Raw genomic sequence first — 55,844 nt, forward strand, 5'->3', positions numbered from 1 at the left:
GGAGGTCTTGGCCAGTTCGCGGATATGCTTCGTCGTCGGCACATCCTCGGTCAGGTCGAAGTAGTGCAGGCCAAGGCCGTGAGCGACGGTCGAGACGCCGATATTGAGGTGGTAGGGCAGGCAGGACAGGACCGCCTCCTGGTCCTTGAGGATCGCGGCCAAGGCGTCCCTGTCGGTCAGGTCTGCCGCTCTGGTCGGGAACGGGCAGCCCGAGACCTCGCGCGCATCGACGCCGGTGACGGCGAAGCCCGCCTCGGCCAGAAGCTCCGCGGCCAGATGGCCGACCTTTCCGAGGCCGAGAACGGCGACCTTGTTGAACGACATGACGCGCTTCCTTTTCTTCTGTGACTCTTCCGGAATGACGCCGGTTCGCCGCCACAATCGCCTGCGCGGCTGGCGATTTCGTCGGTTATTCCGGCGGTTTTGGTGGAGGAATGCAGAAAAGTGCCGGGGTGGTCGGTCAATGTGTCGGGGCGGAGGCGGGTCTTCATCTGGTGGCCGGATGTTGCCTGAGAGCCCTATTTGTCTGTGCTTGCTCAGGACGCTAAATTGCGGTTACTCCTCAAAGTTGAATATATCTCGCGGCGCTGTTTCAAGTGAGACAATGATGAATTTGTCAGACAGGCGGATGGCACTCACTTCTCGCGAATTCCTGAGCGTTCTCGATGCTGTGCATGGATTCCATGATGGAGCCATCGGCTGCGCCTATTTCGGAGAACCTAGTGAGCAAATGGTTTTCGTCGAACAGATGTATTTCGGGAGTGAGTACCTCTATAATCCTAAACCTATTCTTGGAGGCGTTTTTTGGTTCGATCTTCCTGTCCCGAATGTAGTTCGCGAAATTGGTAACTTTTACGGACGAGAGATTGGATCGGTCGTCATCGACAGCTCGTCGTGTACGATCTCATTTCAGCTTCAAGATGCCCCCTACGAAGCTTTTGAAATCAAGTTTGGTTCAGAAGCCAACTTTCAATTTGTTACATCCAGCCCCTTGGAAGCCACACCCTTGCAACGCCGCATGCTAGCTTGAAGTGCCCGGTCTTTGGAATGCAGACTTTCTGCACGCCGGGCTTTGGCGGAGTTGCGCTGGTAATTATCCGCGTGGCTTTCCTGCCTTAACATGGCGAAGCCCCGGACATGATCCGGGGCCTCGTGTTTCGTCAGAGGTCCCGGGTCAAGTCCGGGACGGGTTTGCCTCAGAAGTCGAATTTCACGCCCTGCGCCAGCGGCAACTGAGCGGAATAGTTGATCGTGTTCGTCTGCCGCCGCATGTAGCCCTTCCAGGCGTCCGAACCGCTTTCGCGCCCACCGCCCGTCTCCTTTTCGCCGCCGAAGGCGCCGCCGATCTCGGCGCCGGAGGGGCCGATATTGACATTGGCGATGCCGCAGTCGGAACCGGCCGAGGACAGGAATGCCTCTGCCTCGCGCATGTTCAACGTGAAGATGCAGGACGACAGCCCCTGCGGCACGTCGTTCTGGATCGCGATGGCCTCCTCCAGCGTCTCGTAGCCCATGACGTAAAGGATCGGCGCGAAGGTCTCCGTCCGCACTGTGTCGGTCTGCTTCGGCATCTCGGCGATGGCGGGCTCGACATAGGCACCGCCCTGCGGCACGCCGGTGGTCACGGTCTTGCCACCATGCACGGTGCCGCCCTCGGATTTCGCCTTCTCGAGCGCCGCCTGCATCCGGTCGCGCGCGGCATGGTCGATCAGCGGGCCGACAAGCGTCGTTCCCTTGCGCGGGTCGCCGACCGGCAGGCTCGCATAGGCCTTGGTCAGCTTCGCGACCAGGTCGGCGCGGATCGAATTATGCGCGATCAGCCGGCGCAGGGACGTGCAGCGCTGGCCCGCCGTGCCGACGGCGGAAAAGACGATGGCTCGGACGGCCATGTCGAGATCGGCCGAGGGCGCGACGATCATCGCGTTGTTGCCGCCGAGTTCGAGGATCGGCCGGCCCCAGCGGGCGGAGACCTTCGGCCCCACGATGCCGCCCATCCGGGTCGAGCCGGTGGCCGAGACGATCGGCACGTCTTTCGAGTTCACCAGCGCCTCGCCAATGGCCGGCCCGCCGATGACAAGCTGGCAGAGCCCCTCGGGCGCGTCACCGAAGCGATTCAGCGCGCGGTCCATGATCTTCATCGTGGCGATGGCGGTCAGCGGCGTCTTCTCCGACGGTTTCCAGATCACCGGATCGCCGCAGACGAGGGCCAGGGCGGTGTTCCACGACCAGACCGCGACGGGGAAGTTGAAGGCGGTGATGACCGCACAGGGGCCGAGCGGGTGCCAGGTCTCCATCATCCGGTGGCCGGGCCGTTCGGAGGCGATGGTAAGGCCGTAGATCTGGCGGGAAAGGCCGACCGCGAAGTCGCAGATGTCGATCATCTCCTGCACTTCGCCGAGGCCCTCGGAGGTGATCTTGCCCGCTTCGAGGGTCACGACGGCGCCAAGCTCGTCTTTGGCCGCGCGCAGTTCCTCGCCTAGAAGGCGCACGAGTTCGCCCCGGCGCGGCGCGGGAACCTGCCGCCAAGCTTTGAACGCCTCCTGCGCGCGGGCGATGATCGCCGCCATGTCGGCCGGATCGGTTTCGCGCACCTTCGCGATCTCTGCCCCGTCGATGGGCGACTGCACCGAGAGCGTGCCGCCTGTCAGTTCAGCCTTGGTCAGGCCCGCGGCCGTGAGGATATCTTCGTGGTTCATGTCAGTCTCCCTTGGTGACGGATGCGCGCTGATCGTCCATTGCCATGGAGATCAGCAGCGGCTCCGTTTGTTGCCGTGTCTGAAAATCGGATTTGGACCCCATGCCGCGCCAATCCGCGAGGATCAGCGACTGCGCCACGGCACCGCCGAGCGTGGTGCCCGGCCCCGTGACGATGAACAGGTCGGGCGCGAATTCCCGCGCCGCGATCTTGATCGCATGGGTGAAGTCGTAGGTCTCGGTCACCTGATGGCCGAGCGTGTAGTCCCAGAGCGCATGGGAATCGGTGGCGCCCGGCCACCAGATCGCGCCCCGCCCGTCGATCAGCGGCAGCTTCGGCTGACCGAAGAGCGAGGGCGAGAGCCTTGCGCGGCCGCGTTCGGCGACCGGTGCCTGGAGCGTCGAATGGAAGGCCGCGTGATTGGCAAGCCGCATCGGGAATCGACCCTGTAGCGGCGGAACGGCGGCCTCGAAAGCGGCAAGCCCTGCCTCGTCCCCCGCGAGCACAAGCATCCCGCCGAGGTCGATCGAAAGCGTCAGGACATGCTCCGCACGGCTGGCGATGTCGCCGACCAGCGCCATCAACTCGGCCTTGCGTGCCGGATCGGGCCGCCAGTCCTCGTCCACGAAAGGATAGATCAGCTGGCCGCCGATCAGCGCCTCCTGCATCAGGGTGCCCATCGTGTTTACGGTTTCGAACCCCGCCTCTGCGGTCAGTGCGCCGCCGCAGGCGAGCGCGGAGTACCAGCCCATCGAATTGCCGGTCACCGCGACGACCTCGACCCCGTCGATGGCGCGAAAATCGCCGAGCGTCGCCGCGTAGATCAGCGCCGAGGCGTTGTCGCCGCGGGTATGGCGCGCGACCGAATAACTCGCCGCGCCGTCGAGCGTCGAAAGCGTCTCCTGCCCCAGCCCCTCGCGCGTCCGGTCGAAGGCGCCGAGAAGCGCCGTGTCGGCGACATGCCGTTTCAGATAGCCCAGCTCGGTCTTGGTGTAGGTGCCCCGACCGGGGCAGATGACGACCGCCGTTTTCATGCCCCGCCTCCGATCAGCGCCATTGCGGCGTCGAAAATGCCGTCGGCCGAGGGCATGGTCGCGGCATAGGCCGGGCCGGTGGCGATGAAGCTGTCCTCGGCGGTCAACCTTGCATGCGGCACAACCGTACGCTCGGTGAAAAGCGTCATAAGCGCCTCCGCGATCCCGCCTGAACGGCGCGTCTCATCGACGACGAGAATGCGTTTCGCCCCGTTGACCGCTTCGATCAGCGCGTCGGCGGGCAGGGGCGAAAGCCAGCGCATGTCGATGACGCGCGCCTTGACGCCTGTATCGGCGAGCCTACGTTCGGCCTGCCGCGAGAGGTAACAGCCATTCCCGAAGCTCACGATAGCAAGGTCCGTCCCATCGCCGTGAACGCCCACCTCCCCCAGCGAAATGACTTCATTCGGGGCGGGATAGAGCCGCATCCAGCCGCCGTCCTTGTCGCCGTGCAGATCCCGCATGGGATAAAGCGCGATCGGTTCCAGGAAAACCACGACCCGCTGCTCCTCACGCGCGAGCCGCACGCATTCGCGCAGCATCTTCGCCGCATCTGCCCCGTTCGACGGGCAGGCGAGGATCACGCCCGGAATATCGCGCAGGACGGCAACCGAGTTGTCGTTGTGGAAATGCCCGCCGAAGCCCTTCTGATAGCCAAGCCCGGCAATGCGCAGCACCATGGGATTGGTGTACTGCCCGTTCGAGAAGAACGGCAGCGTCGCGGCCTCGCCCCGGATCTGGTCCTCGGCATTGTGGAGATAGGCCAGGAACTGGATCTCCGGCATCGGGACAAAGCCGTTCTGCGCCATGCCGATGGCGAGGCCGAGGATCGACTGTTCGTCGAGCAGCGTGTCGATCATCCGGTCCGGCCCGAATCGCTGCGTCAGCTTCTGGGTGACACCGTAGACGCCGCCCTTGCGGCCGACATCCTCGCCCATCATGACGATCTCGCCATTGTCCAGCATCAGGTCGGTCAGCGCCCAGTTGATCAGCCGCGACATGATCTGCGGCTCTTTCATCGCCTTCATGTCGGCGCCGAAGGCCGCCGCACGTGCCTCGTCACTCGGGCCGTTCGTCGGTTTGCATGCCCGCCTTGGCGGGATCAGCGACGCCATCACGTCGCCCGCCGTCTTCAATCGCGGCCGGGTGACCGCCTCGCCGGCGATGCGGGCCACGCGCGCGTTGGTCTCCTCGTAGATCGCCAGTGCCTCGGCGGGCGACAGCGCGCCGGCGTGATCCATCAGCCGCACGGCGTGCAGAAGCGGGTCATTCGCCTCCTCCGCCTCGACTTCGTCGCGGCTGAGATACGTCGTCGGCACGTCGGCGCCGGCATGGCCGTAAAGCCGGATCGTGCGGATATGCAGGAAGGCGGGCTTCTTGCGGGTGCGGACGTAGGCCGCAGCCTCACCGGCGACGCGGAAGGTGTCGTAGAGATCGAGCCCGTCGCAGGCGAAGTACTTCAGTCCCGGCCGGTCGCGGAACGTCGCCGCGATCCAGCCTTTGGGGGTCTTGGTGGAAATGCCGATGCCGTTGTCCTCGCAGACGAAAAGCAGGGGCAGCGGGATCGACTGGTAGGAGGTCCATCCCGCCGTGTTGAAGGCCCCCTGCGCGGTCGAATGATTGGCGGATGCGTCGCCGAACGAACAGCAGACGATGGCGTCGTCGGGCAGTTCCTTGTGCTCGGGCGCATGCCGGCGTGCCGCGCCGATGGCATAGGCCGCGCCCACGGCCTTCGGCAGATGCGAGGCGATCGTCGAGGTCTGCGGCGGGATGTTCAGCGCCTTGGAGCCCAGAACCTTGTGCCGCCCGCCCGAGATCGGGTCCTCGGACGAGGCGGCGAAGCTCAAAAGCATGTCCCAGGCGATGGACTGGCCGGGAACCTGCTGGCTGCGCGCGATCTGGAAGGCCGCGTCGCGGTAATGGAGGAACGCCATGTCTGTCGGCCTCAGCGCCGCCGCCACCGCCGCCATCCCTTCGTGACCGGATGACCCGATCGTATAAAAGCCCTGCCCGGCCTTCTGCATGGCCCGGCTCTGCCGGTCGAGTGCGCGCGACAGGCAGCCAGCGCGGAAGATCGCGACGGCACCGGTCTGCCCGAGCGGTCCCGCCGGCGTGCTGCCGGCTGGAAGGTCGCCGGAAGCGACCCGGCGCAGGAAGTTGTCATGAACGATGTCAGCGCGGTCCATCTTTCCAACCGATACTCTTCATCTTGCTCCAAATATCCCCGCCGGAGGCATCGACCGTATGGTCCGGGCCTCCGGCGGGTTCGTTCTCGTGCAGTGGCCGTCAGAAGAACGCCTGCAATCCGGTGATGGCCCGCCCGAGGATGAGCGCGTGAACGTCGTGCGTTCCCTCGTAGGTGTTCACCGTCTCCAGATTGACCATGTGGCGCATGATCTGGAAATCTTCCTGGATGCCGTTGCCGCCGTGCATGTCCCGGGCCATCCGCGCGATATCCAGCGCCTTGCCGCAATTGTTGCGCTTGACGAGGCTGATCATCTCGGGCGCCGCCTTCGCCTCGTCCATCAGTCGGCCAACGCGCAGGGACGCCTGAAGCCCGAGCGAGATTTCCGTCATCATGTCGGCCAGCTTCTTCTGGTAAAGCTGCGTCTGCGCCAGCGGCCGGTTGAACTGCTTGCGGTCAAGCCCGTAGCTCCGCGCCGCGTGCCAGCAGAACTCGGCCGCGCCGAGAACACCCCAGGAAATGCCGTAGCGGGCGCGGTTGAGGCAACCGAACGGCCCCTTCAGCCCTTCGACATTCGGCAGAAGCGCGTCTTCGCCCACCTCGACATTGTCCATCACGATCTCGCCCGTGATCGAGGCGCGAAGCGACAGCTTGCCGCCGATCTTCGGGGCCGAAAGGCCCTTCATTCCCTTGTCGAGGATGAAGCCCCGGATCTTGCCGCAATGCGCCTCGGACTTGGCCCAGACGACGAAGACATCCGCAAACGGCGCGTTCGAGATCCACATCTTCGAGCCGTTGAGGACATAGCCGTTCGCCGTCTTCGTCGCGCGGGTCTTCATTCCGGCGGGGTCGGAGCCGGCATCCGGCTCGGTCAGGCCGAAGCAGCCGATGAATTCGCCGGTGGCGAGTTTCGGCAGATACTTCTTCCGCTGCTCTTCCGACCCGTAGGCATAGATCGGATACATGACCAGAGAGGATTGCACCGACATCATCGACCGGTAGCCCGAATCCACCCGCTCCACTTCGCGGGCAACGAGGCCGTAGGCGACGTAGGAAGACCCTAACCCGCCGTATTCTTCCGGAATCGTCACCCCCAACAGACCCATTTCGCCCATCTCGCGGAAGATCGCGGGATCGGTCTTTTCCTCGCGATAGGCTTCGATCACGCGCGACTGCAGCTTTTCCTGCGCATAGGCGCGGGCGCCGTCGCGGAGCATCCTTTCTTCCTCGGTCAGCTGGTCTTCGATGCGGAAGGCATCTTCCCAATCGAAGCGGGACAGGTCGGGGGCGTCCTTGGGTTTCAGGGCCATTTGATCCTCACTTGAGCGATGCGCAGAAACGCGCGATTCGGGTTGCGGCCTCGCGGAGCGAAGCTCTCGAATAGGCATAGGACAGCCGGAGATGGCCGGGCGTTCCGAAGGCGCGGCCGGGGACGAGAGCGACGCCTTCGGCGGCAAGGAGCGCCTCGCAGAAATCGGCATCGGTTTCGATCGTGCGTCCGTCGCGGGTCTGTTTTCCCAAGGCGGCCGTGCAGTCGGGGAAAAGATAGAAGGCCCCGTCCGCGGAGGGGCAGGAAAGCAGCCCCGTCGCGTTCAAAGCCTCCACCATCATGTCGCGCCGCTCGCGGAAATCGTCGCAGTGCTCGGCCAGAAGCTGCTGGTCGCCGGAAAGCGCCGCCGCCGCGGCCGCCTGGCTGACGGAGGAAGCGCCGGAGGTGATCTGGCTCTGCACCGCGATCATCGCCGAGATGAGGCGCTTCGGCCCGATACCCCAACCGATCCGCCAGCCGGTCATCGCATAGCTTTTCGACACGCCGTTCACGATCAGGGTCCGATCTGCAAGATCTGGCGCCGCCGCGCGGAAAGAACGGAACGGCACGTAGGAAATATGCTGATAGATCTCGTCGACCATGATCCCCACATGCGGCGCGTCGCGCAAGACCTCCGCCAAGGCGTCGAGGTCTTCCGCGGAATAGACCGCGCCCGACGGGTTCGACGGCGAGTTCAGCAGCAGCCAGCGTGTCTTCGGACCGATTGCGGCGCGAAGCGCCTCCGGCGTCACCCGGAAACCTGTTGCGGCAGAGGTTGGAAGGATCACCGAACGGCCTGCGCAGACCGTGACGATGTCGGGATAGCTCGTCCAGTAGGGTGCGACGATCAACACCTCGTCGCCGGGATCGAGGGTGGCCGCGAAGGCGTTGTAAAGCACCTGTTTCGCGCCGGTTGAGACAATGATTTCGCCGATGGCCGGCCGGTAGCCGCTCTCCCGCTCGCACGCCGCAGCAATGGCTTCCCGAAGCTGAATTGTTCCGGCCGTCAGCGTGTAGGTCGTCTCGCCCTTCAGGGCGGCAAGATGCGCGGCCTCGATCACCGGCGCCGGCGTCGGGAAGTCCGGCTCCCCGGTGCCGAGAGTGATGATGGCGCGCCCCTCGCGCTTCAATGCGTCGGCCAGCTCCGAGATCTTCAAGATCTCCGACAGTTCCACGGCGTCGATCCGGGTTGAGCGTCGAAAAGGGTCGGACATCATGGCCTCACGCAATGTCTTATGCACTATGGGCTATTAATTTCGGCGGGAATAGCGTTATTCTGACCGTATGATATGTATGATACTCATATAATGGCCACGCCGCGCCGCCTTCTGCCGTCGATTTCGCTGCTTGCGGCCTTTGAATCCGTGGTTCGTACCGGGTCGACGCTTGCGGCCGCGCGCGATCTCGACCTGACACAGGGCGCGGTCAGCCGGCTCATCCAGTCGTTGGAGGCTCAACTCGGCGTCACGCTCTTTCTGCGCGAGCGTCGCCGGCTGGTGCCGACCGACCCTGCGCTCGCCTATGCGCGCGACGTGGTGAAGGCGCTCGATCTCATCTCGCGTGGGTCGATGCGGGTCAGGTCGAATACCGGCGGTGGAACGCTGTCGTTGGCGATCCTGCCCACCTTCGGCACCCGCTGGCTCGCCCCGCGCCTGCCACGGTTCCTCGCGGCCCATCCGGGCGTGACGATCAACCTCGGCACAAGGCTCAAACCCTTCGATTTCGAGGAGGAGGGCTTCGATGCCGCCATCCATTTCGGCACCGAGAACTGGGCGGGCGCTGGCGCGATCAAGCTTTTCGACGAGCGGTTGGTGGCCTGCTGCGCGCCTCGCTTTCTGACGGATCACCCGATTGGCGCGGCGCGCGACATGATCGGCCTTCCCCTCCTGCAACTCGAAACCCGGCCCAATGCCTGGGCATCGTGGTTCGCGCATCACGGGGTTTCCGACCGGGTGCCGCAAGGCATGCTTTTCGATCAGTTCGCGCCGATGATCGAGGCGGTGATCCACGGGCTTGGCGTGGCGCTGCTGCCGGAGTTCCTGGCGCGACAGGAACTGGCGGACGGGCGATTGGTCGAGGCATTCGGCGGCCCGGTGCCGACAGAGGGCAGCTACTACCTAGTCTGGCCCTCGGTCGGCGCCTGGTATCCGCCGCTTCAGGCGTTCCGCGCCTGGCTTGAGGCGGAAGCGGCCGATCCGGATGGAGAGGCCATGCTGCCCCGTTGACCTTTCGCCGTTGCGGGATCACCTTCGCACCATGAACACGCGCCCCGACATCCATGACCGGCTTGCCGCCTCGCTGAAGGAGGCGCGAAAGTCCAAGGGGCTGAGCCTCGACGCGGTGGCCAAGCTGTCCGGGGTCTCACGCTCGATGGTCAGCCAGATCGAGAGGGGCGAATCGAGTCCGACCGTCTCGACCCTGTGGAACCTCACGCAAGCCTTGCAGGTGGATTTCGCCGGGCTTCTCGAAGGCCGGTCGACGCCGGGGATCGAAGTGATCCGCGCCGAGGCCGCCCCGGTCATCGCCGGTCGTGGCAAAGGCGTCCGCATCCGGATCCTGTCTCCGGCGGAGGCCGCCGGGGAGCATGAGGTCTACGACCTCGGCTTCGACGCGGGCGGGACGCTTGTCAGCGATCCGCACGGGCCGGGTTGCCGCGAACATCTGACGGTGCTGGAAGGGGTCGTGGTCGTGGTGTCGGGCGAGGACACGCAGCGCCTCGGCGTTGGCGATACCGCCCGCTATTTCGCCGACCGCCCGCACCGGATCGAGGCCGAGGGCGGGCCGGCGCGGGCGATCCTGATCGTGCAGAATTCCTGACGGGCGGGCGCCGTTGGGGGGCGTTTGCAGTGGTGCATTTGGGAACGGACGGACGCAGGAATCCGTGATACGGGACGTCAATCCGTTATATTGACAAATGCGTGATCGCGGATAATATTCCATCATATAGGAGGAGATTCTGCCATGTCGGACAAGGCTGCCTTTCTCGCCCATCTCGGCGACACGCTCACGGGGATCGAGGCTGAAGGTTTGTTCAAGCGCGAACGGCTCATCACCTCGGCGCAGGGCGCGCATGTGACAGTCGCCAGTCGCGACATGCTGAACCTTTGCGCCAACAACTATCTTGGCCTTGCCGATCACCCAAGGCTGATCGAAGCGGCGAAGGCGGCGATGGACGATCACGGCTACGGCATGGCCTCGGTCCGCTTCATCTGCGGTACTCAGGACCTGCACCGGGAGCTGGAGGCGAGGATCGCGCGGTTCCTGGGGAAGGACGATTCCATTCTCTTCGCCGCCTGCTTCGATGCGAACGGTGGACTGTTCGAGCCGCTTCTGGGGCCCGAAGACGCGGTAATCTCGGATGCGCTCAACCATGCGTCGATCATCGACGGGATCCGGCTCTGCAAGGCCAGGCGCTACCGCTACGCCAATTCCGACATGGCCGACCTGGAGGCGCAGTTGAAGAGCGCCCGCGCGGATGGCGCGCGGTTCATCCTGATCGCGACGGATGGCGTCTTCTCGATGGACGGGTATCTTGCCAAGCTGCCGGAGATCGCGGCGCTGGCAGAGAAATACGGCGCACTGACAATGGTGGACGATTGCCACGCAACCGGGTTCATGGGCCCGCAGGGGCGCGGCACGCCCGCCCATGCCGGGGTCGAGGTCGATATCCTGACCGGGACGCTGGGCAAGGCGCTGGGCGGTGCCCTTGGTGGCTACGTCGCGGGCCCGCAGCCGGTCATCGACCTTCTGCGCCAGAGGGCGCGACCTTACCTCTTCTCCAATGCCCTGCCACCCGCCGTCGTCTCCGCCGGGATCGCGGCGCTTGACCTCGTCGAGGCAGCCGACGACCTTCGCGCGCAGCTCTTTGGGAACGCAAGCTATTGGCGCGCCGGGCTGACCGATGCGGGCTTTGCCCTGCTGCCCGGCGAACACCCGATCATCCCGGTCATGCTGGGCGAGGCGAAACTCGCACAGGCCATGGCTGCGTCGCTTTTCGAGCGGGGCGTCTATGTCTCGGGCTTCTTTTTTCCGGTCGTGCCGAAAGGGCAGGCGCGCATCCGGACGCAGATGAATGCCAGGCTGACGCGGGACGATCTGGATTTCGCGCTCGACGCCTTCCGGGGCGCGGGCAAGGCGGTGGGGGCGATCTGATGCGCAACGACATGAAGGCACTGGCGAAGACGAAACCCGAAGTCGGCCTCTGGATGGAGCACCGCCCGGTGCCCGAGATCGGTCCGGACGATGTGCTGATCCGCATCCGAAAGACCGGCATCTGCGGCACCGATATCCATATCTGGAACTGGGATGAGTGGGCGGCACGGACCGTTCCGGTGGGGCTGGTGACGGGTCACGAATTCGCCGGCGAGATCGTGGAGATCGGCCGCAACGTCGAAGGGCTCAGCATCGGCCAGCGATGCTCCGGCGAGGGCCATCTGATCGGCAAACAGTCGCGGCAGTCGCGTGCCGGCAAGTTCCACCTCGACCCCGCCACGCGCGGGATCGGCGTGAACGAGCAGGGGGCTTTCGCCGAATACCTGAAACTGCCCGCCTTCAACGTGGTGCCCTTGCCCGATGAGATCGACGACGAGATCGGGGCTATCCTCGATCCCTTGGGCAATGCGGTGCACACGGCCCTGTCCTTCGATCTGGTGGGAGAGGACGTGCTGATCACCGGCGCCGGTCCCATTGGGATCATGGCGGCGGCCGTCGCGCGGCATGTCGGCGCCCGGCATGTCGTCATCACCGACGTCAATCAGGACCGGCTTGATCTTGCCGCGAAGGTCGCCGACGTCGTCCCGGTGAACGTCGCGAAGCAGGATCTCAAGGATGTCGAGGGCGTCCTGAAGATGAAGGAAGGCTTCGATGTCGGGATGGAGATGTCCGGCAATCAGGTGGCGCTCGACCAGATGGTCGAGAACCTCGTGATGGGCGGGCGCATCGCCATGCTCGGTATCCCGCCGGGCAAGTCGCCCGTCGACTGGTCTCGCATCGTCTTCAAGGCGATCACGATCAAGGGCGTCTATGGCCGGGAGATTTTCGAGACCTGGTACAAGATGATCGCGATGCTGGAAAACGGCCTCGATATCCGCCGGGTGATCACCCACCGCTTCCCCGTCGATCGCTTCGCCGACGGGTTCGAGGTGATGCGATCGGGCAAAAGCGGCAAGGTCGTGCTCGACTGGACATGATCGCCGCTTTCCCGGCGCGCGGCCCGTGCTAGGGTCGCGCCCGGAGCCATTGCGGAGTGCGCCTTGCCCGACGATCTTGCCCGCCACTTCCTCCTCAACCCCGGCGTCACCTTTCTCAATCACGGCTCTTACGGCGCCTGCCCGCGTCCGGTGATGGAGGCGTATCGAGATTGGCAGGAGCGGCTGGAGGCGCAGCCGGTCGCCTTCATGGACCCTGCCCATCTCACGGAGCGCTTTTCCGAAGTTCGCATTGCGCTAGGGGCGGAGATCGGAGCAGATCCCGACGATCTCGTTTGGGTCACGAACGCCACCGCCGGGCTCAACATCGTCGCCCGCTCGCTCGATCTCGGTCCGGGTGATGAGGTTCTGACGACGGATCACGAATATTCCGCGCTGACAAAGACCTGGGCTTTCGTGGCCGGACGGGCCGGGGCGGTGATCCGGCCGGTCCGGATTCCACTGCCCCTGACGGAAGAGGCGTTCGCCGACGCCTTGCGCAAAGCCATCACCGACCGCACGAAGGTGCTGTTTCTCAGCCACATAACCTCGCCCACGGCGCTGGTCTTTCCGATTGCGGGCATCGTCGCCGAGGCGCGCGCGCGGGGGATCGTGACCATCATCGACGGGGCGCATGCGCCGGGCCACATCCCGCTCGACGTGACTGCACTTGGCGCCGATTACTATGTCGGCAACTGCCACAAATGGCTGATGGCGCCAAAGGGCACCGCTTTCCTGCACTCCCGTCCGGCGATGCAGGCGTTGCTGGATCCCCGGGTGATCAGCCACGGCTGGACCGAGGCGGGAGAGTCGCCCGGACCGTTCGGCGGTTCGGCCTTCCTCGACCGGTTCCAGTTTCAGGGCACCCGCGATCCTTCGGCCTGGCTGGCGGTGCCCGCAGCCATCAGGTTCAGGAACGATCACGACTGGGGCGCGGTCTCTGCCCGGTGTGGGGCGCTGGCGCAGGAAATCGCCGCCGAGTTTGCCGGAATCACCGGCTTGCCCGCGCTGGCCGCACCAGAGGTTAGCGCGCCGCAAATGATCGCGATGCCGATCCCGGACTGCGATACCGAAAAGCTGCATCGCGACTTGCTCTCCCGCTACGGGATCGAGATTCCGGTCCTGCGCTGGGCCGGCCGATGTTTCGTGCGTCTTTCGATTCAAGGCTACAATCGGCCGGAGGATGGCAGAACGCTTCTCGCCGCCGTCCGCGACCTCCTCGATCTGCGCTGATCGGGGCAACGTCGGATCTGCTCAGACTTCCGAAGGCGCTCACACTCGTCGGGGCAATCATGATCGCCTTGCCGAACCCGGTTCTGTCGATCATGCAGATGCCTGAGGCATTCGGGCAGACCATCTCCGGGCTGGTCATCGCAGGAATGCTGCCTGTCCAGGTCCGGGGCGACCGGGCCGCCATTTGAAGGAGCGAGACATGTCGGAACATCCACTTCGGCTGAGTGCGGCGGATATCCTCCCTACCGATCCCACGGCGCGTCTTGTCGGTCGGGTCTGGTCGGCGGCGCGCGGCGGTCCCTGTCCGGTCCTCGTCCGCGATGGTGAAGTTCTCGACCTCTCGGATCTGTCACCGACAATGTCGGGCCTCTTGGACCGTGCCGATCTTTCCGGCGATCTTGGCGGCGCATTCCCGTCGCTCGGGCCTCTGGACGGCTATCTCGACGGTGGCGGCGATCGCGGCTCCCTCGGCCGGCTCCTTGCGCCATGCGATCTGCAGGCGATCAAGGCGGCGGGCGTCACCTTCGCGGGCTCGATGATCGAACGGGTGATCGAGGAGCGCGCGAAGGGAGAGGCGGGCCGCGCCGACGCGATCAGGGCCGAGCTTGCGGCGATCCTCGGTGGCAACCTCAAGGGCGTCGTTCCCGGGTCGGAGAAGGCGGCGGAGATCAAGGCACACCTGCAGAAGAACGGTATGTGGTCGCAATACCTTGAGGTCGGGATCGGCCCGGATGCCGAGGTCTTTACCAAGGGTCAACCGATGTCGGCGGTGGGATGCGGGGCCGATATCGGCGTTCACCGCGCCTCGGACTGGAACAACCCCGAACCCGAGGTGGTTCTGGCGGTCGATTCCACCGGCCGCATTCGGGGCGCCACGCTGGGCAACGATGTTAACCTGCGTGACGTCGAAGGTCGGTCGGCACTTCTGCTCGGCAAGGCCAAGGACAACAACGGCGCCGCCGCGATCGGCCCGTTCATCCGGCTCTTCGACGAGGCGTTCGGGCTTGCCCGGATATCGGAACTGCAACTCAGTCTGAACGTGACGGGCAACGACGGCTTCGCGCTGTCGGGTGCCTCGAACATGGCCGAAATCTCTCGTCAGCCGGCCGATATCGCGGCACAAACCTGCAACCGCAGCCATCAGTATCCAGACGGTTTCATGCTATTTCTCGGCACGATGTTCGCACCGACAAAGGACAGGGGCGGTGCCGGGCAGGGCTTCACGCACCACTACGGCGACCGGGTGGAGATCGCCTCCGACCCCCTCGGCAGGCTGATCAACATCGTCCGCCCCTGTGACGAGATCGAACCGTGGACCTTCGGGGCGCGGGCCCTGATGGAAAACCTCGCGGCAAGGGGGATGCTGGGACCGTGACCGACGGTCCCCGCCGCCTGTGCAGTTCGGACCGGCCATTCTCATCCTTGCAGACTTCATGAACGCCATCCGGGTGAATGCCGCGATCACTGATCGCCCCTCCCGTCGGAACCGCCTTGACCGGGATCATTGCCCCGTCGCGAAAAGGCGGTCAGCATCGGGGAGCAGCGCGACGGAGGATCGGGCATGACACCGGACAACGAGATACAGCGCGGACTTGCCGCCGCCGCGTTGCGGACCGTTTGTGATCCGGCCATCCTGCCGTTCCGCTCGACCGACGAACTGGAGGGGCTTGATTGCCTAGTCGGTCAGGACAGGGCGATGGATGCGATCCGGCTCGCGGTCCAGATCGCTCACTGCGATTTCAATCTGTTCGTTCTTGGTCCAAACGGCATGGGCCGCCACCGTGCCGTGCGCGACCTGTTGCAACGGCACGCCAAGTCGATGCCGGTTCCCGACGACTGGGCCTATGTCAACAACTTCGACGCACCCGACAAGCCGAAGGCGTTGCGATTGCCGCCGGGAACGGCGCAGAGGCTCAGAACCGCGATGCAAGGGCTGGTGGACGATCTTGCAGTCGAGATCCCGTCGCTTTTCGAATCCGAGGAATATCAGACCCAGCGCCGCGCGCTCGACGAGGAATACGGCGACCGCCAGGAAACCGCGATGGCCGATTTCGCCGACAAGGCGAAGGCAGAGAATGTCGCGCTGATGCGCACCCCGATGGGCTTCATGCTGGCGGCGATCCGGGACGGCAAGGTGGTCAAGACCGAGGACTACAACAAGCTGGACGAAGACGCGCAGAAGGAGATCGACGAAAAGATCGCCCGCCTGCAGGAGGACCTCGCAGAAGTCTTGCGCGATGCCCCGAAGCTCGACAGGGAATTGCGCGGCAAGGTCGAAGCGCTGCATGCCGAAATGGCTGAGCGCGCGGTTTCTGCACGGGTCAAGGACCTTGACGAGGGCTTCGCCGGGATCGAGGCCGTGCAAGACTTCCTTGCCGACGTGCGGAAGGACATGATCGCGAATGCCGAGATCTTCCTCGCTGCGCGGGCGGACGCCAACAGCGGCCCCTTCCCGGACGCGATCCGGAAGTACCACCGCGAGCCGCCGTTCGAGCGCTATGTCGTCAACGTGATGGTCTCGCGCGAGGAAACGAACGGAACCGGCGCCCCGCTTGTCATCGAGGAGCTTCCGACGCTCGATCATCTGGCAGGCCGGATCGAACATGCGTCGCAGATGGGGGCACTCATCACCAACTTCACGATGATCAAGCCGGGCGCGCTGCACCGGGCCAACGGCGGTTTTCTGGTGCTCGATGCGCGCCGCGTTTTCACCGAACCATACGCCTGGGACGCCCTCACACGCTGCCTCAAAAGCCGGTCCATCACCATAACCTCGCTGGCGGAGCGGCTGTCGCTCGTCTCGACGACGTCGCTCCAGCCCGATCCCATTCCGCTTGACGTCCGCGTGGTTCTGATCGGCGACCGGTCGCTCCACATGCTCCTGACGCTGCTCGATCCCGATTTCCGCGATCTCTTCAAGGTCCAGGCGGATTTCGAGGAAGATTTCGACCGGTCGGAGGAGAACCTGACGCTGCTGGCGCGTCTCGTCGCCGCTGGGGCTCGGCGTGAAGGTCTGCGCCATCTGTCGGCAGGTGGTGTCGCGCGGCTCCTGGACGAGGCGACGCGCCGCGCGGAGGACAGCCGAAAGCTGAGCCTCCATGTCGGCGACCTTTCCGACCTGATGCGCGAGGCCGAGCATTATGCCGGCAGCGCCGGACACGACCTGATCGAAGCGACCGATGTCGAGCGGGCCGTCCGGGAAAAGGAGCGCCGGGCGTCGCGTATCCGCGACCGGATGCAGGAGGCGATCGGGCGCAACACGATCCTGATCGACACGACCGGGGCGAAAGTCGGGCAGGTCAACGGATTGTCGGTCCTCGATCTTGGCAACTACCGGTTCGGCCGGCCGTCACGGATCACCGCGCGAACCCGGATGGGGGCCGGCAAGCTCGTCGATATCGAGCGTGAGGTGGAACTGGGCGGGCCCCTGCATTCAAAGGGTGTTCTGATCCTCTCTGGCTACCTCACGTCGACCTACGCGCTTGATGTTCCGTTCTCGCTCCATGCGAGCCTCGTATTCGAGCAGAGTTACGGCGGGGTCGACGGTGACAGTGCCTCGTCGGCCGAACTTTACGCGATCCTGTCGGCCCTGTCGGGCCTGCCCGTCGATCAGGGGATCGCCGTTACCGGATCGGTCAACCAGCTGGGCGAGGTCCAGGCGATCGGCGGGGTCAACGAGAAGATCGAAGGTTTCTTCGATGTCTGCGAGCGGCGCGGGCTAACCGGTACGCAGGGCGTGCTGATCCCGAAGGCGAATGTCGAACATCTGATGCTGCGGCCGGACGTGGTCGCGGCTGCGGAAGCGGGCCGGTTCCGGGTCATGCCTGTCGAGACCATCGACGAGGGGATCGCCGTTCTCACCAACCGCGCGGCAGGGGTGCGGGGTCCGGATGGCCATTACCCGCCCGATACGGTCAATCGCCTCGTGGATGACCGCCTGCGTGGTTTCGCGGAGCTTCGCCAGCGCTACGTTCGCCCCGCCAAGGGCGAAGCGGGGGGGCAGGATTCGCCATGACCCCGCCCGATCCCAAACGCCGCCGCTTTCTGATCGGAGCAGCCTCGTTCGCGGATGCGGAAAGCGTGCTCCGTCTCGCCGAACAGATTTCCGGTGCCTTGGCGCTGGAGTTGGGAGGGTTGCTGATCGAGGACAGCAATGCCTTCGGAGATGGCGGCCCGCCGCGCGCGCGTGTTGTCACGTCTACCGGTTTCGTTGTGCCCGGTCCGTCCGCCGCGCAGGCGGGCATGATCGCGCGCGCCGAGGCGCGGGCGTTTCGCGCCGCCCTGTCGCGCCTTGCCGCCGCATGCGGCAGCGACTGGTCGTTCGAAACGCGAGCGGGAGAGCTTGTCAGCGGGCTCATCGGCGCGTCGCGAAGCTGGGATCTTGTCGCCATCGGCTATCGCCAGACGCGGCGGTCGTCGGGGCGGGTTATCCTGATCGGGGCCGGACACGGTGACGGAAGGGAGGCAGAGGCGCTGGTCGATGCGCTGGTGGCAGCTCTCGGCGTCCGGGTGGAACGAATGCCGCAGCCTAATGACGTCGATGCGTTGAACAAGTTGAGCCGCAGTCATGCGGCGGCCGTGGTTCTCGATCTGAGCGGCGGCACGATGATGCCGGAGGTCGAACTCAGGCGTCTGGTCGACGCGGCGCGCTGCCCGGTTCTCATCGTCGGGGCCGGCCACCAGACGGACACAGCCGCGTGACCTGCCACTCCGTTCAGGCGGCTGTTCCACGCGCCAGATAGGCCAGGAGGCCGTCGAGACTGCGCATTTGGGGATAGTCCGCCTCTGGCATCGGCATCGAGAGCGCCTTGCCAAGAGCGGTGACGAGATTGAGAAAGTCGAGCGAGTCGATATCGCATTCGTCGCGCAGGTCACCGTCGGGATCGATCTCGTCCGGGTCGATGTCCGGGGCGATGCGCCCGAGTTCGGTGCGGACCAGCGTTTCGATCTCGTCCTTCGTCATTGCCCCGTAACCTCCTGCAAATGCCGGTCGATGGCGCGCAGGAAAAGTGCGCCGCGATGGCCGTCGCTGACGCGGTGGTCGGCGGACAGCGTGACGGTCGTGGTGAGCGCGACAGCCAGCTTTCCGTCGCGGGCGACGGGGCGCTCGGCAGGGCTGCCGAAGCCGACGATGGCGACCTGCGGCGGCTGGATGACGCCGTAGAGCGTATCGACCCCGCGCTCCCCAAGGCTGGTGACGGTGATCGTGGCGTCCGACAGTTCTCGCGCCCGGAACCGGCCGGCCCGGACCCGGCCAAGCGTGTCGCGCATCCCGGCCATCAGAGTGTCGAGGTCGCACTCGCCCGCATCGAGGATCGCCGGGGCGACCAACCCGCCGCCGCGCAGGGCCACCGCCATTGCCGCGTGAATCTGTGCCGAGTGGCGGAAGGCACCGTCGATGAAGTGTCCGTTGAACTCGGGATACTTCTTCGCCGCGAGGATCACAGCATGAAGAAACAGCGCGCCGATCAGCAGCCTGTCTTCCGGCGCGCGGTCGGCATTCGCCCTGGCGAGGAACCCGGAGACACGGGAAAGGTCCACCGTCTGGGCCAGGTAGTAATGCGGGATCTCGCGCTTCGACCGCGCCATCGCGGCGGCGATCGCGGCGCGCATGTCCGACATCGGTGCAGGGGCAGCGGACGGGGCTTCGGCAGGTTCCTCGAGGTCGCTCAATGTGATCGCGCCGTCGGGCCCCGTGCCTTGGATACCGCGTAGTCGCGCGGCATCGAAGCCTTTCTCGTCGGCCAGCCGCCGCGCGGCGGGTGTGATCCGCAGCCGGTCCCCGGCCGGCCGCGCCGGTGCGGCGGATGTGGGGCGCGGCGCGGCTTTCGGGACGGGAGGTGTCGGTTTTGGCGCAGGCTTCCTCTCCTCTTTTGCCGCTTCGGCGGGGGCGGTGGCCTCGCTCTTCGCGCGGATGACGGCAAGCGGTGTGCCCACAGGCACCTTCGTGCCGATCTCAACCAGCGTCCGCTCCAGTGTGCCGTCCTCGAATGCCTCGATCTCGATCGCGCCCTTCTGGGTTTCAACGACCGCCACGATATCCCCTCGCGCGACCGCGTCGCCGGGCGCCTTCAGCCATTCGACGAGCGTTCCCGCCTCCATGTCTGCGCCAAGCGAGGGCATGCGGAACTCGCCCATGTCTCAGCCCTTACCGCAGAGCCGCTTCGCGGTCGCGACGATGCCGGGCACCTGCGGAATTGCGGCCTCTTCCAGATGCCGCGCATACGGCACTGGCGCCTCGACGCTGCAGACGCGGGCCAGGGGCGCGTCGAGATCGAAGAAGGCGTCTTCGGCCAGCCGCATGCCGATCTCGGCGGCAAGGCTGCCACTCTTCCAGCCCTCGTCGACCATGAGCGCCCGGTGCGTCCTGGCGACCGAAGAAAAGATGGTGTCCATATCAAGGGGCCGCAGGCTGCGCAGGTCGATCACGTCGGCCTCGATCCCGTCCTTCGCCAGTTCCCCGGCGGCGTCGAGCGTCTTCCAGAGCGATCCGCCATAGGTGATCAGCGTGATGTCCCGCCCTTCACGGCGAATGGCCGCGCGGTCGATATCGACCGCCCCCGCGTTCTCGGCGAGATCCCCGGTCATGTTGTAAAGCATGACATTCTCGAAGATCAGCACCGGGTCGGGGTCCTGCAACGCGGTCCAGAGCATGCCCCGCGCATCTTCCAGCGTTGCCGGCGCAAGCACCCGGATGCCGGGGATATGCGCGAACCAGCCTTCGAGCGAATGCGAATGCTGCGCGGCAAGCTGGCGGCCTGCACCGGTCGCCATGCGGATCACGACGGGCACGCCGAAGGCGTTGTTCGACATGTGCCGGTAGGTGGCGGCGGTGTTCAGGATCTGGTCGAGCGCCAGGAGCGAGAAGTTGACCGTCATCACCTCGACGATCGGCCGCATCCCGGCCACCGAGGCGCCGATGCCGGCACCGGTGAAACCCGATTCCGAAAGCGGCGTGTCGCGGATGCGATCAGGTCCGAACTTGCCCAGCAACCCCTTGCTGACGGCGTAGCACCCGCCATAGCGCCCGACATCCTCGCCCATCAGAAAGACGCGGGCATCCTTCTCCATCGCCTCTGAAATGGCGGCCTTGACCGCCTCGCGATACGACGTTTCGACCATCTTGCCGGGCTTCGCGGGCTCGGGCGGCGCGGGCCGGTCCTCGGCCATGACATAGCGGGCCAGTGTCTCCACCGGCTCATCGCTGCCGGCCTCGGCGAAGGCGACGGCCCCGGCGATCTCGGCATCGACCTCGGCGGTGATCGCGGCGACCTCCTCGGCATGGATCAGGCCGTTTTCCTCCAGCCAGCCCTGGAACCTGACGATGGGCCCCTTTTCCCGCCATGCCTCCACCTCGTCCTTCGGGCGGTAAAGTTGGGCGTCGAACATCGAATGCGCGCGGAAGCGGTAGGTGCGGCATTCGAGGAAATGCGGTTCCCCTGTCTCGCGCATCTGGGCGAGCGCGCGACGGGTCGCGGCCTCTACCGCGACGACGTCCATGCCGTCCACCACATCGGCCGCCACGTCATAGCTGCGGGCCTTGGCGGCGATGTCGGTCTCGGCCTCGCTGAGCGAAAGCGCGGTGCCCATCGAGTAGCCGTTGTTCTCGCAGACGAAGAGCACGGGCAGGTCCCAGAGCGATGCGAGGTTCATCGCCTCGTGGAACTCGCCCTCCGCCACGGCGCCCTCGCCGAAGAAGCAGGCGGTGACGGCATCTTTGCCCTGCATCCTGTCGGCAAGCGCGAGGCCCACCGCCAAGGGCAATCCGCCGCCCACGATCGCGTTGCCGCCATAGAAGTTCGCCTTGGCAGAGAAGAGATGCATCGACCCGCCACGCCCGCCGGCGGAGCCTTCGGCCTTGCCATACATCTCAGCCAGGACTTCGGTCATCGGCAGGCCGCGCATCAGCGCATGGCCATGTTCCCGGTAGGTTGCGACGATCCGGTCCGCATAGCCCAGGACCGGGATCACGCCGGCCGCGACCGCCTCTTCGCCGTCATAGAGATGCAGGAAGCCGCGGATCTTTTCCTGCGTGTAAAGCTCGGCGCATTTGTCCTCGAACCGGCGGATGCGGATCATCGCCTTCAGCAATTGGCGCACATGAGCATGATCGAGGCGGGGCTTGAGGGCTGTGTCGGTCATTTCTCGTCACTTTCCAGGGTCGAGATATCGCCTTCGGGCAGGCCAAGTTCCCGCGCCTTCAGAAGCCGGCGCATGATCTTGCCGGACCGGGTCTTTGGCAGGTTCTGGCGGAAGACGATTTCCTTCGGGGCCACCGCCGGCCCCAGCCGCTTTCGGGCAAAGCCAAGAAGGTCGAGCTCAAGTTGCTCGTTCGGCTCATAGCCCTTGTTCAGTGCGACATAGGCCTTGACGATCTCGCCCGCCGTCTCGTCGGGGATGCCGATGACGCCGACCTCGGCCACGGCATCATGTTCGATCAGGGCACTTTCGACCTCGAAGGGACCGATCAGGTGCCCGGCGCTCTTGATCACGTCGTCGGAGCGGCCGACGAACCAGAAATAGCCGTCGCTGTCGCGCATCGCGAGATCGCCGGACAGGTACCATCCGTCGCGGAAGCATTTCTTGTAGCGCGCCTCCTCGTGCAGATAGGCGCGCATCATGGATGGCCAGCCGGGGCGGAGCGCAAGCTCGCCGATGGCCTGCGCCTTGGCCAACTCCTTCACGCTGCCTTCCGTCACCTCTACAATCCCGGCCTCGATTCCCGGCAGGGGTTTGCCCATCGAACCGGGTTTCACGTCCATCGAGGCGTAATTGGCGATCATGATCCCGCCGGTTTCGGTCTGCCACCAGTTGTCGTGGAAGGGCATGCCGAAGACCTCCTGCCCCCAAAGAACGGCTTCGGGGTTCAGAGGTTCGCCGACGCTCGCCATGAAGCGCAGTTTCGGGAACCGGTGCTTGCCGATCAGATCGGCGCCCGCACGCATCAGCATCCGGATCGCGGTGGGGGCGGTGTACCAGACGGTCACGCCTTCGCGGGCGAGCATGTCGTACCATTGGTTGGGGTCGAACTCCGCCTCGTCGACGATCATCGTCACGCCGATCACGAGGGGGGCGATGATGCCGTAGGAAGTGCCGGTGACCCATCCGGGGTCGGCGGTGCACCAGTAGATATCGTCGGGTCTGAGATCGAGAGCAAGCCGCGCCGTCACGCGATGCGCGACCACCGCTTCGTGAACGTGCAGCGCGCCTTTCGGCCGTCCGGTCGTCCCCGATGTGAAATGCAGCAGCGCGGGATCGTCGGGCCGGGTCGTGGCGGTCCTGAAGTCGTTCGCCGCCGCTTCCATCAGTGGCGCGAGGGCGGTACAGCCCTCGGCCTCGCCATCTATGAGGAGGATGTGTTGAAGCTCCGGCAGGCGGTCGCGGATGCCTTTGACTTTGCGACGGTAAAGCGCCGATGTCGTGATGAGAACGCGGGCGGAGCCGATCTCCATCCGCGACTGGACGGGTTCGGGGCCGAAGGCCGAGAACATCGGACAGAAGACCGCGCCGGACTTGAGGGTGCCGAGCGCGGCGAAATAAAGTTCGGGAACGCGGCCAAGGAGCGAATAGACGGTTTGGCCCCGCTCTACGCCCAGTGATTTCAATATATTGGCAAAGCGGTTGGCATTCCGGGACAGCTCTCCATAGGTGAACACGCGTTCGGCCCCGTCGCGGCTGAACCAGCGCAGGGCGGTCTTGTCGCCGCGCCCCGCTGCGATCTGCGCGTCAAGCGCCTCGTGCGCGATATTCAAGCCGCCGCCCGACAGGCCCGCCAGCGCCTCGCGTTCCCTTTGCCAGGAAAAGTCCGCAGCCGCAGCCGCATAGTCCGGCATATTGGCCGCCTTGGCCTTGGACGGGTCTTTTCTCAGGATCGTTTCGCTCACGCCCTGCTCCTCTCTTTTCAGGGGCCAAGCGACGGCAGACGCCATCCTGTCCACGCTACTGCAAGGGCAGCGTGGCAGGACTGATCGAAATCAACCTGAAGCGCTGTGTCCTCAACCTGCCTGAGCAGTCGTCACGGCCTGCTCCATCGCCGTGAGGAAGCGGGCCACCTCGGCCGTGGTATTGTAGTGACAGACCGAGACCCGGACGCAGGCGTCGAGCCCGAGCGGGTGCAGGATGTTGCCGCAATAGTGGTCGTCCTTGCGGATATGCACCCGGATGCCTTCGTCCCCGAGGAACTGGACGAGGTCGCCCGCCGCCATGCCGTCGAGCGTGAGCGAGACCACCCCTTCGCGGCCCTCGGTCCCGGTGCCGCCGATGACGGTCACGCCGGGCATCTCGGCGAGGCCGCGCAGGTTGCCGGTGCCGTGGAGCATTGCCGCCATCAGCCGGGCTTCGTGATCGTGGATCGCCTTCGCGGCGGCCTCGATCCGGGCGCGGCGGTTCGTGTCGCCGGCAAAGTTGCTGCCGAGCCAGTCGAAATAGTCGACGACGTCGGTGAAGGTCGCGTAGGCGCCGGCGTCGCGTGTTCCCAGCTCCCAGGTCTCGGCCGCGCCGCCAATGACCTGCTCCTTCGTGCAGTCGGTCAACCGGTCCGACGCCCAGCCGACGCCGTAGCCGTGGCGTGAGAAGACCTTGTAGGGCGAGACGGCATAGCCGTCGGCACCATAGGCCGCACAGTCGATGTCGCCGTGGCTCGCGTGCTGGATGCCGTCGATGATAATGAAGCAGTCGGGTGCCTTGGCGCGGATTGCCGAAGCAATCGCGGCGACGTCGACCGACATGCCGGTGACGGGCGAGGTCTGGACGATGGTCGCGACGCGGATCTCGGGCGTGATCAGGGCGAGGTAGGCGTCAAGCCCGACCGTGCCGGTGGCGTCGTCATGAACCGCCAAGAGATGCGGCCGCCCCGTCACCTCGGCCCAGCGCGCCATCGCGCTGCGCGAGGCGGGGTGTTCGAGCGTCGAGCCCAGCATGACGCCGCCGGGGGCGGCGCCAAGCGCTGCGGTGCGGATCAACCGGAACAGCACCTCCGTCCCGCTTTCACCGACGAAGACCTGACCGCCGGAGGCGTTGAGGAAGGTCCGCATGTCGGCTTTGCCGTTGTCGATGGCCGCCATCAGCGCCTTCGAGGCCGGGTTGTCGCGGCCCTGATTGTCGGGATAGCCGGCATAGGCAGCCGAGGTCTCGATCACCGACTTGAGCCGCAGCGCACCGCCGGCATTTTCGAAGAAGATGCGCGGCCCCTCGAAGGGGCAGACATCCACATGGGCGAAGCGGTCGCGGATGGCTTTCATCAGGCCGGGTCTGTCTTCGAGCATGGCGGGTTCCTTTCCACGGCACAGTGTCGATTGCCACATGCACCGGGCGGCGCGGCTTGGCAATCCCGGGCCGATTTCCTTTGATTTCGGCCCGCTCGTGCTCCAGCCTCCCGGTGGGCGGGCCGGATGGCCCGGTTGCAGGGGGCAATTCATGAGCGATCTCGATCTGTGCTACATGCCGGCGCATGAGGCGCTGAACCGGTTCCGGGCGAAGACCCTGTCGCCTGTCGAGTTGATGGAGGCGGTGATTGCCCGCGCTGGTGCGGTGCAGGGCAAGGTCAACAGCCTGACCTTCACCCATTTCGACCGTGCGATGGATCAGGCCCGCAAGGCCGAGGCGAAATTTGCGAAGGGTTCACGGACGCGCGCGTTAGAGGGGTTGCCGGTTGCGGTGAAGGACGAGAGCGCGATCAAGGGGATGCCGACATCTGGCGGTTCGCTGATCATGAAGGACGACATCGCCGACCACACATCGGTCGTGAACCAGCGCATTCTCGCGGCGGGCGGAATCGTCCATGCCCGCACCGCGACGCCGGAGTTTTCCTGCGCGGGCTACACCTGGTCGCGACTTTGGGGCGTGACGCGGAACCCGTGGAACACCGACTTCACGCCGGGCGGATCGTCGGGCGGGTCGGGCACGGCGCTGGCCTGCGGCAGCGCCACGCTGGCGACGGGATCGGATATCGGCGGGTCGATCCGCATTCCCGCCTCGTGCTGCGGTGTCGTCGGGTTCAAGCCGCCCTATGGCCGCAACCCCGAGGATCCGCCCTTCAACCTCGACTTCTACTGCCACGAAGGTCCGATGGCGCGGACCGTGAAGGACACGATCCTTTTCCAGAACGTCATGGCGGGGCCGAGCCCGCAGGATATCGCGACGCTGCGGCCGAAACTCCGGCTTCCGCTTGAGATGAAGCCGATCAAGGGCTGGAAGATCGCCTGTTCTATGGACCTCAGCATCTACGAGGTCGACCCGGACGTGCGCAAGAATACCGCGGCGGCGCTCGACGTCTTCAGGTCGCTCGGCGCGACGGTCGAGGAGGTGGACCTCGGCTGGACGCCTGACGTGCTTGACGCCGGGATGACCTATCTCAGGCACCTCTTCGGCGCCTATATCTCGCAGCTTCTGAAGGACCACGGCGACGACATGACGACCTATGCCCGGCAGTTCGCCGAGGACGGGAAGAAGTCGAAACCTGTGGATTTCGTTCGTAGCCTCGACGTGGCGGCGGGGATGTACCGGACGCTTGGGCCCATCCTTGAGCGCTACGACGTTCTGATCTGCCCGACGAGCGGGCTCCCGGCCGTGCCGGCGGATTTCGACCAGTCGAAGGATACGGTGCAGATCAACGGCAAGGTGGTCGACCCGTTCCTCGGCTGGGTTATGACGCTGCCCTTCAACATGCTGAGCCGCTGCCCGGTCCTTGCCGTCCCGTCGGGCCATGCCGCGAACGGGGTGCCGACCGGGATCCAGATCGTCGGACGCACCTATTGCGACGCGGACGTGTTTCGCGCCGGTCTGGCTTACGAGGCGGCGCTGGGCGGCTGGTTCACCGGCCCGGCGTCGCGTCCGAACCTCTGAGCGTCAGACCGTGTGCAGGTAGAGATCGTAGTCGACCTCGGAGATGGTTCGGGCCACGCGGGCATATTCGGCCGCCTTCACGGCGGTGAACGTGCGGTGCATACCCTCGCCAAGCGCCTGTTTCAAGAAGTCCGAGCCTTGCGCCGCCTCGATCGCCGCACGCCAGTCGCGCGGGATCGCCGGGCCGCTCTCGTCCTCGGCATAGCCGTTCCCGGTGGTCTCCGGGCCGGGGTCAAGCCGGCTGTCGAAGCCGTGCAGAATCCCCGCGAGCACGGTTGCGGCGACAAGATAGGGATTGGCATCGACACCGGAGGGACGATGTTCTATCCGCCGCGCCTTCACGTCGCCCTCAGGCACCCGGAGCGCGACGGAGCGGTTGTTGACGCCCCAGCTTGTCGAGACGGGCGCGTAGCTCTGGTTCGCGAAGCGGCGCCAGGAATTCAGGTGCGGCGCGAAAACCAGCATCGACTCGCCCATCGTCGCGCGAAGCCCGCCGAGCGCGTGCAAAAGCGTGTCTGCCCAGCCTGAACCGGGCTTTTCGGCAAAGACGTTGACGCCCGCCTCATCCATCATCGAGACGTGGAAATGCATGCCAGAGCCGGCATATTCCTCCACCGGTTTCGCCATGAAGCAGGCGGTCACGCCATGCGCGCGCGCCTGTTGCCGCACGATCCGCTTCAGCCGCACGAGATCGTCGGCGGCCTGCATCACGTCCTCGCGGTAGTGAAGGGTCAGCTCGTACTGGCCGGGCGCGTATTCCGAGATCATCGTCTCGGCCTTGATCCCGGCCTTTTCGGCGCCGGCATAGATGTCGGAGAACAGCGGCAGCATCCCGTGCAGGTGATCGACCGAGTAGACCTCGGTCTTGTGGCTCGGGCGGCCGTCGAGAACGTCGGCGGCGGGGCGCACCTTGCCGTCGGGGCCGCGATCCCTGGCGAGAAGGAAGAATTCCAGTTCGAACGCGCCGGCCGGCTTCAGCCCGCGCTGCGCGAATGCGTCGACCTGCCTTTGCAGGGCATGCCGGGGGTCGGAGGTCATGACCTTGCCGTCAAGCTCGTAGAGCGACAGGAACACCTCGGCGCGGGGAGGCGTCGTGTTGTGCAACGGCTGCAGAGTGCCGGGGATCGGCCAGGCGCGAAGGTCGCCGTCGCCCTGGTCCCAGATGAGGCCGGTCTCATGCACGTCCTCGCCGCAGATATCGAGGCCGAGGATCGAAATCGGCATGTGCCGGCCCGATTTGTAAAGGCTCACAAGCTCGTGCCGGCGGATGATCTTGCCGCGCCCGATGCCGTTGGAATCGTGCAGGACGATGTCGATCGCCTCGATTTCGGGGTGGGCGGCGAGGAAGTCTTCGGCCTCGGCAAGGGTCGCGCCCGAGGGGCAGGTCTGGGTCATGATGTCCTCAGGCAATAAGTTCGGTCAGGATTTCGTCGAAGGCGGCGATCAGCCGGTCGATCTGGCGTTTCTTGGTCGCGGGGCTGATCAGCATCATGTTGTGGAAGGGCGCGATCAGGCAGCCGCGATTGAGAAGCGCGGTGTGCAGTGTCGCCTCCACCTCGGGCATGTGTGCCATTGCGGCCTCGGTGCCGTTTTTCAGGGGGCCGGGAGCGCAGATGAACTCCACCCGCGCGCCGACGCGGACGACGTGCCAAGGGGCCTTATGCTTTTCGATGACCGCAGACAGGCCGGAACAGAGACTTTCCGCGCCCTGTTCCATATGCGCGTAGGCGTCCTTCGTCATGACCTCGGCGAGGTTCGCGCGGAGGCAGGCGAACTGCATCGGGTTGGCCGAAAGCGTCGTGCCCATGCCCGAATGGCCCGAGGAACGGCCGGCATTGTAGGCAAGGTAATCCTTCGCCACTTTCGGACGCAGGCCCCAAACGGCGGTCGGCATCCCGCCCGCCACGCATTTGCCCAGGACGAAGATATCGGGGTCGAGCCCGTTGACGCCGGTGTGGCCGCCGAGGCCCGAGGAAATCGTGTGCGTCTCGTCGATGATCAGAAGCGCGCCATGCCGGGTGGCCAGATCGCGCAACCCGTCGTGGAAGCCGGGTTGCGGCAGGACCATGCAGGAATTGGTCATCACCGGCTCAGTCAGGATCGCGGCGATCTGGCCGGACTTCAGTTCGGCCTCGACGCTGGCGAGGTCGTTGAACTCGGCGCAGGCGGCCAGTTCGGTGAGATCCGTCACCTGTCCGGTCAGGCCGGGGCGGGTCATGGTCTTGCCGTTCCGCCTTTCCACCATCGTGTCATCGACCGTGCCGTGATAGCAGCCGTTGAAGACCAGAACCTTGGGCTTTCCGGTCACCGCGCGGGCGACACGCAACGCGAAGCGGTTGGCGTCGGTCGCGGTCGTCGCGATCTGCCATTTGAACTCGCCGAAGCGCTCCGTCAGGAGTTTGCCGGCCTCCAGTGCGGCCTCTGTCGGCAGCATGTAGGTCAGGCCGTTCTTCGCCTGCTTGCGGATCGCCTTCGCGACCGGCTTCGGCGAATGACCGAACATGGAACCGGTGTCGCCAAGGCAGAAATCGTCGATCCCGTAGCCGTCGAGATCGGTCAGGCGCGCGCCTTTCGCCTTTGCCACCAGCATTGGGAAGGGCATCGGCCAATCCTTCATCCAGTGCATCGGCACCGAATCGAGGTAGTTGTCCGCACCTTCGTTCAAAGCCGCCCTGGTCTTCGGACGCGACGCCGCAAAGCGTTTCGCTTCGCGCTCGGCGACCGTCTTCAATCGGGTCCGGGAAATACCTGCGATGGTCTCGGTTGCGCTGGGCATGGCGTCGCTCCTGAGGGACAGCGCCTTATCCGCGATTTTTGATCAAATTGGAAGCGCTCGTTGGCGGCTGCGTTTGCTAGTGACCGCGACCCGCGCGCAATGTTTGATCAAATCAAGCCAAGCTCACGAGAACTGCCCAGCCGGCGCATTCTGCGACCTGCTGCATCGCCCCCATCACGTCGCCTGTCTGCCCGCCGATCTGACGTATCGCAAGGGCTGCAACCGCGGTCGCGGCGAGGGCGACGGCGAATGCGGCGACAAGCGCCGTCCCGAAACCCAACGGCAGGAGGCAGGCGAACCCGATCGCAGCCGCGACGCGCGCGGGAACCGGATCATCCCCGGCTGCGGACCGGCCCAGACCATCCGTTCGGGCCGCCGGCATCAGGACCAGCGCTGCCGGAAGCACGGCGCGGGACGCTGCCGCAAGACCGATGAGCGCGGCGGTGGCGGAGCCGTTCTCTGCCAGTGCGGTGATGCCGAGGCCGCGAAAACCGATGGCGAGGATCAGCGCGATCACGCCATAGGACCCGATTCGGCTGTCGCGCATGATTTCGAGCTTGCGCGCCCTGTCGCGGCCGCCGCCGAATCCGTCTGCGAGATCGGCCAACCCGTCCTCGTGCATGGCGCCGGTGGCAAGGACAATCGCCGCGAGGGCCAGAATGGCGGCCATTGCCAGCGGAAGACCGAGCGAGAGGCCGACCGCGGCTCCAAACGCTCCGATTGCGCCCACGGCAGCGCCCGCCAGCGGCCACGCCCAGGAGGAGGACGCCATGTCGGGGGCCCCGCCCCGAAGCGCGCCGACGGGCAGCCGAGTCAGCAGGAGGAAGGCCAGCCTAAGCTCCTCTGCCCGGCGCGCGCTCATGCTTCGGAGACTCCCGCCTCGCCGAATGTCGCCATCCCGTTGTGGCAGGCGAGCGCCGCACGGACGATCCCGAGTGCCAACGCCGCCCCCGACCCTTCGCCGAGCCGCATGTCGAATTCGAGGACCGGGCGTTTTTGGATTGCCGCGAGGAGCTTCCGGTGGCCCGGTTCGGAGGATGTGTGACCGACAAGGCAGTGGTCGAGAAGCCGCTTGTCGGCGGCATGGAGAACGGCAGCTGCGGCGGTACAGATGAAGCCGTCGAGGATCACCGGAATGCGCGCGGCCCGCGCCGCCAGAACCGCGCCGCAGATCGCTGCCTGCTCGCGTCCGCCAAGGGCGGCAAGGATGGCGGGCGCATTGCCAATGGCGTCGGAATGGCGCTTCAGACCGCGCTCGATCACGTCGATCTTCCGGGCGATTCCGGCCTTGTCAGACCCTGTTCCTGGCCCGACCCATTCCGCCACGGGGCCGCCGAAGCAGGCCGCGGCGAGCGCCGCGGCGACGGTCGAGTTGCCGATGCCCATTTCGCCAAGGATCAGGATGTCGGCGCCTTCGTTGACCGCCGAGGCGCCCTGCCAGAAGGCGTCGAGGCAGTCCGTCTCGGACATCGCAGGGCCCTCGGTGAAATCCGCCGTCGGCTGGCCGAGGCTGAGTGCGATGACCGAAAGCTCCGCCCCGTTCACCGCGCAAAGTTGGTTGATCGCCGCGCCGCCCGCTTCGAAATTCGCCACCATCTGGGCGGTCACTTCCTGCGGATAGGGGTTCACTCCCTGCGCGCAGACGCCGTGGTTCCCGGCAAAGACGAGCGCTTGCGCCGTCCAGATCTCAGGCCGGGCCGTCCCGCGCCAGGCGGCCATGAACTCGGCGATCTGTTCGAGCCGGCCAAGCGAGCCTGGTGGTTTGGTCAGCGAGTTCTGACGCATCCGCGCGGCTTCCGCGGCGTGGTCGTCGGCGACGGGCAGCTTGTCCGCGAGATTCGGGATCTGCGAGAGAGAGGTGAGGCGCGGAAACGTCATGTCATTTCACTTTCAGGGGCAGGCCCGCAACGGCAAGGTGGACTTCGTCCGCCGCCGCCGCGACCCATTGGTTGAGAAGCCCGGCCGCATCGCGGAATTCCCGGGCAAGGGCATTGTCAGGAACGATACCAGATCCGACCTCGTTGGTGACGATCACGACCGGGTCGCGCTGCGCGGGCAGGGTGGCGATCAGCGCCTCGGCGGCGTCGCGCCAGTTATCCCCGGAAAGCATGACATTGGTCAGCCACAGCGTCAGGCAATCGACAAGACGCGGGCCCCGCCTGTCAGTCGCGGCCAACGCGCCGACCAGATCGCGCGATTCGGCGTGCGTCACCCACTCCGCCCCACGCCGCGACTGGTGGTCGGCGATGCGCGCGGCCATCTCGGGATCATGCGCCTCGGCGGTCGCGATGTAGACGGCGGGCCGGCCCAAGGACAGCGCCATCGTCTCGGCAATGCCGCTTTTGCCCGAACGCGCACCGCCGGTAATGAGTATCGTCTTGCCCATGGTCCGCTCTCAAAGCAGAAACGGCCCGAACGTGGAAGGGAGAATGCGACCGTGGGTGTCGCCGCCGCGACAGAGTTGATCCTGATCCGTCACGCGCCCGCGTTGACGGGTGGGCGGCTTTGTGGCCGTACCGATGTTCCGGCCGATTGCGGCGACAGGGGCCGTGTCGCTGCCCTGCGCGCCGCGGTCGGCGTGCCGGATCGCATCGTCACGAGTCCGGCGCTGCGTTGCCGCCAGACGGCCGCCGCCCTCTGGCCGGTCGAGGTCGATCCTCTGTCGGACGCCGCCTTGTGGGAGCAGGATTTCGGCGATTGGGAGGGGAGGGCGCCCGACGCGCTTCCCGACCTCGGGCCGCTCAGTCCCGCCGCCTTGGCCCAGCATCGACCGCCCGGCGGCGAGAGTTTCGCCGATCTTTGCGCGCGGGTGGCACCCGCCCTGATCGGGGCCGCGACGGGCGGACGGGTCGCCATCGTCGCGCATGCCGGCACCGTCCGGGCCGGCCTGGCGCTCGCGCTCGGTTCGGTGCCGCGGGCACTGGCGTTCGACGTGGCGCCACTGTCCTTGACCCGGCTGTGGGCGTTGCCGGATGGCGGATGGTCCATCGCCACCGTCAACTGGTGCCCGGCATGACAGAACGGGTCGTCCGCGTTTCCGGACATTTCGGAGAACTGCTGCAAGGCCGGATAGGGCCGGATGGCCCGGTCGCCCTGATCTCTCTGCCCTGCCCGGCGCTGGAGCTGGAGGCGCGGTTTCAGCCAGGGCGCGGGTTTTCGATTCATGGCGGCGGCCAGCGGTTGCTGACGCCGGAGCGGGCGCGGCGGTTTCTGGACGGCCTCGGCCGGCCGCTTGCCGGGCAGGTGACGATGCGGGCGGCGATGCCGGCGGGCGGTGGCGCAGGCGCGTCTACGGCCGCGCTGGTGGCGCTGGCGCGGCTCGCCGGCGCACGGCTGACGCCCGAAGCGCTGGCCAGCGCCGCGATCGCGAGCGAAGGCGCAACCGATCCCCTGATGTTCCCCTCGGCGGAGCGGCTGCTTTGGGCGTCTCGGGCGGGGCGTGTGCTCGCGCATTTGCCTGCCCTGCCACGTTTCGATGTGATCGGTGGATTCTACGGCCCGCCGCGCCGGACCGAGGCGCGGGACATGGCCTTTCCCGACATCGCCGACCTGATGGAGCCGTGGCGACACGCGGCCTTGGCCGGACAATCTGCGGCCTTGGCGGAGCTTGCGGGCATTTCGGCGTCGCGTACACTGGCGCTGAGGGGGCCGGACGAAGACCCGACGGCCGAGCTTGCGGCCCGGCTTGGCGCGGCGGGACTGGTCATCGGCCATACCGGGTCGGCGCGCGGGCTGCTGTTTCTGCCGGGCCGGATCCCTGATCGCGCGGCGCCGGTCCTGCGCGAGGCAGGCCTGCGCGGGATTGTGCGATTTCGAGCGGGAGGGTGCGGATGACAGGCGCTGCGATCATGGTAGTCGCGCTCGGGATCGACGCGCTGATTGGCTGGCCGCCGCGGCTCTACGCCCTGATCGGCCATCCGGTCACATGGATCGGCGCCCTGATCGGCGCGCTGGATCGCTGGATCAACCTCGATGGCGGCGACGAGCGTGCGCGCCGGGTGGCTGGCGTGGTCGCGGCACTGGTCGTCATCGGGACCGCTGCCGCAATGGCGTTTCTGGTGGCCTCCGTTCTCCCCGACGGGTGGCCCGGCGTAGTGCTTGCCGGCGTTCTCGCCTGGCCCCTCATCGCCATGCGGTCGCTCCGCGAGCATGTGGAAGCGGTGGCGGCGCCGCTTGCCGCCGGCAACCTTGATGCGGCGCGGCGTGCGGTGGCGATGATCGTCGGGCGTGATCCGAACCAACTCGACCAGGCGGGAGTGGCTCGGGCCACCCTTGAAAGCCTTGCGGAAAACACCTCGGACGGGATCGTGGCGCCGGTCTTCTGGGGGGTGATCTTCGGATTGCCTGGCATCGCCGCCTACAAGGCGATCAATACGCTCGATTCGATGATCGGTCACCGGAGCGAACGTTACGCGGCCTTCGGATGGGCTTCGGCGCGGATCGACGACGTCGTAAACCTGATTCCGGCGCGACTGACCGGGCTGCTCTTTGCCGCCGTGTCCACCCGTCCCCGGGAAGCGCTCACGACGATGTGGCGCGATGCGGGGCATCACCGCTCCCCGAATGCCGGGTGGCCGGAAGCGGCTCTCGCGGGTGCGCTCGATATCCGGCTTTCCGGCCCGCGTGTCTATGGCGACCGCGTGGCGGAGGAGCCCTGGGTCAATCCCGGCGCCGCTGATCCGATGCCGGCGGATATCGGCCGGGCGCTGAAACTCTTCCAGTTCGTAATGCTTGCCCTGACGCTGATCGCTGCGGTATGCGCGCTGATCTGACGGAGACAGGGAATGCGCGATCACGGCGGCAATATCGACGGCGCGATGGCGCGCCACGGCGGCCGGGCCGACGAGTGGATCGACCTGTCCACCGGGATCAACAGGATTCCCTATCCGTTGCCAGACCTTCCGCCCGAGGCCTGGACCGCGTTGCCGACGCGCGCCGCGACGGAGGCCCTTATCGCGGCCGCGCGCGCGGCATATGGCACGACTGCCGCAATCCTGCCGGTTGCGGGGGCACAGGCCGCGATCCAGATGATCCCGCGTCTCGGGCCGCCGGGTCGGGCGCGGGTGCTGGGCCCCACCTATAACGAACATGCGGGCTCGCTTGCCGCGGCGGGGTGGCAGGTCACGGAGGTCGCCGACCTCGAGGCCCTTGGCGATGCCGACCTTGCCGTCGTCGTCAATCCGAACAATCCCGACGGACGGCGGCATAAGCCCGAAGTACTTCTGGATATTGCTGGCAGGGTCGGCCGCCTCGTTGTCGACGAGAGTTTCGCCGATCCCGCCCCGGATCTGTCGCTGGCCGCAGAATCAGGGCGGCCGGGGCTTTTTGTCTTGCGCTCCTTCGGCAAGTTCTACGGCCTCGCCGGGCTTCGGCTGGGCTTCGTCCTCGGTGCCGAGGCCGAGATTGCGCTGCTGTCAGAGATGGCCGGACCCTGGCCGGTGGCCGGTCCTGCGATCGAGATCGGGCGCGCGGCCCTTTCCGACCGCGACTGGACCGGCACCACGATCGCCCGCCTTCGCGCGGAGACCGAACGGCTCGACCGACTGGCTGTGCGCGCGGGCTGGACCGTCGCGGGTGGCTGCGAGCTCTTCCGTCTTTATGACACCGGGAACGCCGCCGCCGCGCAGGACATGCTCGCCCGCCATCGGATCTGGTCCCGGATCTTCCCCTATTCGGACCGCTGGCTGCGGCTCGGCCTGCCCGGGTCCGAGGCGGAGTGGGCACGGCTGGACGAGGCGATGACCTGATGGAGTTCGACCCCGAAGCAGCAGAAGGATTGCGGCAGATCCTCCGCTGGCGCCGCGACGTCCGCCATTTCCGCCCCGACCCGGTGCCCGAGCAGTTGCTGGAGCGTTTGCGCCAGGCGATGGACTTCGCCCCGTCGGTCGGCAATGCGCGGCCGTGGCGGGTGGTCCGGGTCTGCGACCCCGGTCTGCGCCGCGCCGTGCGCGATGAGTTCGAGCGCTGCAACGCGCGCGCGGCGGCGGTTTACGACGATGAGACGGCAACCGAGTACCGGCGTCTGAAGCTCGCCGGCCTCGATGCCGCGCCGGTGCAACTTGCCGTCTTCACTGTCACCGACCCGGCCGAGGGGCGGGGCCTCGGCCGCCAGACGATGTCCGAGACACTCCGGCAATCGACGGCAATGGCGATCCACACGCTCTGGCTTGCGGCGCGTGCCGAGAATCTCGGCCTTGGCATGGTCTCGGTTCTCGATCCCGCGCGGATGGAGCGCCTGTTCGACGCGCCGGACGGTTGGGAATTCAGCGCCTATCTGTGCGTCGGTTGGCCCGAGTTCACGGACGACACGCCGCTTCTGCATCGGGTCGGCTGGCAGGAGAACCAGCCGACCGAATGGCAGGAAAGATAGCGTGCGGTTGCATGCCCCGCCCCGCCTCCGGCTCAGCGCGCGAGTTCGATAAGCCCGTCGATATCGAGATGCGCTTCAAGGTGGTCCGCCAGTTTATCGAGTGTTGCCTCGACCGTCGCCCCATAGTGCGTGGTTGAAGGCGCGCCGAGACGGTTCAGAAAGGCGGCGCGAAATTTGTCCCCCGAGAACATCCCGTGCAGATAGCTGCCCATGATGCGGCCATCGGCCGAGACAGCGCCTTCCGGATGGCCCTCGACCTCGGCGAAGGGACGCGCCCGGTCGGGGCCGTCGGTCCGGCCGATATGGATCTCGTAGCCGTGCATCGGCGCCCCGGTTGCGACGTGCAGGGCTTCCGTCCGGGTCAGCCGCTTGTCCGCGCTCATCACCGTCGTCACGTCGAGAAGGCCGAGACCGGGGGTCGCGCCGGGCGCTCCTTCTATGCCGTCGGGATCGGCGATGGCCTTCCCGAGCATCTGGTAACCGCCGCAGATCCCGAGGACATGACCACCCCGGCGGACATGCCCGGCAATGTCGACATCCCAGCCCTGTTTCCGAAGATAGGCGAGGTCCCCTCGTGTCGATTTAGACCCTGGCAGGATGACCAGCGCGGTATCGCCGGGAATCACCTGGCCGCCGCGAACCATCGTCAGGTCGACGCTCGGTTCCAGCTTCAGCGGGTCGAGATCGTCGAAATTCGCGATGCGCGACAATGCGAGGCAGGCGACCTTCAGCGATCCGCCGCCGGCCGTCCCGCCAAGGTCGAGCGCGTCTTCGGCGGGCAATTTCAATGCATCGGAGAAATAGGGGACGACACCGAAACCGCGCCACCCGGTGCGCGCCGAAATCAACCGGTAGCCGTCATCGAACAAGGCCGGATCGCCGCGGAACTTGTTGATGACGAAGCCCGCGACCATGCCGACATCGTCAGGATCGAGGACCGCCTGAGTCCCGACGATCTGCGCGATCACCCCGCCCCGGTCTATGTCGCCGACAAGCACGACCGGGACACCGGCGGCGCGGGCAAACCCCATGTTGGCGATGTCACCTTGCCGGAGATTGACCTCTGCCGGGCTGCCGGCGCCTTCGACGATGACGAGATCGTGGGCTGCCCTGAGGCGGTGGAAGCTTTCCAGAACGGGGTCGAGCAATTGCGGCTTCAGGGCCGAATAGTCTTTGGCGCGAACCGTCGACAGCCGCTTTCCCTGCACCACGACCTGGGCGCCCGTATCGGTCTCCGGCTTCAGGAGGACGGGATTCATGTCGGTATGCGGCTCAAGCCCTGAGGCCAGCGCCTGCAGCGCCTGCGCCCGGCCAATCTCGCCCCCGTCCACGGTCACCGCGGCATTGTTCGACATGTTCTGCGGTTTGAACGGCGCCACCGACAGACCCCGCCGTCTGGCGGCCCGGCAAAGCCCTGCGACCAGCAGCGACTTGCCGACATTCGAGCCGCAGCCCTGTATCATCAGGGCCTTCACGATACTCCCCCGGCCTTGCGCGGGCGGAACTTGCGGGAGCCTCCGGCGGAGGTATTTATCGGCAAGATGAAAGCAGGCATGGCCAGTAGATGTCCGCGCCGCACCACAAGCCGGCGAACCGGGGGTGGCGCGGCGCTTTCACCTTGCGCAGTCAACGGGACCTCTCCCTGTACCGCAGGACCATCTTCATGCTTCATGGTTAAGAAACCGTTGCTGCTTTCATCTTGCCATAAATACCTCGGGGGGTCGTCCGTTGGTGCGCCATTGGTTCGAGAACCAATGGACGACGGGCGCCGCCCCCGGTCGCGGCCTCAGAACTCCACGCCCTTCTGGCCCTTGATCCCCGACCGGAACGGATGCTTGATCAGGGTCATCTCGGTCACCAGATCGGCGATCTCGATCAGTTCCTCTTTCGCGTTCCGGCCGGTCAGAACGACATGGGTCATGGCGGGCTTTTCCGTCTTCAGGAACGCCACCACCTCCGCGATGTCGAGGTAGTCGTAGCGCAGCGCGATGTTGATCTCATCCAGCAGAACCATCCGGTTGCGTTCGTCCCGGATCAGCTCCTTGGCCTTTTCCCAGCCCCGCCGCGCGGCGGCGATGTCCTTTTCCTTGTCCTGCGTTTCCCAGGTGAAGCCCTCGCCCATGGCGAAGAACTGGCAAAGATCGCCGAAGTTCGCCTCGATCAGGCGCCGTTCGCCGGTATCCCAGGCGCCCTTGATGAACTGCACCACGGCGCAGGGCATCTCGTGCGCGATGCAGCGCAGGATCATGCCGAAGCCGGAGGAGGACTTGCCCTTGCCGGCCCCGGTATGGACGATGATCAGCCCCTTCTCGCCTTCCTTCGTCGCCATGATCTTGTCGCGCGCGGCCTTCTTCTTGGCCATCTTCTGCGCATGTCGGGCAGCGTCTTCTGCCGGATCGGTCGGTTTCGGTGCGGCCATGGTCCCTTCCGTTGCTTGACAAGATGGCGCCTCATGCCTCAGGTGAGGCGGCGCTGGTTCCTGTCATATAGGCAGGCGAAGAGGGAATGCGACAGGGGGAATGCGACCGAAGGCCGCCCGATCCCGAAGCGCAGCCGCCCCCGCGACCGTGACCGGAGAGGTCCCCCGAAGCCACTGGCAGTTGCCGGGAAGGCGGGAGGGCCGCCGGGGCAGATGCCCCGACATCCGCAAGCCGGGAGACCTGCCAGCGCGAGAGGTATGTGACGGCGGACGGGGGGTTCCGCGACCGGCTCGGGTATCGTTCGGTACCCCCGCAGGGCCGCCCCCTTTCCGCGCCCGAGAAAGGACCGGCCCCGCGTGACCGTGACGCTCCACGTCTGTACAACCTGCCGGATGGGCGCGCCCGTACCGGAGGACGAACCGCGCCCGGGCGCCCGGCTTCTGGAGGCGCTCGCGGCGGCGGGCGCCCCGGAAGGCGTGCGGATCGTGCCGGTCGAATGTCTTTCGGCCTGCGATCACGGCTGCAACATCGCGCTCAGCGGTCCCGGTCGCTGGTCCTATGTCTACCGTGGCCTGAACCCCGAGGAGCATGTGGCCGACATCCTCGCCGGTGCCGCCGCCTATGCCGCCACTGAGGACGGTCTTGTCCCGTGGCGCGAACGGCCCATGATCTTCCGCAAGCAGTCGCTTGCCCGTATCCCCCCGATGGAGAGCTGAATGTCCGACCTCAACAAGATTCCCGTCACCGTCATCACCGGCTTTCTCGGGGCCGGCAAGACGACGCTGATCCGCCACCTGATGCAGAATCCGCAGGGCAAGAGGCTGGCCGTCCTGGTCAACGAATTCGGCTCTGTCGGTGTTGACGGCGACATCCTGAAAAGCTGCGCGGACGAAAACTGTCCGGTCGAGAACATCGTCGAGCTGGCCAACGGCTGCATCTGTTGCACCGTCGCCGACGACTTCATTCCGACGATCGAGGCGTTGATGGCCCTACCGCAGCGCCCCGACCATATCCTCATCGAGACCTCCGGCCTGGCCCTGCCGAAGCCGCTCCTCAAGGCTTTCGACTGGCCGGCGATCCGGTCGAGGATCACGGTGGACGGCGTCATCGCGCTGGCCGACGCCGAGGCCGTTGCGGCCGGGCGCTTCGCCCCTGACGAGGCGGCGGTGGAGGCGCAGCGGCTCGCCGATGACAGCCTCGACCACGAGACGCCGCTTTCCGAGGTGTTCGAGGACCAGATCTCCTGTGCCGATCTCGTCCTTCTGTCCAAGGCCGATCTCGCCGGAGCGGACGGGGTCGCCGCCGCGAAGGCGCTGATCGAGGCCGAAGCGCCGCGCCAGCTGCCGATCCTGCCGATGGAGGAGGGCCGCATCGACCCGAAAGTGGTTCTCGGCCTCAACGCCGCGGCCGAGGACGATCTGCATTCCCGCCCCTCGCATCACGACGGGGCGGACGACCATGAACACGACGACTTCGACACCATCGTCATCGAGCTTCCCGAAGTGTCGGATCCCGAAGCCCTGAACGCCGCCATCGTGCGGTTGGCGCGCGAACAGAAGATCCTGCGCGTGAAAGGGTATGTTGCCGTCACCGGCAAACCGATGCGGATGCTGGTCCAGGCGGTTGGGGAGCGGATTCGCGTCCAGTACGACCGGCCCTGGGGCGACGCCCCCCGCGTGTCGCGGCTCGTCGTCATTGGCGAGCATGACGATGTCGATCCGACCGCGATCCGCACTGTCCTGCTGCCCGAAGCGCAGGAGGCTTGACGCCGAGATGCACGTCGTCTTCCGCGAAAGTCACGGGCTGGAGGAAACCGACACGCCCACCGATCTCGGCCAGGACCCGGCCGAGCTGGTGGTGCTGTCGTTTTCCGATAGTGACCTTGGCGCCTTCGCGGCCGGATGGCATCGGGCGGCGGGCGGCTTGCCGACGTTGCGGCTGGCAAATCTTGTGGCGCTCCGACATCCCCTGTCGGTCGATACCTATGCCGAGCAGACGCTGACCGGCGCCAAGGGCATCCTGATCCGGCTCATCGGCGGTGAGAGCTATTGGCCCTACGGCCTCGCGCAGGTGCAGGATCTTGCCCGCCGCCACGGCATCGCGCTTGCGGTGCTGCCTGCCGACGGGCGCGAGGATGACCGGCTCGATGCGCTCTCGACGCTGCCAAAATCGACCCTGCGCCGGCTGCAAACGCTCTGCGATGCTGGCGGGGCGGTCGCCGCGCAGGCGGCATTGCAGCAGTTGGCGCTGGCGGCGGGGCTTTATGCGGGGCCGGTGGCGGGTGACAAGACGGTCCCGCCGTTCGGCTGGTATCTGCCCGGAAAAGGCGTGGTTCCGACGCCGATACCTTCCGACCGGCCTTGCGCGGTCGTGACCTTCTACCGCTCCTACCTGACCTCGGCCGACACGGATCCGGTCGATGCGCTGATCGCCGCGTTTGAGGCGCGCGGTTTTGCCGCAATCGGCGCCTATGCGACAAGCCTCAAGGACCCTTTGGCGGCGGGATGGCTGCGGGAAGAACTGGTACGCCTCGGTCCGGCGGCCATTGTCAATGCGACGGCGTTTTCGGCGAAAGGCTCCGACGGTGCGCCCTCGCCGCTCGATGCGCCCGGATGTCCAGTTTTTCAGGTGGCGCTTTCGACCGCAAGGAAGAAGGATTGGGCCAGCGCCGACCGTGGGCTATCCCCGGCCGATCTCGCCATGCATGTTGTCTTGCCCGAGGTCGACGGCCGTGTCTTCGCGGGCGTCGCGAGTTTCAAGCAACCGTCGAAGAGGGACCCGGAGCTTCAGTACTCCCGTTTCGCCCATCGCGCCGACCCGGACCGGATCGCGGCTGTCGCAGATCGAGTGGCGGGCTGGCACCGTTTGGCTGTGGCGAGCGCGGCGGATCGCAAGCTGGCACTGGTGCTGTCCACATATCCGGGCAAGTCGCATCAGCTGGCCCACGCGGTCGGCCTCGACGCGCTCGCATCGGCCGAGAACATTCTTGGCTCTCTGGCGGACGATGGCCATGCGGTCGAACGCGGTAGGTTTCTTGGCGAGGCATTGACGGTCGAGACGTTGGAATGGCCGGTTTCGGCCTATGAAGACACGGTTCTGGCGCTTCCACAGACACTTCAGGATGCCCTGTCCGCCGCTTGGGGCGATCCGCAAGCGGATCCGTCGGTCCATGACGGCCATTTCCGCTTCCATGCCGTCCGACGCGGCAATGCGTTGGTTGCCTTGCAACCGGAACGGGGCGAGGTCGCGACGCGTGGGGATGATTACCACGACCTCGCCCGCACGCCTCGTCACGCCTATGTCGCGTTCTACCTCTGGCTCCGGTCGCAGGGGATTCATGCGCTCGTCCATATCGGGGCGCATGGCACGCTCGAATGGCTGCCGGGCAAGTCGGTGGCGCTTTCCGAAAAATGCTGGCCCGAGGCGCTGACCGGTGATCTTCCGGTCATCTACCCGTTCATCGTCAACGATCCCGGCGAGGCAGCGCAAGCCAAGCGCCGGATCGGCGCCGTCACCATTGGCCATCTGCCGCCGCCCCTGGCGGAGAGCGTGGTTCCCGAGGATCTGGGCCGGCTCGAACGGCTTCTGGACGAATATTCCACGGCCGACGGCCTCGATCCGACCCGCCGCGACCGGCTGATTCAGTCGATCCGCGACGAGGCGAGGGGGCGCGGCGTGGAAGACGACCTTGGCATTCCGGAGAACGCGTCGCCCGCGGAGGCGATCACCCGGATCGACCGTTTCGTCTGTGATATCAAGGAAAGCCAGTATGGCGACGGCCTGCATGTCTTCGGCACCGGTCAGTGCGGCGCTGAGGAAACGGCCGGGCTCCTGGCGGCCCTGAACGGCAGGCGGCTGGATGGCGGGCCGTCCGGGTCGCCGTTCCGGGGGCGTTCGGACGTGCTGCCCACCGGGCGGAACCTTTTCACGACCGATCCGCGCGCCGTTCCGTCGCGTTCCGCTCATGCGCAAGGCGTCAAGCTGGCCGAGGAGTTGTTAAGGCGCCATCTTCAGGATCACGGCGACTGGCCCAAGTCTCTGGTCGTCGATCTCTGGGGATCCGCGACGATGCGCACAGCGGGCGAGGAGTTCGCGATGGCGTTGCACCTTGCCGGCCTTTCGCCGAAATGGGACGACGGGTCGGACCGGGTTTCGGGCTTCGACGTCGTCCCGCTCGCGCTGCTTGGTCGTCCGCGAATAGACGTGACTTTGCGCGTTTCGGGCCTGTTCAGAGACGTTTTCCCTAGTCTCGCTCAACTTTTCGAAGCTGCCGCAACGGCACTCGGAGTGCGGGAAGAGGCCCACGAAGACAATCCTTACACCCGGCAAGGCCCAAGGGTGTTCGGCCCGAAACCGGGGCTCTATGGCCTCGCCATGGGCGAGGCGATCGAGGATTATCGGCCAGACGGCCAAAGCGCGGCTGGCGAGGCCTGGCTTGCCGGGTCCGAATGGGCCATAGACGCGAAGGGAGAGGCGCAGCAAGCCCGTGCCGAGCTTGAGGTGCAGGTCAGGGCGGCGGACGGGTTCGTGCATGTGCAGGATCTGACGGAGACGGACCTGCTGCTCGCCTCCGACTACGCCGCGCATGAGGGCGGGTTCGCCGCGGCGGTCGCACGGCTCGGCGGGGAGGCGCCAGCGCTCTACCACCTCGACGCGACCCGGCCCGACGCGCCGCGCGCGCGGACGCTGGGTGAGGAAATCGGACGGGTCGTCAGGGCGCGCGCGGCCAATCCGAATTGGGCCGACGGCATGTTGCGCCACGGCTTCCGGGGCGCGGCCGAGATCGCGGCGACGCTCGACCACATGGCCGCCTTCGCCCATCTTGCGCGCGCGGTGCCGGCACATCTCTTCGACCTCTACCACGACGCGACGCTTGGCCGGGAGGATGTCGTGGCATTCATGGAGCGCGAGAATCCCGCCGCCCTGCAGGCGATGCGCGACCGGTTCGCCGCGCTGGCCGAGGCCGGGCTTTGGGTCACGCGCCGGAACTCCATCGCGGCGGGGGCGAGGCAATGAGCGCGCCGGTCATCCAGGGCTGGTGCCCCGGCGCGCTGCGCCCGATGATGTCGGGCGACGGGCTTGTCGTGCGCATCCGCCCGCGCGGAGGACGTCTGACACCGGAGCAGGCGGCGGGAATCGCCGAACTGTCCGGGCACCACGGCAACGGCCTCATCGACCTGTCGTCGCGGGCGAACGTGCAACTGCGCGGCGTGACGGAGCACGGACATGGCCCGCTGATCGATGGGCTCCTGGCGCTCGGGTTGATCGACGAATCGACAGAGGCGGAGAGCCGCAGGAACATCGTCGTCACACCGTTCTGGAGAGACGGCGACGGCGTGCAGACGGTCGTGCGGTCGCTTGCCGCGGCGCTGACTGCGCCGGAGGCGCCGGAGACGCCGGGCAAGTTCGGCTATGCGGTCGATTGTGGTGCCGCGCCGGTGTTGTCCGGGGTGTCCGCCGATATCCGTATCGAGCGGGTCGCGGATGGAAGCCTGCTGGTGCGGCCGGATGGCGCCACCACGGGCGCGCGGGCAAACGTCGAGACGGTCGTGGACCGGGCGCAGGAACTCGCGCGCTGGTTCCTCGACACCGGCGGCGCGCCGGACGGGCGCGGCAGGATGGCGGCGCATCTGGCGCGCGGCGCGGTCTTGCCCACGGCGTTCACCGAAACGCCTGCCGCCCGGCCTCGTGCCTCGGCCGATCCGCTTCCCGGCCGACTGTCCCAAGGGCTGATGGTCGCGTTCGAATTCGGCCAGATGCGGGCCGAAACACTCTCTGTTCTGGCCCAGATCGGTCCGCTTCGGGTGACACCATGGCGGATGCTTCTGATCGAAGGCGCCGGTGTGGTGCCGGCGATCCCCGGTCTGATTGCCGATCCCGAAGATCCGCTCCTGCGGGTTGTCGCCTGCACCGGCGCACCGGGCTGCCCGCAAGCCCTGATCGGCACGCGGCCGCTGGCGCGGCGCTTGGCCGGCTTCCTCGCCCCTGGCGATCGGCTGCACGTCTCGGGTTGCGCCAAGGGCTGCGCCCATCCCGGCGCGGCGCCGCTGACGCTGGTGGGGCGGCCGGACGGCGCCGTCGACCTTGTCCGGAACGGCACTGCCGCCGACAAGCCCAGCCATACCGGGCTTGATCCCGAAACGCTCACCTTTGACACCCTGACCGAGACCGCTCATGCCTCATAGTTACCAGACCGATGGCGCCGCCATTTACCGCGAGAGTTTCGCCACGATCCGAGCGGAGGCCGACCTCGGCGGTTTCACGCCGGAGGAGGAAGTGGTCGTCGTTCGGATGATTCATGCCGCCGGCATGGTGGGTCTCGAACGCCACGTGCGCTTTTCGCCCGGCATGGCGATCGCGGCCCGGACCGCGCTCGAAGCCGGGGCGCCGATCCTTTGTGACGCGCGGATGGTCAGCGAGGGGATTACCCGTCCGCGCCTTCCGACGGACAATGAGGTGATCTGCACCCTCCAAGATCCGCGTGTGCCGGACATGGCGAAGGAGATGGGTAACACCCGCTCCGCCGCCGCACTGGAACTCTGGCGCCCGCATCTGAAGGGCGCCGTGGTCGCGATCGGCAACGCTCCGACCGCGCTCTTCCACCTTCTGAACATGCTGGAAGACCCCGATTGCCCGCGCCCGGCCGCGATTATCGGCTGCCCGGTGGGATTCGTCGGCGCGGCCGAATCGAAGGACGCGCTGATGGCCGATCTGCCAGTGCCGTCGTTGATCGTGAACGGGCGGCTTGGCGGTTCGGCCATTACCGTCGCGGCGGTCAACGCGCTCGCCAGCCGGAAGGAGTGACGATGGGCAAGGTCATCTGTGTCGGCCTCGGCCCCGGCGATCCCGAACTCATGAGCGTCCGCGCCGACCGGCTGGTTCGGTCCGCCGCCCATGTCGCCTATTTCCGCAAAGCCGGGCGTGCCGGTCAGGCGCGACAGATCGTGAACGGGATGATCGGTGCCGGCGTCAAGGAATATCCGATGGAATACCCGGTCACGACCGAGATCCATTTCTCCGATCCCGAATACAACCGGTTACTTGCGGAATTCTACGAGGATTGGGCCAAGAAACTGGCCAGTCTGGCCGCAACAGAGACTGTCGTCGTCCTCTGCGAGGGTGACCCGTTCTTCTACGGCTCGTTCATGCACCTGCATTCGCGCCTGCAAGGCCGGGCCGAGGTTGAGGTCGTCCCCGGGATCACCGGCATGTCCGGATGCTGGACCGCGACGGGAGTGCCGATCACCTGGGGCGACGATGTGCTGACCGTCCTGATGGCGACGTTGCCCGAGGACGAGCTCGCCGCCCGCGCCCGCGAGGCCGATGCGCTCGTCGTGATGAAGATCGGTCGCAACCTTCCGAAGCTGCGTCGGGCTCTGGCGACGGCCGGCCGGCTCGGGGCGGCATGGATTGTGGAACGGGGCACGATGGAGGGCCAGCGCGTGCAGCGACTGTCCGAGGCTGACGAGGTCACACCCTATTTCTCCATCGTCGTCGTCCACGGCCAGGGTCGGCGGCCATGACCGGCTGGATCGCGGTTGCCGGCCTTGGGCCGGGAAACGAGGCGCTGGTGACGGAAGAGGTCCGCGAGGCACTGGCCGAGGCGACCGATGTGGTCGGCTACATTCCCTACGTGGCCCGCGTCGCGCCCCGTCCCGGACTGAACCTGTACCCCTCCGACAACCGCGTGGAACTTGACCGTGCTGGCCATGCCCTCGACATGGCGGCGGATGGAAAGCGCGTCGTCGTCGTTTCGTCCGGCGATCCCGGCGTCTTCGCGATGGCCTCGGCGCTCTTCGAGGCGCTGGAGGCGCGGCCCGACCCGGGCGGATTCGACATCCGAATTCTCCCCGGCATCACCGCGATGCTCGCCGCCGCCGCCCGGCTCGGCGCGCCGCTCGGGCATGATTTCTGCGCGATCAATCTTTCGGACAACCTCAAGCCGTGGGATCTGATTGAGCGCCGCCTTCGGCTCGCCGCTCAGGCGGGGTTCGCGATGGCTTTCTACAACCCGCGCTCGAAAAGCCGGCCGCACCAGTTCGCCCGCGCGCTCGACATCCTGCGTGCGGAATGCGGGCCGGATCGGCTCATTTCCTTCGCGCGGGCGGTGACGACCCCGGCAGAGCGGCTGATGACCGTGACCTTGGCCGAAGCGACGTCCGAGATGGCCGACATGCGCACCGTCGTGATCCTCGGTAATGCCGATACCCGTCGGGTCGGGCGCTTCGTCTACACGCCGAGGTCGGCCGGATGACCGAGGAACGCCATCACGTCCGCAACCTCCCGCGCGATCCTGCGCGGCGGCAGGACGGGCCGGTCGATCATGATCACCGGAATCCGCAAAGCCCGGGCGGCGTCGAGCTTGGCCCGCGCACCGTCACCGCCGGAATTCTTGGTGACGATCAGGTTGACGCGGCGGGTCTTCAGAAGCTTCAGATCGCCGGCTTCGGTGAACGGACCACGAGCGACGACAATTTCGGCGTCGGGCAGCGGCAACCGTCCTTCCGGCGGATCGACCAGGCGCAACAGGTACTGGTGCCAGGGCTTGGCCGCGAAGGCAGAGATAGTCTGGCGGCCGATGGCGAGGAAGACGCGGCAGGGTTCTTCCGGCAGCGCATCGACGGCCGCCTCTATATCGGCGACATGGGTCCAGTCGTCACCTTCGCCGGCTTCCCACGCCGCGCGTTCGTAGCCGCAAAGCGGCAGGCCCGTCGCGGCGGCGGCGGCGATGGCATTCCGGCTCATCCCGGCCGCGAAGGGATGGGTCGCGTCGACCATATGGGTGATGCGCTCTGCCACCAGCCAAGCCGAAAGCCCCTCTACGCCGCCGAACCCGCCCACCCGCGTCGGCAAGGGCTGCGCGACCGGCGCGCCAGTGCGGCCGGCATAGGAATAGACCGCGTCGATCCCTTGCGCCGCGAACCGCCGCGCGATCACACTGGCTTCGGCCGTTCCGCCCAGAAGAAGGACGCGCGTCATGTCTGATCCCTGGCTTACCATCGTCGGTATCGGGGAAGATGGTCACGCCGGGCTTCCGGATTCAAGCCGCGAGGCGCTTGTCCAAGCCGAAATCATTTTCGGGGGGCCAAGGCACCTCGAACTTGCGGGGGCGGGCGACCGGGGGCGGCCCTGGCCGGTACCGTTCGATATCGACCCTGTTCTTGCGGAAAGGGGACGAAAAGTCGTCGTTCTGGCCTCCGGCGATCCCTTCTGGTTCGGCGCCGGAACGAGCATCGCGGCCCATGTGCCGCGCGGGGAGTTCCGGACCATCCCGGCGCCTTCCGTGTTTTCTCTCGTCGCCGCGCATCTCGGCTGGCCGATCCAGCGCTGCATCTGTCTCGGCCTCCACGCGGCTCCGTTCGCGCGGATGGTCGCCTACTTGCACCCCGGCGCCGCGATCATCGCGACGGTCCGGGACGGTAGCGCGCCTGCCGCGCTTGCGGCCTGGCTGGTCGCGCGGGGCTTCGGCACCACGCGCATCCATGTGCTGGAGCGCATGGGTGGCCCCCGGCAGCGCGTCCGCACCTGCCGCGCCGATGCATTCGATCTGACCGATATCGGCGCCCCGGTTGCAGTGGCACTGGAGGTTGCCGGTGCGCCAGGCCTCATGCGTGGATTTGGTCTGGCCGACGCGCTGTTCGCGAGCGATGGCCAGATCACCAAACGTCCGGTGCGCGCGATCACCCTCTCCACCCTCGCGCCGCGCCCCGGTGAACTCCTCTGGGATATCGGGGCGGGCTCGGGGTCGATCTCGGTCGAATGGTGCCTTGCCGGCGGGCGGGCGATTGCCGTCGAGACCCGGGAAGACCGCGTGGCGAACATTGTCGAGAACGCCGCGCGCTTCGGCGTCGACGATCGTTTGCGCGTTGTCACGGGCCGTGCGCCAGAGGCGTTCAAGGGCCTTGACGCGCCGGATGCGGTCTTCATTGGCGGGGGGGCAAGCCACGAGTTGATTGCGGACCTGTGGTCCGTTCTGTCGCCGTGCGCTCGGGTGGTCGTGAACGGTGTCACGCTTGAGACGGAAGCCCTTCTCGCGGCCGAGCATGCGGCGCGTGGCGGGGCCTTGATGCGGATCGACCTGGCCGAGGCGGCGCCGCTTGGCCGGATGCGCGGCTGGGTTGCGGCGCGGCCTGTGGTGCAGTGGAGCGTCGTCCGATGATCCGCGTCCTGGGAATAGGCTGCCGGGGCGGGGCGACGGAGGCGGCGCTGCGTGATGCTGCCGAGAAGGCGCTGTCACGCGCGCCCGGAGCGGTGGATCGGCTTGCAACCCTGAAGGAAAGGGCCGAAACGGCGGCTGTTCTGGGCTTTTCGGCTTCCGAGGGACTCGAGGTTGTCGCGCTGGACGAGGCGGCGCTGAGAGGGTGCCCGACCACGACCCGTTCGGCCCGGATCAAGGCGCGGTTCGGCACCGGAAGCGTGGCGGAGGCGGCCGCCCTCGTTGCCGCTGGACCGGGCGCGCGGCTCTGCTGCGCGCGGCAGATTTCAACCGATGGCACGGTGACCGCCGCCATCGCGGAAGGAGACGGATGATGACGGTGCATTTCATTGGGGCCGGTCCCGGAGCGGCGGACCTGCTGACCCTGCGCGGCCGCGATCTGATCGCGGCGTCGCCGGTTTGCCTCTATGCCGGATCGCTGGTGCCAGAGGCCGTGTTGGCGCATTGCCCGAAGGGTGCGAAGATCGTCAACACGGCGCCGATGGCGCTGGACGACATCATCGCCGAGATCGCCGCCGCCCATGCGGCAGGCCACGACGTGGCGCGCCTGCATTCCGGCGATCTTTCGGTCTGGTCGGCGATGGGCGAGCAGCTCCGGCGCCTGCGCGCGCTCGGTATCCCCTATGACGTGACGCCGGGCGTTCCGTCCTTTGCCGCCGGCGCGGCTGCGCTTGGGGCCGAGCTGACGCTGCCCGGTGTTGTGCAGTCGGTCGTCCTTACCCGCACCTCCGGCCGGGCGACCTCGATGCCGCCGGGCGAAACGCTGGAGAACTTCGCCCGCACCGGCGCGGTTCTGGCGATCCATCTCTCGATCCATGTACTCGACCGGGTCGTCGCGGAGCTGACGCCGCATTACGGCGCCGACTGCCCCGTCGCGGTGATCTGGCGGGCGAGCTGGCCCGATCAGCGCATCGTTCGCGCTACGCTCGCGACGCTGGAAACCGCAGTCGGGGCGGAGATGGAGCGGACCGCGCTGATCTTCGTCGGCCATTCGCTCGGGGCCGAGGAATTCGACGAAAGCAGGCTCTATGCCGGTGATTACGACCGGCGCTACCGGCCGGTCGGCACCAGCCCACGCTTTCCGGAGACATCATGACCCCACCCGGCCTGATCATCTCGGCCCCCGCTTCCGGCACCGGCAAGACCACGCTGATGCTTGGCCTTCTCGGCGCGTTCCGTGACGCCGGGCTGACGGTTCAGCCGTTCAAGAGCGGGCCCGATTACATCGACCCGGCCTTTCACCGGGCGGCATCGGGGCGGATATCGGTGAACCTCGACAGTTGGGCGATGGGGGCGGACCGCATCGCCGGGCATATCGGCGCGGCCGCCGATGCCGATCTGGTGCTGGCGGAAGGTTCGATGGGGCTGTTCGATGGCGTCGCCTTGCGTGGCGAGGCGGGAACGGGGGCGTCGGCCGACCTTTCTGCGCTGACCGGTTGGCCGGTCGTTCTGGTCCTCGACGTCTCCGGCCAGGCGCAGTCGGCGGCGGCCGTGGCGCACGGCTTCGCCGCGTTTCGGCCGGATGTCGAAGTGGCCGGTGTCGTCCTCAACCGCGTCGCGAGCCCGCGCCACGAGGCGCTGGTCCGGGCCGGCATGGAAACGGCGGGGATCCGCGTCTTCGGGGCCCTTCCCCGCAGGGCGACGATCGAAATGCCGGAGCGGCATCTCGGCCTCGTCCAGGCCGAGGAGACGCCGGAACTGGATCGAATCATCGCCGAGGCTGGCGCGTTCGTTGCCGCGCATGTCGATCTCGAGGCGCTTCGGACCGCCGCCAATGCGGGCACGCTGCCGGCCGTGCCGCCGCTGCGCGTGACCCCGCCCGGTCAGCGGGTCGCGCTGGCCCGCGACGCGGCGTTTTCCTTCGTCTACCCGCATCTCCTCGACGGCTGGCGGGCCGCGGGGGCAGAGATCCTGCCGTTCTCGCCGCTTGCCGACGAGAGCCCCGACGACGGTGCCGACTGCTGCTGGCTGCCGGGCGGATACCCGGAACTGCACGGGCCGATACTGGCTGCCGCAACCCGTTTTCGGCAAGGTTTGAGACGGTTTTCGGAGACCAGACCCGTCCACGGCGAATGCGGGGGCTACATGGCGATGGGCGAGGCGATCGTCGACCGCGACGGGGCCCGGCACCAGATGGCTGGGCTTCTCGGCCTCGTCACCTCGTTCGAGAAGCGCAAGATGCATCTCGGCTACCGGCTTGCCGAGCTCGATACGGCGATTCCCGGATTCGGGCCCGGTGCGCACCTCAGGGGGCACGAGTTTCACTACTCGACCATCCTCGACCAACCCGATATGGCGCTGGCGCGGGTGGTGGACGCCAATGGCGATGCGGTGCCTGAGACCGGATCGCGCCGGGGGCTCGCCACGGGCACCTTCTTTCACCTCATCGCGGAGGCGACATGAGCGGTTTCGTCAGCTTCGTCTCATCCGGTCCGGGCGATCCGGAGCTTCTGACCGTGCGGGCGGTCGCGCGGTTGCAGGCGGCGGATGTCATCCTGTTCGACGACCTCTCCTCGGGCCCGATCCTGTCGCATGCTCGCGCGGGTGCTGATCTTGTCGGCGTCGGCAAGCGGGCGGGGCGGCCCTCGGCCCGGCAGGACCACGTCAACCGGCTGCTCATCGACTATGCCCGCACCGGGGCCAAGGTCGTGCGGCTGAAATCCGGCGATTGCGGGATGTTCGGACGGCTGGAGGAGGAGATCACGGCGGTCCGCGCGGAAGGGATCGGGTACGAGATCGTTCCCGGCGTCACCTCGGCGATGGCGGCGGCCGCGGCGGCGGGGATTCCGCTGACACGGCGCCTGACGGCGCGGCGGGTGCAGTTCGTCACCGGTCATGACGTCACGGGTGCCCTGCCGGAGGACATCAACCTGGCGGCGCTCGCCGATCCGACTGCAACGACCGTCGTCTTCATGGGCAAGCGCACTTTTGCCGAGCTTGCCCGGCGGCTTCAGGGGGCCGGGATGGCGCCTGACACACCGGCGCTATTGGCGGAAAGCGTGTCTACCCCGGCGCAAAAGCTGGTGCGCGGCACTCTGACGACGATGGAGCGGCTGATCGCGGAAGAGGCGGCGGACGGGCCGGCGCTGATCCTGCTCGGCCCGCTCGCGGAGGGGGAATGAGCCGGATCACGGTCACCGTCTGCCGGACCTGCCCGGCGGGCCAGGCCGGGTTTGCGGCCGAACTGAAGGCGGCGGCGGCCGGCCTCGATTGCGACGTGCGCGAAACCGACTGCATGTCGGGCTGCACACGACCTTCGACCGTCGCGTTCCGCGCGAAGGGCAAGACGGCCTATCTCTTCGGCGATGTGACCGAAGCCGACATTCCGAACCTTCTGACGTTCCTGCGGCTTTATTCTGCCTCGTCCGACGGCACCTTCGCCGATGCGCGCCCGCTCGGCAGTCTCCGGGAAAAGGCGCTCGCCCGCATCCCGGGCTGAGCGCGCGCCGCAACAAGGTCGCATTACGCCTGCCCGGCGGCGCAAACCGCCTTGACCCGAAGCCCGGCATGCTGGCAGATGGAGGGGCATGGTGTCCGATCGGCGCAAAGCGTCCGGACCGAAACGGGAATGGGGTAGGGTGGACCAAAGGCGGCACCCGAAGCCTCAACCGCCCCCGCGACTGTAAGCGGCGAGCGGCTTTCCAGTGGCCACTGGGGGCAACCTCCGGGAAGGTGGAAGGCACGCAGCGACCCGCAAGTCAGGAGACCGGCCATGCGTGAAGGCAACGCGAACGCCGTCGGGTGTGACGGCAAGGAGAAAAGACATGAACGCGACCACACATTCCGCCGCCAAGACGTCCACCGGGCTTCTGTCCATCGTTTTCGTCGCCCTCGTCGGGGCCACGGTGCTGTTCCTCGCGGGGCACGCCCAGTCGGCGACGCTGCACGACGCCGCGCATGACATGCGCCACGCGACCGGATTCCCCTGCCACTGAGCAGGCCGGACGGTCCGAACCAATGATCCAACGCATGCTGGCCGGCGGGCTTATCGCCGGCTTTGCAGCGGGGCTGCTTGCGGCCCTGCTGCATTTCGCTTTCATCCAGGAGCTGATCCTTCTGGGTGAGGAATATGAAACCGGGGCGCTGGTCCACTTTGCCGGTGCTGGGACTGCCGGCGCCGAGGTTGGCCACGACCATGCGGCGGGCGAGGCCGCGCATGATCACGGAGACGGCGGTGCCGAGGGATCGCCGCTCGGCCGCAACGTGCTGACGGTGCTTTTCACCGGACTCACCTATGCGGGCTACGGCCTTCTCCTGATCGCGGGCTTTGCGCTCGCCAACCAGCTTGGCCAGGAGGTTGGCCCGCGCGACGGGCTTCTTTGGGGGATTGCCGGTTATGCGGCATTCCAGCTCGCCCCGGCCATGGGATTGCCCCCGGAATTGCCGGGATCGGTCGCTGCCGACATCACGGATCGCCAGATCTGGTACTTTGGCACCGTTATCGCGACCGGCGCGGCGCTGGCCCTTCTGGCTTTCGGGCGGGGGATAGTTCCCGCAGTCGTGGCGGGTGCCCTGCTGGCCGCCCCACATGTGATCGGTGCACCGCATCCCGACGGGTACTTCGGCGTCGCGCCGCCGGAACTCGCGGGCGAATTCGCGGCCAGGGCGCTGGGTGTCGGTTTCACCGCTTGGGTGGTTCTCGGCTGGCTCGCAGGGCGGCTTTGGGCGAAAGAGTCCGTGTGACATGAACCGAAGCCCCGCGCATGGCTGTGCGCGGGGCAACTCGCCTTCGGGGGTGCGATGATCGACCTATTTCTCATCGGGATCGGGACGGGCAACCCCGATCACCTTACCGTGCAGGCGATCAAGGCGCTGAACGCGGCCGATCTGGTGATGATCCCGCGCAAGGGCACGGCGAAGGCCGATCTGGCCGATCTGCGCCGCGCGATCTGCGCCGAGGTCGTGACCAATCCCGCAACGCGCATCGCCGAGTTCGACCTGCCGGTCCGCGATGTCGCCAATCCGGACTACCATGCCGGTGTCGATGCATGGCACGATGCCATCGCAGAGGTCTGGAAAGACACTATTCTTGCTCAAATCGGCCAGTCTGGGCGTGTAGCCCTGCTGGTCTGGGGCGACCCTTCGCTCTACGACAGCACATTGCGCATCGCTGGACGGGTCGGCAGTGATCTCGCCATTTCCGTCCGGGTCATACCCGGGATCACGTCACTTCAGGCGCTCACTGCCTCCCATGCGATCCCGATCAACGAAATCGGTTCGCCGTTCATCGTGACCACGGGCCGGCGGCTTCGCGACGACGGCTGGCCGGAGTGCGTCGATACGGTCGCGGTGATGCTCGACGGTGAGTGCTCGTTCCAGTCCGTTCCGCCGGCGGGCGTTACGATCTGGTGGGGCGCCTATGTCGGCATGGAGGAAGAGATCATCCTGTCCGGCCCCCTCGGTGAGACCGCACAGAAGATCATCGCCACGCGGGCAGAGGCGCGGGCGCGGCACGGCTGGATCATGGACATCTACATTCTGCGCCGTGGCTGACCGTTTCGGGCGTCAGCGCTTCCGGATCGTGTCGCCAAGCTGAAGCACGGGGGTGAGTTCGACCCGTTCGCCGCCAATCAGCCCGCTGTCGCTGTGCCCGGCGATGATTGCCGCCGCGCGGCGGCCGATTTCGCGCCGGCAGGCATCCATCGTTGCAAGCCGCCGGGGCAGCCCATCCAGCAGATCCACCCCGTTGAAACCCGCCATGCCGATCCGCTCCGGTACGTCGATGCCTTTCTCAAGGCAGTAGAGCATGCCGCCTGCACCGATCATGTCATTGGAATAATACAGGAAATCGAGGTCGGGAGAGCGCTGAAGGATCGCCTCCGTCATTTCCCGCCCCTTCAGGAGCGCCGAGCCGCCGGAATAGAATTCCTGGTCCGCAAGCGTGATCCCGGCCTCCGCGAGGCCCGCCTCGAACCCTTCGAGGCGTTTGCGGGCGCGGTGATCGTGGGGCATCTTCGTGCCGAGAAAGCCGATGCGGCGATAGCCGGACGCTACAATGGCGCGAGCCATCTCCTCACCCGCCCGCCGGTGCGAGATGCCGACAACGGAATCGATCGCTTCACCATCGACATCCATGATCTCGACGATCGGGATGCCGGAATTCTTCATCATGGCGCGGGCGGCGTCGGTATGTTCAAGCCCGGCGACGATCACCCCTGACGGCCGCCAGGACAGCATTTCGTAGAGCGCCGCCTCCTCGCGTTCCGCGGAATAGTTGGTGACACCGAAGACCGGTTGGAGGCCGCTATCCTCCAGTTCTTCGGAAATACCGCTCAGAACCTCGGGAAAGACGAGGTTCGACAGCGATGGCACGATCACCGCGACGAGATTGACGCGCTGGGAGGCCAGCGCTCCGGCGATCTTGTTCGGGACGTAACCAAGGCGCTTGGCGGCTTCGAGGACCCGTTCGCGGGTGGCTGCCGAAACGTCGCCGCGATTTCGAAGCACCCGGCTGACCGTCATCTCCGACACTCCCGACGCCTCGGACACGTCGCGGAGTGTCAGTGTCCGGTGCGATTCGGTTGGTTCGTTGCTGCCCACGTAGCGTCTCCCCGGGAATGTTGCCCATTTCCTGATTAGCGCTAAAGGAGAGCATGTCAAAGCAAAGATGAGCCGGAATATTTAGCGCTAACTGGCCGGGCGGGCCAAGAGTGTGTTTCCGGCTGTCATTCGGGGGGCGGCAACCGATCAATGGCGCTTGCGCCTCGGCCAACGCGGCTGCCAGCTTTTGATGAAGGAGCGGTTCACGCGCCGTCGGCAAGGTCGCGAAGCGCGTTGGGATCAAGCACGACCACGGTGTTCGCGTCATCGAGTGCCAGCACCTTGCGGCACCGGAGTTCGGTGACTGTGCGGCTGACCGTTTCCGGCGTGAGCCCGAGGTAGTCGGCGATGTCGGACCGGTTCATCGGAAGTCGGACGAGCGTGTAGGCCCCAAGCGACTCTCCGATGCGGTCGAGAAGGAGCGTGAGAAAGGCCGCGGTCTTTTCCAGCGCAAGACGCCGGCCCAGCATCAGGAAGTGATCCTGCAGGAACCGGATCTCGTCGAGTGCCGCCTGCATGAGGAAGCGATGGAGGTCAGGATCGAGTTCCGGTTGCATGAGGGTCGTGCAGCGGTGCGCCAGGATCTCGCAAGGGGCAATCGCATCGCACTCCGTCGTGTGCCGGCCGTCCGAGGGCAGCCCAACCACGTCACCGGGAAACCCGAAGGCGATGACCTGGCGGCGCCCGTCCTTCTGAAGCCGGGTGAGCCGCACGACCCCCGAGACGATCTGATAGACGAAATGCGCCGAGTCGCGTTCGTGGAACAGGTGCTGGCCTGTCTGAATCCGACGCGGAACAGGGTCGGACAGCGATCTGCGCCGCGGAGCATGGACACCGATATCGCCTTGAGCCTGTCGGGCGTCGAAGTGAAGCGCTGATTGCATGATTGCCCCCGAGGTTGGTGGATCACACACTGACGTGGTAATGTCTCAGCACTGTCATGGGTAATGTATCAAAGTGTAACGGGCGCGTTTCTGCTGACCGTCGATTGAATTCTATGTGTTGAATGTTTTTTCGACACTGATATCAAAGGGAAA

The 55,844-nt window shown here is 66.5% G+C and carries 53 protein-coding genes and 2 riboswitches (1 of these 55 running past the window's edge); of the genes, 32 read left to right on the forward strand and 21 right to left on the reverse strand.

The window, feature by feature from the left end; genetic code table 11:
- Nucleotides 1–324 carry the 5' end (the start) of a saccharopine dehydrogenase C-terminal domain-containing protein gene (locus tag V5734_RS02210; protein ID WP_347311900.1) on the reverse strand. Its footprint begins 756 nt before the window's first position, so 324 of the gene's 1,080 nt are visible here — the first part of the coding sequence; its start codon is at nt 322–324; its stop codon lies beyond the left edge, outside the window.
- 304 nt (nt 325–628) lie between these two features.
- Between V5734_RS02210 and V5734_RS02215 the strand changes: the two genes are divergently transcribed.
- A complete protein-coding gene (locus V5734_RS02215; protein ID WP_347311901.1) occupies nt 629–1,030 on the forward strand; it encodes a hypothetical protein in 402 nt (133 codons plus the stop codon).
- A gap of 166 nt (nt 1,031–1,196) precedes the next feature.
- Here V5734_RS02215 and amaB read toward each other — a convergent pair whose 3' ends face one another.
- The 5 genes from amaB to V5734_RS02240 all read right to left on the reverse strand — a co-directional run bounded on the left by amaB (nt 1,197) and on the right by V5734_RS02240 (nt 8,437).
- The gene (gene amaB, locus V5734_RS02220) at nt 1,197–2,696 is read right to left on the reverse strand and encodes an L-piperidine-6-carboxylate dehydrogenase (RefSeq protein ID WP_347311902.1); all 1,500 of its coding nucleotides are present in this window, start codon (nt 2,694–2,696) and stop codon (nt 1,197–1,199) included.
- Between the two features lies 1 nt (nt 2,697).
- Nucleotides 2,698–3,729, reverse strand: coding sequence for an ACP S-malonyltransferase (locus V5734_RS02225; protein WP_347311903.1), 1,032 nt, complete (start codon nt 3,727–3,729; stop codon nt 2,698–2,700).
- A complete protein-coding gene (locus V5734_RS02230) occupies nt 3,726–5,915 on the reverse strand; it encodes a dehydrogenase E1 component subunit alpha/beta (protein ID WP_347311904.1) in 2,190 nt (729 codons plus the stop codon). Before V5734_RS02230 ends, V5734_RS02225 begins: the two co-directional genes overlap by 4 nt.
- 100 nt (nt 5,916–6,015) lie before the next feature.
- A complete protein-coding gene (locus V5734_RS02235) occupies nt 6,016–7,224 on the reverse strand; it encodes an acyl-CoA dehydrogenase (protein ID WP_347311905.1) in 1,209 nt (402 codons plus the stop codon).
- 7 nt (nt 7,225–7,231) lie between these two features.
- Nucleotides 7,232–8,437, reverse strand: a complete 1,206-nt coding sequence (locus tag V5734_RS02240; protein WP_347311906.1) for a pyridoxal phosphate-dependent aminotransferase — start codon at nt 8,435–8,437, stop codon at nt 7,232–7,234.
- A gap of 93 nt (nt 8,438–8,530) precedes the next feature.
- Between V5734_RS02240 and V5734_RS02245 the strand changes: the two genes are divergently transcribed.
- The 9 genes from V5734_RS02245 to V5734_RS02285 all read left to right on the forward strand — a co-directional run bounded on the left by V5734_RS02245 (nt 8,531) and on the right by V5734_RS02285 (nt 18,343).
- Entirely contained in the window at nt 8,531–9,448 is a 918-nt protein-coding gene (locus tag V5734_RS02245) for a LysR family transcriptional regulator (RefSeq protein ID WP_347311907.1), read from the forward strand.
- Nucleotides 9,449–9,479: 31 nt separating this feature from the next.
- Nucleotides 9,480–10,040 (forward strand): helix-turn-helix domain-containing protein, encoded by a 561-nt coding sequence (locus V5734_RS02250; RefSeq protein ID WP_347311908.1) that lies wholly within the window; start codon nt 9,480–9,482, stop codon nt 10,038–10,040.
- A 144-nt stretch (nt 10,041–10,184) separates the two neighbouring features.
- On the forward strand, nt 10,185–11,375 hold the full coding sequence (locus V5734_RS02255) for a glycine C-acetyltransferase (RefSeq protein ID WP_347311909.1): 1,191 nt from the start codon (nt 10,185–10,187) through the stop codon (nt 11,373–11,375).
- Between the two features lie 11 nt (nt 11,376–11,386).
- Nucleotides 11,387–12,412 (forward strand): L-threonine 3-dehydrogenase, encoded by a 1,026-nt coding sequence (tdh, locus tag V5734_RS02260; RefSeq protein ID WP_347313559.1) that lies wholly within the window; start codon nt 11,387–11,389, stop codon nt 12,410–12,412.
- A 63-nt stretch (nt 12,413–12,475) separates the two neighbouring features.
- Nucleotides 12,476–13,642, forward strand: coding sequence for an aminotransferase class V-fold PLP-dependent enzyme (locus V5734_RS02265; protein ID WP_347311910.1), 1,167 nt, complete (start codon nt 12,476–12,478; stop codon nt 13,640–13,642).
- 59 nt (nt 13,643–13,701) lie between these two features.
- On the forward strand, nt 13,702–13,830 hold the full coding sequence (locus V5734_RS02270) for a hypothetical protein (protein WP_347311911.1): 129 nt from the start codon (nt 13,702–13,704) through the stop codon (nt 13,828–13,830).
- An 11-nt stretch (nt 13,831–13,841) separates the two neighbouring features.
- Nucleotides 13,842–15,017, forward strand: coding sequence for a fumarylacetoacetate hydrolase family protein (locus V5734_RS02275; RefSeq protein ID WP_347311912.1), 1,176 nt, complete (start codon nt 13,842–13,844; stop codon nt 15,015–15,017).
- 186 nt (nt 15,018–15,203) lie between these two features.
- The gene (locus V5734_RS02280; RefSeq protein WP_347311913.1) at nt 15,204–17,657 is read left to right on the forward strand and encodes a Lon protease family protein; all 2,454 of its coding nucleotides are present in this window, start codon (nt 15,204–15,206) and stop codon (nt 17,655–17,657) included.
- Complete coding sequence (locus V5734_RS02285; RefSeq protein WP_347311914.1) at nt 17,654–18,343, forward strand: hypothetical protein; 690 nt, start codon at nt 17,654–17,656, stop codon at nt 18,341–18,343. Before V5734_RS02280 ends, V5734_RS02285 begins: the two co-directional genes overlap by 4 nt.
- A gap of 13 nt (nt 18,344–18,356) precedes the next feature.
- Here V5734_RS02285 and V5734_RS02290 read toward each other — a convergent pair whose 3' ends face one another.
- From V5734_RS02290 to V5734_RS02310, 5 genes are all read right to left on the reverse strand, one after another.
- Nucleotides 18,357–18,605 carry an acyl carrier protein gene (locus tag V5734_RS02290; protein ID WP_347311915.1) on the reverse strand — a complete coding sequence of 83 codons (249 nt, stop codon included), beginning with the start codon at nt 18,603–18,605 and terminating at the stop codon, nt 18,357–18,359.
- A complete protein-coding gene (locus V5734_RS02295) occupies nt 18,602–19,780 on the reverse strand; it encodes a dihydrolipoamide acetyltransferase family protein (RefSeq protein ID WP_347311916.1) in 1,179 nt (392 codons plus the stop codon). Before V5734_RS02295 ends, V5734_RS02290 begins: the two co-directional genes overlap by 4 nt.
- Before the next feature lie 3 nt (nt 19,781–19,783).
- Nucleotides 19,784–21,784 (reverse strand): pyruvate dehydrogenase (acetyl-transferring) E1 component subunit alpha, encoded by a 2,001-nt coding sequence (gene pdhA, locus V5734_RS02300; protein ID WP_347311917.1) that lies wholly within the window; start codon nt 21,782–21,784, stop codon nt 19,784–19,786.
- Nucleotides 21,781–23,526: an acetate--CoA ligase gene (gene acsA / locus V5734_RS02305; protein WP_347311918.1), complete on the reverse strand. Its 1,746-nt coding sequence runs from the start codon at nt 23,524–23,526 to the stop codon at nt 21,781–21,783. Before acsA ends, pdhA begins: the two co-directional genes overlap by 4 nt.
- Before the next feature lie 111 nt (nt 23,527–23,637).
- Nucleotides 23,638–24,906, reverse strand: coding sequence for an aminotransferase class V-fold PLP-dependent enzyme (locus V5734_RS02310; RefSeq protein ID WP_347311919.1), 1,269 nt, complete (start codon nt 24,904–24,906; stop codon nt 23,638–23,640).
- Between the two features lie 151 nt (nt 24,907–25,057).
- On the opposite strand from V5734_RS02310, the gene V5734_RS02315 reads away from it, so the two are divergent.
- A complete protein-coding gene (locus V5734_RS02315; protein ID WP_347311920.1) occupies nt 25,058–26,485 on the forward strand; it encodes an amidase in 1,428 nt (475 codons plus the stop codon).
- Nucleotides 26,486–26,488: 3 nt separating this feature from the next.
- Here V5734_RS02315 and V5734_RS02320 read toward each other — a convergent pair whose 3' ends face one another.
- The 5 genes from V5734_RS02320 to cobU form a co-directional block, all read right to left on the reverse strand.
- A complete protein-coding gene (locus V5734_RS02320) occupies nt 26,489–27,880 on the reverse strand; it encodes a glutamine synthetase family protein (protein ID WP_347311921.1) in 1,392 nt (463 codons plus the stop codon).
- A 7-nt stretch (nt 27,881–27,887) separates the two neighbouring features.
- Entirely contained in the window at nt 27,888–29,261 is a 1,374-nt protein-coding gene (locus tag V5734_RS02325) for an aspartate aminotransferase family protein (protein WP_347311922.1), read from the reverse strand.
- Between the two features lie 112 nt (nt 29,262–29,373).
- Complete coding sequence (gene cobS / locus V5734_RS02330) at nt 29,374–30,123, reverse strand: adenosylcobinamide-GDP ribazoletransferase (RefSeq protein ID WP_347311923.1); 750 nt, start codon at nt 30,121–30,123, stop codon at nt 29,374–29,376.
- On the reverse strand, nt 30,120–31,139 hold the full coding sequence (cobT, locus tag V5734_RS02335; protein WP_347311924.1) for a nicotinate-nucleotide--dimethylbenzimidazole phosphoribosyltransferase: 1,020 nt from the start codon (nt 31,137–31,139) through the stop codon (nt 30,120–30,122). Before cobT ends, cobS begins: the two co-directional genes overlap by 4 nt.
- 1 nt (nt 31,140) lies before the next feature.
- Complete coding sequence (cobU, locus tag V5734_RS02340; RefSeq protein WP_347311925.1) at nt 31,141–31,647, reverse strand: bifunctional adenosylcobinamide kinase/adenosylcobinamide-phosphate guanylyltransferase; 507 nt, start codon at nt 31,645–31,647, stop codon at nt 31,141–31,143.
- A 51-nt stretch (nt 31,648–31,698) separates the two neighbouring features.
- Between cobU and V5734_RS02345 the strand changes: the two genes are divergently transcribed.
- The 5 genes from V5734_RS02345 to bluB are packed head-to-tail and all read left to right on the forward strand — an operon-like array spanning nt 31,699 to nt 35,631.
- Nucleotides 31,699–32,277, forward strand: coding sequence for a histidine phosphatase family protein (locus V5734_RS02345; RefSeq protein ID WP_347311926.1), 579 nt, complete (start codon nt 31,699–31,701; stop codon nt 32,275–32,277).
- A complete protein-coding gene (locus tag V5734_RS02350; RefSeq protein ID WP_347311927.1) occupies nt 32,274–33,095 on the forward strand; it encodes a propanediol utilization protein in 822 nt (273 codons plus the stop codon). Before V5734_RS02345 ends, V5734_RS02350 begins: the two co-directional genes overlap by 4 nt.
- On the forward strand, nt 33,092–34,033 hold the full coding sequence (gene cbiB, locus V5734_RS02355) for an adenosylcobinamide-phosphate synthase CbiB (protein WP_347311928.1): 942 nt from the start codon (nt 33,092–33,094) through the stop codon (nt 34,031–34,033). Before V5734_RS02350 ends, cbiB begins: the two co-directional genes overlap by 4 nt.
- 12 nt (nt 34,034–34,045) lie before the next feature.
- Nucleotides 34,046–35,008 carry a threonine-phosphate decarboxylase CobD gene (gene cobD, locus V5734_RS02360; protein ID WP_347311929.1) on the forward strand — a complete coding sequence of 321 codons (963 nt, stop codon included), beginning with the start codon at nt 34,046–34,048 and terminating at the stop codon, nt 35,006–35,008.
- The gene (gene bluB / locus V5734_RS02365) at nt 35,008–35,631 is read left to right on the forward strand and encodes a 5,6-dimethylbenzimidazole synthase (protein ID WP_347311930.1); all 624 of its coding nucleotides are present in this window, start codon (nt 35,008–35,010) and stop codon (nt 35,629–35,631) included. The genes cobD and bluB overlap by 1 nt, the downstream gene beginning before the upstream one ends.
- 32 nt (nt 35,632–35,663) lie before the next feature.
- On the opposite strand, the gene V5734_RS02370 is transcribed toward bluB, so the two are convergent.
- Both V5734_RS02370 and cobO read right to left on the reverse strand, forming a co-directional pair.
- A complete protein-coding gene (locus V5734_RS02370; protein WP_347311931.1) occupies nt 35,664–37,106 on the reverse strand; it encodes a cobyric acid synthase in 1,443 nt (480 codons plus the stop codon).
- 311 nt (nt 37,107–37,417) lie between these two features.
- Complete coding sequence (gene cobO, locus V5734_RS02375; RefSeq protein ID WP_347311932.1) at nt 37,418–38,050, reverse strand: cob(I)yrinic acid a,c-diamide adenosyltransferase; 633 nt, start codon at nt 38,048–38,050, stop codon at nt 37,418–37,420.
- Nucleotides 38,051–38,087: 37 nt separating this feature from the next.
- A riboswitch (cobalamin riboswitch) is annotated at nt 38,088–38,313 on the forward strand.
- Between the two features lie 94 nt (nt 38,314–38,407).
- Here cobO and V5734_RS02380 point away from each other — a divergent pair.
- From V5734_RS02380 to cobJ, 7 genes are read left to right on the forward strand one after another with little or no spacing between them, the layout of a single operon-like run.
- On the forward strand, nt 38,408–38,767 hold the full coding sequence (locus V5734_RS02380) for a DUF1636 domain-containing protein (RefSeq protein ID WP_347311933.1): 360 nt from the start codon (nt 38,408–38,410) through the stop codon (nt 38,765–38,767).
- The gene (cobW, locus tag V5734_RS02385) at nt 38,768–39,817 is read left to right on the forward strand and encodes a cobalamin biosynthesis protein CobW (protein ID WP_347311934.1); all 1,050 of its coding nucleotides are present in this window, start codon (nt 38,768–38,770) and stop codon (nt 39,815–39,817) included. It abuts the gene before it with no gap.
- Nucleotides 39,818–39,824: 7 nt separating this feature from the next.
- Nucleotides 39,825–43,067 carry a cobaltochelatase subunit CobN gene (cobN, locus tag V5734_RS02390; protein ID WP_347311935.1) on the forward strand — a complete coding sequence of 1,081 codons (3,243 nt, stop codon included), beginning with the start codon at nt 39,825–39,827 and terminating at the stop codon, nt 43,065–43,067.
- Nucleotides 43,064–44,236: a precorrin-3B synthase gene (gene cobG, locus V5734_RS02395; RefSeq protein ID WP_347311936.1), complete on the forward strand. Its 1,173-nt coding sequence runs from the start codon at nt 43,064–43,066 to the stop codon at nt 44,234–44,236. Before cobN ends, cobG begins: the two co-directional genes overlap by 4 nt.
- Nucleotides 44,226–44,855, forward strand: a complete 630-nt coding sequence (locus V5734_RS02400) for a precorrin-8X methylmutase (RefSeq protein WP_347311937.1) — start codon at nt 44,226–44,228, stop codon at nt 44,853–44,855. The genes cobG and V5734_RS02400 overlap by 11 nt, the downstream gene beginning before the upstream one ends.
- A 2-nt stretch (nt 44,856–44,857) precedes the next feature.
- Nucleotides 44,858–45,574, forward strand: a complete 717-nt coding sequence (locus tag V5734_RS02405) for a precorrin-2 C(20)-methyltransferase (RefSeq protein ID WP_347311938.1) — start codon at nt 44,858–44,860, stop codon at nt 45,572–45,574.
- Nucleotides 45,571–46,305 carry a precorrin-3B C(17)-methyltransferase gene (gene cobJ, locus V5734_RS02410; RefSeq protein ID WP_347311939.1) on the forward strand — a complete coding sequence of 245 codons (735 nt, stop codon included), beginning with the start codon at nt 45,571–45,573 and terminating at the stop codon, nt 46,303–46,305. Before V5734_RS02405 ends, cobJ begins: the two co-directional genes overlap by 4 nt.
- Here cobJ and V5734_RS02415 read toward each other — a convergent pair.
- A complete protein-coding gene (locus tag V5734_RS02415; RefSeq protein ID WP_347311940.1) occupies nt 46,281–47,030 on the reverse strand; it encodes a cobalt-precorrin-6A reductase in 750 nt (249 codons plus the stop codon). The two genes, cobJ and V5734_RS02415, sit on opposite strands and share 25 nt — an antisense overlap.
- Here V5734_RS02415 and cbiE point away from each other — a divergent pair.
- From cbiE to cobF, 9 genes are all read left to right on the forward strand, one after another.
- Nucleotides 47,029–48,210 carry a precorrin-6y C5,15-methyltransferase (decarboxylating) subunit CbiE gene (gene cbiE / locus V5734_RS02420; RefSeq protein ID WP_347311941.1) on the forward strand — a complete coding sequence of 394 codons (1,182 nt, stop codon included), beginning with the start codon at nt 47,029–47,031 and terminating at the stop codon, nt 48,208–48,210. The two genes, V5734_RS02415 and cbiE, sit on opposite strands and share 2 nt — an antisense overlap.
- Nucleotides 48,207–48,581 carry a cobalamin biosynthesis protein gene (locus tag V5734_RS02425; RefSeq protein ID WP_347311942.1) on the forward strand — a complete coding sequence of 125 codons (375 nt, stop codon included), beginning with the start codon at nt 48,207–48,209 and terminating at the stop codon, nt 48,579–48,581. Before cbiE ends, V5734_RS02425 begins: the two co-directional genes overlap by 4 nt.
- Complete coding sequence (cobM, locus tag V5734_RS02430) at nt 48,581–49,363, forward strand: precorrin-4 C(11)-methyltransferase (RefSeq protein ID WP_347311943.1); 783 nt, start codon at nt 48,581–48,583, stop codon at nt 49,361–49,363. Before V5734_RS02425 ends, cobM begins: the two co-directional genes overlap by 1 nt.
- Nucleotides 49,360–50,670 (forward strand): cobyrinate a,c-diamide synthase, encoded by a 1,311-nt coding sequence (locus V5734_RS02435; RefSeq protein WP_347311944.1) that lies wholly within the window; start codon nt 49,360–49,362, stop codon nt 50,668–50,670. The genes cobM and V5734_RS02435 overlap by 4 nt, the downstream gene beginning before the upstream one ends.
- Complete coding sequence (gene cobA / locus V5734_RS02440) at nt 50,667–51,389, forward strand: uroporphyrinogen-III C-methyltransferase (RefSeq protein WP_347311945.1); 723 nt, start codon at nt 50,667–50,669, stop codon at nt 51,387–51,389. The genes V5734_RS02435 and cobA overlap by 4 nt, the downstream gene beginning before the upstream one ends.
- Nucleotides 51,386–51,706: a DUF1636 family protein gene (locus V5734_RS02445; RefSeq protein WP_347311946.1), complete on the forward strand. Its 321-nt coding sequence runs from the start codon at nt 51,386–51,388 to the stop codon at nt 51,704–51,706. Before cobA ends, V5734_RS02445 begins: the two co-directional genes overlap by 4 nt.
- 72 nt (nt 51,707–51,778) lie before the next feature.
- Nucleotides 51,779–51,996, forward strand: a riboswitch (cobalamin riboswitch).
- 35 nt (nt 51,997–52,031) lie between these two features.
- Nucleotides 52,032–52,202, forward strand: a complete 171-nt coding sequence (locus V5734_RS02450) for a CbtB domain-containing protein (protein WP_347311947.1) — start codon at nt 52,032–52,034, stop codon at nt 52,200–52,202.
- Nucleotides 52,203–52,224: 22 nt separating this feature from the next.
- Nucleotides 52,225–52,950, forward strand: a complete 726-nt coding sequence (locus V5734_RS02455) for a CbtA family protein (protein ID WP_347311948.1) — start codon at nt 52,225–52,227, stop codon at nt 52,948–52,950.
- A gap of 57 nt (nt 52,951–53,007) precedes the next feature.
- Entirely contained in the window at nt 53,008–53,760 is a 753-nt protein-coding gene (gene cobF, locus V5734_RS02460; protein ID WP_347311949.1) for a precorrin-6A synthase (deacetylating), read from the forward strand.
- A gap of 12 nt (nt 53,761–53,772) precedes the next feature.
- Here the strand turns inward: cobF and V5734_RS02465 are convergent, their stop codons facing one another.
- On the reverse strand, nt 53,773–54,729 hold the full coding sequence (locus V5734_RS02465; RefSeq protein WP_347313560.1) for a LacI family DNA-binding transcriptional regulator: 957 nt from the start codon (nt 54,727–54,729) through the stop codon (nt 53,773–53,775).
- A gap of 281 nt (nt 54,730–55,010) precedes the next feature.
- Nucleotides 55,011–55,691, reverse strand: a complete 681-nt coding sequence (locus V5734_RS02470; protein ID WP_347311950.1) for a helix-turn-helix domain-containing protein — start codon at nt 55,689–55,691, stop codon at nt 55,011–55,013.
- Nucleotides 55,692–55,844 lie beyond the last annotated feature (153 nt).

Origin of the sequence: Defluviimonas sp. SAOS-178_SWC, from assembly GCF_039830135.1 — a bacterium.
GTDB lineage: Bacteria > Pseudomonadota > Alphaproteobacteria > Rhodobacterales > Rhodobacteraceae > Albidovulum.

Coding starts and splice junctions, on each gene's coding strand:
- V5734_RS02215 (WP_347311901.1), top strand. CDS start 629: ATGGCACTCACTTCTCGCGAATTCCTGAGCGTTCTCGATGCTGTGCAT.
- amaB (WP_347311902.1), bottom strand. CDS start 2,696: ATGAACCACGAAGATATCCTCACGGCCGCGGGCCTGACCAAGGCTGAA.
- V5734_RS02225 (WP_347311903.1), bottom strand. CDS start 3,729: ATGAAAACGGCGGTCGTCATCTGCCCCGGTCGGGGCACCTACACCAAG.
- V5734_RS02230 (WP_347311904.1), bottom strand. CDS start 5,915: ATGGACCGCGCTGACATCGTTCATGACAACTTCCTGCGCCGGGTCGCT.
- V5734_RS02235 (WP_347311905.1), bottom strand. CDS start 7,224: ATGGCCCTGAAACCCAAGGACGCCCCCGACCTGTCCCGCTTCGATTGG.
- V5734_RS02240 (WP_347311906.1), bottom strand. CDS start 8,437: ATGTCCGACCCTTTTCGACGCTCAACCCGGATCGACGCCGTGGAACTG.
- V5734_RS02245 (WP_347311907.1), top strand. CDS start 8,531: ATGGCCACGCCGCGCCGCCTTCTGCCGTCGATTTCGCTGCTTGCGGCC.
- V5734_RS02250 (WP_347311908.1), top strand. CDS start 9,480: ATGAACACGCGCCCCGACATCCATGACCGGCTTGCCGCCTCGCTGAAG.
- V5734_RS02255 (WP_347311909.1), top strand. CDS start 10,185: ATGTCGGACAAGGCTGCCTTTCTCGCCCATCTCGGCGACACGCTCACG.
- tdh (WP_347313559.1), top strand. CDS start 11,387: ATGAAGGCACTGGCGAAGACGAAACCCGAAGTCGGCCTCTGGATGGAG.
- V5734_RS02270 (WP_347311911.1), top strand. CDS start 13,702: ATGATCGCCTTGCCGAACCCGGTTCTGTCGATCATGCAGATGCCTGAG.
- V5734_RS02275 (WP_347311912.1), top strand. CDS start 13,842: ATGTCGGAACATCCACTTCGGCTGAGTGCGGCGGATATCCTCCCTACC.
- V5734_RS02280 (WP_347311913.1), top strand. CDS start 15,204: ATGACACCGGACAACGAGATACAGCGCGGACTTGCCGCCGCCGCGTTG.
- V5734_RS02285 (WP_347311914.1), top strand. CDS start 17,654: ATGACCCCGCCCGATCCCAAACGCCGCCGCTTTCTGATCGGAGCAGCC.
- V5734_RS02290 (WP_347311915.1), bottom strand. CDS start 18,605: ATGACGAAGGACGAGATCGAAACGCTGGTCCGCACCGAACTCGGGCGC.
- V5734_RS02295 (WP_347311916.1), bottom strand. CDS start 19,780: ATGGGCGAGTTCCGCATGCCCTCGCTTGGCGCAGACATGGAGGCGGGA.
- pdhA (WP_347311917.1), bottom strand. CDS start 21,784: ATGACCGACACAGCCCTCAAGCCCCGCCTCGATCATGCTCATGTGCGC.
- V5734_RS02310 (WP_347311919.1), bottom strand. CDS start 24,906: ATGCTCGAAGACAGACCCGGCCTGATGAAAGCCATCCGCGACCGCTTC.
- V5734_RS02315 (WP_347311920.1), top strand. CDS start 25,058: ATGAGCGATCTCGATCTGTGCTACATGCCGGCGCATGAGGCGCTGAAC.
- V5734_RS02320 (WP_347311921.1), bottom strand. CDS start 27,880: ATGACCCAGACCTGCCCCTCGGGCGCGACCCTTGCCGAGGCCGAAGAC.
- V5734_RS02325 (WP_347311922.1), bottom strand. CDS start 29,261: ATGCCCAGCGCAACCGAGACCATCGCAGGTATTTCCCGGACCCGATTG.
- cobS (WP_347311923.1), bottom strand. CDS start 30,123: ATGAGCGCGCGCCGGGCAGAGGAGCTTAGGCTGGCCTTCCTCCTGCTG.
- cobT (WP_347311924.1), bottom strand. CDS start 31,139: ATGACGTTTCCGCGCCTCACCTCTCTCTCGCAGATCCCGAATCTCGCG.
- cobU (WP_347311925.1), bottom strand. CDS start 31,647: ATGGGCAAGACGATACTCATTACCGGCGGTGCGCGTTCGGGCAAAAGC.
- V5734_RS02350 (WP_347311927.1), top strand. CDS start 32,274: ATGACAGAACGGGTCGTCCGCGTTTCCGGACATTTCGGAGAACTGCTG.
- cbiB (WP_347311928.1), top strand. CDS start 33,092: ATGACAGGCGCTGCGATCATGGTAGTCGCGCTCGGGATCGACGCGCTG.
- cobD (WP_347311929.1), top strand. CDS start 34,046: ATGCGCGATCACGGCGGCAATATCGACGGCGCGATGGCGCGCCACGGC.
- bluB (WP_347311930.1), top strand. CDS start 35,008: ATGGAGTTCGACCCCGAAGCAGCAGAAGGATTGCGGCAGATCCTCCGC.
- cobO (WP_347311932.1), bottom strand. CDS start 38,050: ATGGCCGCACCGAAACCGACCGATCCGGCAGAAGACGCTGCCCGACAT.
- cobW (WP_347311934.1), top strand. CDS start 38,768: ATGTCCGACCTCAACAAGATTCCCGTCACCGTCATCACCGGCTTTCTC.
- cobN (WP_347311935.1), top strand. CDS start 39,825: ATGCACGTCGTCTTCCGCGAAAGTCACGGGCTGGAGGAAACCGACACG.
- cobG (WP_347311936.1), top strand. CDS start 43,064: ATGAGCGCGCCGGTCATCCAGGGCTGGTGCCCCGGCGCGCTGCGCCCG.
- V5734_RS02400 (WP_347311937.1), top strand. CDS start 44,226: ATGCCTCATAGTTACCAGACCGATGGCGCCGCCATTTACCGCGAGAGT.
- V5734_RS02405 (WP_347311938.1), top strand. CDS start 44,858: ATGGGCAAGGTCATCTGTGTCGGCCTCGGCCCCGGCGATCCCGAACTC.
- cobJ (WP_347311939.1), top strand. CDS start 45,571: ATGACCGGCTGGATCGCGGTTGCCGGCCTTGGGCCGGGAAACGAGGCG.
- cbiE (WP_347311941.1), top strand. CDS start 47,029: ATGTCTGATCCCTGGCTTACCATCGTCGGTATCGGGGAAGATGGTCAC.
- V5734_RS02415 (WP_347311940.1), bottom strand. CDS start 47,030: ATGACGCGCGTCCTTCTTCTGGGCGGAACGGCCGAAGCCAGTGTGATC.
- V5734_RS02425 (WP_347311942.1), top strand. CDS start 48,207: ATGATCCGCGTCCTGGGAATAGGCTGCCGGGGCGGGGCGACGGAGGCG.
- cobM (WP_347311943.1), top strand. CDS start 48,581: ATGACGGTGCATTTCATTGGGGCCGGTCCCGGAGCGGCGGACCTGCTG.
- V5734_RS02435 (WP_347311944.1), top strand. CDS start 49,360: ATGACCCCACCCGGCCTGATCATCTCGGCCCCCGCTTCCGGCACCGGC.
- cobA (WP_347311945.1), top strand. CDS start 50,667: ATGAGCGGTTTCGTCAGCTTCGTCTCATCCGGTCCGGGCGATCCGGAG.
- V5734_RS02445 (WP_347311946.1), top strand. CDS start 51,386: ATGAGCCGGATCACGGTCACCGTCTGCCGGACCTGCCCGGCGGGCCAG.
- V5734_RS02450 (WP_347311947.1), top strand. CDS start 52,032: ATGAACGCGACCACACATTCCGCCGCCAAGACGTCCACCGGGCTTCTG.
- V5734_RS02455 (WP_347311948.1), top strand. CDS start 52,225: ATGATCCAACGCATGCTGGCCGGCGGGCTTATCGCCGGCTTTGCAGCG.
- cobF (WP_347311949.1), top strand. CDS start 53,008: ATGATCGACCTATTTCTCATCGGGATCGGGACGGGCAACCCCGATCAC.
- V5734_RS02465 (WP_347313560.1), bottom strand. CDS start 54,729: ATGACGGTCAGCCGGGTGCTTCGAAATCGCGGCGACGTTTCGGCAGCC.
- V5734_RS02470 (WP_347311950.1), bottom strand. CDS start 55,691: ATGCAATCAGCGCTTCACTTCGACGCCCGACAGGCTCAAGGCGATATC.